The organism is Gemmatimonadales bacterium, from assembly GCA_019637315.1.
In the GTDB taxonomy this organism is placed as follows: Bacteria; Gemmatimonadota; Gemmatimonadetes; order Gemmatimonadales; family GWC2-71-9; genus SHZU01.
Window position 1 is genome coordinate 1 of sequence record JAHBVU010000013.1, and the last position, 57,671, is coordinate 57,671.

General features: G+C 67.3%; 51 protein-coding genes and 2 tRNA genes (1 of these 53 running past the window's edge). 6 read left to right on the forward strand and 47 right to left on the reverse strand.

Going from position 1 to position 57,671, the window contains the following annotated elements; all coding sequences use genetic code 11:
* Positions 1–155: 155 nt before the first annotated feature.
* From KF785_12330 to alr, 13 genes are all read right to left on the reverse strand, one after another.
* Positions 156–671 (reverse strand): DinB family protein, encoded by a 516-nt coding sequence (locus KF785_12330; GenBank protein MBX3147544.1) that lies wholly within the window; start codon positions 669–671, stop codon positions 156–158.
* A gap of 87 nt (positions 672–758) precedes the next feature.
* A complete protein-coding gene (locus KF785_12335) occupies positions 759–1,418 on the reverse strand; it encodes a hypothetical protein (protein ID MBX3147545.1) in 660 nt (219 codons plus the stop codon).
* Positions 1,415–2,965 (reverse strand): methylmalonyl-CoA mutase, encoded by a 1,551-nt coding sequence (locus KF785_12340; protein ID MBX3147546.1) that lies wholly within the window; start codon positions 2,963–2,965, stop codon positions 1,415–1,417. Before KF785_12340 ends, KF785_12335 begins: the two co-directional genes overlap by 4 nt.
* Positions 2,955–4,004: a class 1 fructose-bisphosphatase gene (gene fbp, locus KF785_12345; protein ID MBX3147547.1), complete on the reverse strand. Its 1,050-nt coding sequence runs from the start codon at positions 4,002–4,004 to the stop codon at positions 2,955–2,957. Before fbp ends, KF785_12340 begins: the two co-directional genes overlap by 11 nt.
* A 20-nt stretch (positions 4,005–4,024) precedes the next feature.
* The gene (locus KF785_12350) at positions 4,025–6,298 is read right to left on the reverse strand and encodes a DNA internalization-related competence protein ComEC/Rec2 (protein MBX3147548.1); all 2,274 of its coding nucleotides are present in this window, start codon (positions 6,296–6,298) and stop codon (positions 4,025–4,027) included.
* Between the two features lie 72 nt (positions 6,299–6,370).
* The gene (locus KF785_12355) at positions 6,371–6,652 is read right to left on the reverse strand and encodes a late competence development ComFB family protein (protein ID MBX3147549.1); all 282 of its coding nucleotides are present in this window, start codon (positions 6,650–6,652) and stop codon (positions 6,371–6,373) included.
* Entirely contained in the window at positions 6,652–7,962 is a 1,311-nt protein-coding gene (miaB, locus tag KF785_12360) for a tRNA (N6-isopentenyl adenosine(37)-C2)-methylthiotransferase MiaB (protein ID MBX3147550.1), read from the reverse strand. The genes KF785_12355 and miaB overlap by 1 nt, the downstream gene beginning before the upstream one ends.
* Positions 7,963–7,974: 12 nt before the next feature.
* A complete protein-coding gene (locus KF785_12365) occupies positions 7,975–9,117 on the reverse strand; it encodes a hypothetical protein (protein MBX3147551.1) in 1,143 nt (380 codons plus the stop codon).
* Between the two features lies 1 nt (position 9,118).
* Positions 9,119–10,360: a hypothetical protein gene (locus KF785_12370; GenBank protein MBX3147552.1), complete on the reverse strand. Its 1,242-nt coding sequence runs from the start codon at positions 10,358–10,360 to the stop codon at positions 9,119–9,121.
* On the reverse strand, positions 10,357–10,743 hold the full coding sequence (locus KF785_12375; GenBank protein ID MBX3147553.1) for a cytidine deaminase: 387 nt from the start codon (positions 10,741–10,743) through the stop codon (positions 10,357–10,359). The genes KF785_12370 and KF785_12375 overlap by 4 nt, the downstream gene beginning before the upstream one ends.
* Complete coding sequence (locus KF785_12380) at positions 10,736–11,908, reverse strand: phosphopentomutase (protein ID MBX3147554.1); 1,173 nt, start codon at positions 11,906–11,908, stop codon at positions 10,736–10,738. Before KF785_12380 ends, KF785_12375 begins: the two co-directional genes overlap by 8 nt.
* On the reverse strand, positions 11,905–12,171 hold the full coding sequence (locus KF785_12385; GenBank protein MBX3147555.1) for a DUF1844 domain-containing protein: 267 nt from the start codon (positions 12,169–12,171) through the stop codon (positions 11,905–11,907). The genes KF785_12380 and KF785_12385 overlap by 4 nt, the downstream gene beginning before the upstream one ends.
* Entirely contained in the window at positions 12,168–13,229 is a 1,062-nt protein-coding gene (gene alr / locus KF785_12390) for an alanine racemase (GenBank protein MBX3147556.1), read from the reverse strand. Before alr ends, KF785_12385 begins: the two co-directional genes overlap by 4 nt.
* A gap of 99 nt (positions 13,230–13,328) precedes the next feature.
* Between alr and mazG the strand changes: the two genes are divergently transcribed.
* Both mazG and KF785_12400 read left to right on the forward strand, forming a co-directional pair.
* A complete protein-coding gene (gene mazG / locus KF785_12395; protein ID MBX3147557.1) occupies positions 13,329–14,084 on the forward strand; it encodes a nucleoside triphosphate pyrophosphohydrolase in 756 nt (251 codons plus the stop codon).
* Positions 14,081–14,434: a hypothetical protein gene (locus KF785_12400; GenBank protein MBX3147558.1), complete on the forward strand. Its 354-nt coding sequence runs from the start codon at positions 14,081–14,083 to the stop codon at positions 14,432–14,434. Before mazG ends, KF785_12400 begins: the two co-directional genes overlap by 4 nt.
* A 28-nt stretch (positions 14,435–14,462) precedes the next feature.
* Here the strand turns inward: KF785_12400 and asnS are convergent, their stop codons facing one another.
* Entirely contained in the window at positions 14,463–15,758 is a 1,296-nt protein-coding gene (gene asnS, locus KF785_12405) for an asparagine--tRNA ligase (GenBank protein ID MBX3147559.1), read from the reverse strand.
* 278 nt (positions 15,759–16,036) lie between these two features.
* Here asnS and KF785_12410 point away from each other — a divergent pair, with 278 nt between their 5' ends.
* The 4 genes from KF785_12410 to KF785_12425 all read left to right on the forward strand — a co-directional run bounded on the left by KF785_12410 (position 16,037) and on the right by KF785_12425 (position 20,933).
* Entirely contained in the window at positions 16,037–16,276 is a 240-nt protein-coding gene (locus KF785_12410; GenBank protein ID MBX3147560.1) for a hypothetical protein, read from the forward strand.
* A gap of 401 nt (positions 16,277–16,677) precedes the next feature.
* Positions 16,678–18,069, forward strand: a complete 1,392-nt coding sequence (locus KF785_12415) for an efflux RND transporter periplasmic adaptor subunit (protein MBX3147561.1) — start codon at positions 16,678–16,680, stop codon at positions 18,067–18,069.
* 63 nt (positions 18,070–18,132) lie between these two features.
* Positions 18,133–19,464, forward strand: coding sequence for an ABC transporter permease (locus KF785_12420; protein ID MBX3147562.1), 1,332 nt, complete (start codon positions 18,133–18,135; stop codon positions 19,462–19,464).
* Positions 19,465–19,475: 11 nt separating this feature from the next.
* Entirely contained in the window at positions 19,476–20,933 is a 1,458-nt protein-coding gene (locus tag KF785_12425) for a TolC family protein (protein MBX3147563.1), read from the forward strand.
* A gap of 175 nt (positions 20,934–21,108) precedes the next feature.
* Here KF785_12425 and recG read toward each other — a convergent pair whose 3' ends face one another.
* The 33 genes from recG to KF785_12590 all read right to left on the reverse strand — a co-directional run.
* Positions 21,109–23,175 (reverse strand): ATP-dependent DNA helicase RecG, encoded by a 2,067-nt coding sequence (gene recG / locus KF785_12430; GenBank protein MBX3147564.1) that lies wholly within the window; start codon positions 23,173–23,175, stop codon positions 21,109–21,111.
* Between the two features lie 4 nt (positions 23,176–23,179).
* Positions 23,180–24,115: a signal recognition particle-docking protein FtsY gene (gene ftsY, locus KF785_12435; GenBank protein MBX3147565.1), complete on the reverse strand. Its 936-nt coding sequence runs from the start codon at positions 24,113–24,115 to the stop codon at positions 23,180–23,182.
* An 18-nt stretch (positions 24,116–24,133) separates the two neighbouring features.
* Entirely contained in the window at positions 24,134–25,927 is a 1,794-nt protein-coding gene (locus tag KF785_12440) for a hypothetical protein (GenBank protein ID MBX3147566.1), read from the reverse strand.
* Positions 25,928–25,942: 15 nt separating this feature from the next.
* Positions 25,943–27,202: a peptidoglycan DD-metalloendopeptidase family protein gene (locus KF785_12445; GenBank protein MBX3147567.1), complete on the reverse strand. Its 1,260-nt coding sequence runs from the start codon at positions 27,200–27,202 to the stop codon at positions 25,943–25,945.
* Positions 27,202–28,416: a cell division protein FtsZ gene (gene ftsZ, locus KF785_12450; protein MBX3147568.1), complete on the reverse strand. Its 1,215-nt coding sequence runs from the start codon at positions 28,414–28,416 to the stop codon at positions 27,202–27,204. The genes KF785_12445 and ftsZ overlap by 1 nt, the downstream gene beginning before the upstream one ends.
* 21 nt (positions 28,417–28,437) lie before the next feature.
* Complete coding sequence (gene ftsA, locus KF785_12455) at positions 28,438–29,691, reverse strand: cell division protein FtsA (protein ID MBX3147569.1); 1,254 nt, start codon at positions 29,689–29,691, stop codon at positions 28,438–28,440.
* Positions 29,688–30,368 (reverse strand): FtsQ-type POTRA domain-containing protein, encoded by a 681-nt coding sequence (locus KF785_12460; GenBank protein MBX3147570.1) that lies wholly within the window; start codon positions 30,366–30,368, stop codon positions 29,688–29,690. The genes ftsA and KF785_12460 overlap by 4 nt, the downstream gene beginning before the upstream one ends.
* The gene (murC, locus tag KF785_12465; GenBank protein ID MBX3147571.1) at positions 30,365–31,738 is read right to left on the reverse strand and encodes a UDP-N-acetylmuramate--L-alanine ligase; all 1,374 of its coding nucleotides are present in this window, start codon (positions 31,736–31,738) and stop codon (positions 30,365–30,367) included. The genes KF785_12460 and murC overlap by 4 nt, the downstream gene beginning before the upstream one ends.
* Positions 31,739–31,823: 85 nt before the next feature.
* Complete coding sequence (gene murG / locus KF785_12470; GenBank protein ID MBX3147572.1) at positions 31,824–32,921, reverse strand: undecaprenyldiphospho-muramoylpentapeptide beta-N-acetylglucosaminyltransferase; 1,098 nt, start codon at positions 32,919–32,921, stop codon at positions 31,824–31,826.
* Positions 32,918–34,045: a cell division protein FtsW gene (locus KF785_12475; protein ID MBX3147573.1), complete on the reverse strand. Its 1,128-nt coding sequence runs from the start codon at positions 34,043–34,045 to the stop codon at positions 32,918–32,920. The genes murG and KF785_12475 overlap by 4 nt, the downstream gene beginning before the upstream one ends.
* Complete coding sequence (gene murD, locus KF785_12480) at positions 34,042–35,385, reverse strand: UDP-N-acetylmuramoyl-L-alanine--D-glutamate ligase (GenBank protein ID MBX3147574.1); 1,344 nt, start codon at positions 35,383–35,385, stop codon at positions 34,042–34,044. Before murD ends, KF785_12475 begins: the two co-directional genes overlap by 4 nt.
* Before the next feature lie 7 nt (positions 35,386–35,392).
* Positions 35,393–36,520 carry a phospho-N-acetylmuramoyl-pentapeptide-transferase gene (gene mraY, locus KF785_12485; GenBank protein ID MBX3147575.1) on the reverse strand — a complete coding sequence of 376 codons (1,128 nt, stop codon included), beginning with the start codon at positions 36,518–36,520 and terminating at the stop codon, positions 35,393–35,395.
* Positions 36,521–36,529: 9 nt separating this feature from the next.
* The gene (locus KF785_12490) at positions 36,530–37,873 is read right to left on the reverse strand and encodes a UDP-N-acetylmuramoyl-tripeptide--D-alanyl-D-alanine ligase (GenBank protein MBX3147576.1); all 1,344 of its coding nucleotides are present in this window, start codon (positions 37,871–37,873) and stop codon (positions 36,530–36,532) included.
* On the reverse strand, positions 37,874–39,346 hold the full coding sequence (locus KF785_12495) for a UDP-N-acetylmuramoyl-L-alanyl-D-glutamate--2,6-diaminopimelate ligase (GenBank protein MBX3147577.1): 1,473 nt from the start codon (positions 39,344–39,346) through the stop codon (positions 37,874–37,876). It abuts the gene before it with no gap.
* A complete protein-coding gene (locus KF785_12500; protein ID MBX3147578.1) occupies positions 39,343–41,337 on the reverse strand; it encodes a PASTA domain-containing protein in 1,995 nt (664 codons plus the stop codon). Before KF785_12500 ends, KF785_12495 begins: the two co-directional genes overlap by 4 nt.
* Entirely contained in the window at positions 41,318–41,635 is a 318-nt protein-coding gene (locus KF785_12505) for a hypothetical protein (GenBank protein ID MBX3147579.1), read from the reverse strand. The genes KF785_12500 and KF785_12505 overlap by 20 nt, the downstream gene beginning before the upstream one ends.
* Positions 41,616–42,536, reverse strand: coding sequence for a 16S rRNA (cytosine(1402)-N(4))-methyltransferase RsmH (gene rsmH / locus KF785_12510; protein ID MBX3147580.1), 921 nt, complete (start codon positions 42,534–42,536; stop codon positions 41,616–41,618). The genes KF785_12505 and rsmH overlap by 20 nt, the downstream gene beginning before the upstream one ends.
* 63 nt (positions 42,537–42,599) lie before the next feature.
* Positions 42,600–42,674 (reverse strand) — tRNA-Asp (locus tag KF785_12515).
* A gap of 59 nt (positions 42,675–42,733) precedes the next feature.
* Positions 42,734–44,458, reverse strand: coding sequence for a hypothetical protein (locus KF785_12520; protein MBX3147581.1), 1,725 nt, complete (start codon positions 44,456–44,458; stop codon positions 42,734–42,736).
* 73 nt (positions 44,459–44,531) lie between these two features.
* Positions 44,532–44,606 (reverse strand) — tRNA-Val (locus tag KF785_12525).
* Between the two features lie 315 nt (positions 44,607–44,921).
* Positions 44,922–45,926 (reverse strand): hypothetical protein, encoded by a 1,005-nt coding sequence (locus tag KF785_12530; protein MBX3147582.1) that lies wholly within the window; start codon positions 45,924–45,926, stop codon positions 44,922–44,924.
* Positions 45,854–46,729 carry a tetratricopeptide repeat protein gene (locus KF785_12535; GenBank protein ID MBX3147583.1) on the reverse strand — a complete coding sequence of 292 codons (876 nt, stop codon included), beginning with the start codon at positions 46,727–46,729 and terminating at the stop codon, positions 45,854–45,856. Before KF785_12535 ends, KF785_12530 begins: the two co-directional genes overlap by 73 nt.
* The gene (locus KF785_12540; GenBank protein MBX3147584.1) at positions 46,726–47,214 is read right to left on the reverse strand and encodes a chemotaxis protein CheD; all 489 of its coding nucleotides are present in this window, start codon (positions 47,212–47,214) and stop codon (positions 46,726–46,728) included. The genes KF785_12535 and KF785_12540 overlap by 4 nt, the downstream gene beginning before the upstream one ends.
* Positions 47,211–47,999, reverse strand: coding sequence for a hypothetical protein (locus KF785_12545; GenBank protein ID MBX3147585.1), 789 nt, complete (start codon positions 47,997–47,999; stop codon positions 47,211–47,213). Before KF785_12545 ends, KF785_12540 begins: the two co-directional genes overlap by 4 nt.
* Complete coding sequence (locus KF785_12550; GenBank protein ID MBX3147586.1) at positions 47,996–49,612, reverse strand: tetratricopeptide repeat protein; 1,617 nt, start codon at positions 49,610–49,612, stop codon at positions 47,996–47,998. Before KF785_12550 ends, KF785_12545 begins: the two co-directional genes overlap by 4 nt.
* The gene (locus KF785_12555; protein ID MBX3147587.1) at positions 49,612–51,552 is read right to left on the reverse strand and encodes an ATP-binding protein; all 1,941 of its coding nucleotides are present in this window, start codon (positions 51,550–51,552) and stop codon (positions 49,612–49,614) included. Before KF785_12555 ends, KF785_12550 begins: the two co-directional genes overlap by 1 nt.
* On the reverse strand, positions 51,549–52,151 hold the full coding sequence (locus KF785_12560; GenBank protein MBX3147588.1) for a GTPase domain-containing protein: 603 nt from the start codon (positions 52,149–52,151) through the stop codon (positions 51,549–51,551). Before KF785_12560 ends, KF785_12555 begins: the two co-directional genes overlap by 4 nt.
* A gap of 3 nt (positions 52,152–52,154) precedes the next feature.
* Positions 52,155–52,616, reverse strand: coding sequence for a roadblock/LC7 domain-containing protein (locus tag KF785_12565; GenBank protein ID MBX3147589.1), 462 nt, complete (start codon positions 52,614–52,616; stop codon positions 52,155–52,157).
* A complete protein-coding gene (locus tag KF785_12570) occupies positions 52,616–52,966 on the reverse strand; it encodes a roadblock/LC7 domain-containing protein (GenBank protein MBX3147590.1) in 351 nt (116 codons plus the stop codon). Before KF785_12570 ends, KF785_12565 begins: the two co-directional genes overlap by 1 nt.
* Positions 52,963–53,751 carry a tetratricopeptide repeat protein gene (locus KF785_12575; protein MBX3147591.1) on the reverse strand — a complete coding sequence of 263 codons (789 nt, stop codon included), beginning with the start codon at positions 53,749–53,751 and terminating at the stop codon, positions 52,963–52,965. Before KF785_12575 ends, KF785_12570 begins: the two co-directional genes overlap by 4 nt.
* Positions 53,744–54,895: a DUF4388 domain-containing protein gene (locus KF785_12580; protein ID MBX3147592.1), complete on the reverse strand. Its 1,152-nt coding sequence runs from the start codon at positions 54,893–54,895 to the stop codon at positions 53,744–53,746. Before KF785_12580 ends, KF785_12575 begins: the two co-directional genes overlap by 8 nt.
* Position 54,896: 1 nt before the next feature.
* Positions 54,897–57,557 (reverse strand): tetratricopeptide repeat protein, encoded by a 2,661-nt coding sequence (locus tag KF785_12585; GenBank protein ID MBX3147593.1) that lies wholly within the window; start codon positions 57,555–57,557, stop codon positions 54,897–54,899.
* Between the two features lie 2 nt (positions 57,558–57,559).
* Positions 57,560–57,671, reverse strand: the final stretch of a protein-coding gene (locus KF785_12590; protein MBX3147594.1) for a chemotaxis protein CheC. Its footprint extends 509 nt past the window's final position; the window shows 112 of its 621 coding nt (coding positions 510–621); its start codon lies off the right edge, out of view — the gene reads right to left on this strand; it ends in the stop codon at positions 57,560–57,562.

Sequence of the window (57,671 nt, forward strand, 5' to 3'; positions counted from 1 at the left end):
GAGCGGGCGTGCCCTATCACGAGATTGCCTCGATCCTGGGCCATGACGCATTCCTGCTGGAAACAGAGCAGGTCGGCCGGATCCTGGCCGACCTGCTTGGGGAGATGCCCTGCATACCGACACCGGGCGAACTGACCACCTCGGCGACCGAACGTTCAGGCGGACTCGGCGGGCACGAGCGTGGCGAGGGTCGTGATCCCGGCGCCGGTGACGGCCTTGTTCTCGCCAGTAATGATCCGGCGCAGATAGCCCACCTGCCCCAGGTGAAGCCCGCAGTGAGAGACGAGGTGAACGAGCCAGTCGCCGGTGCGAATCCGGTAGCGGCCGGCGATCGTCTCGGGGTACAGCGCATTCAGGTCGACCGCCCGGGCGCCGCCTAACGTCTCTTCGACCGCGGCCTTGGCCTGATCCAGCGCGGCCAGGAGGTCGGCGCGCGGCACGTCCCGGGCGGCGAACTCATACTCCCGATTTCGCAGGTAGCCTGTCTGACCGAGCACTGCGCCAACGAAGTGGCAAAGGTTGCCCGCAATGTGGAGCGTGAGCGTTCCCGCGGAATTCGACACGCCAGGCGGCGCCACCCAGAGGCTGGCCTCATCGGGAAACGCCTCGACTTCGTGACGCCAGGTGTCCAGATCCCGCGCCAGCACCGCTGCGAGCCAACGACTCTCCATGGGTCTCTCCCTTCAGTTGCTGGTCAGGCCATCAACGGTCCCACGGGCAGATGCGGGGAAACATGAGCCGCCTCCGCGGCAAACAGCCTACGCAAGCGCAACCAGGGTGCTGCGATCGACCGAGTGCCCCCCGGTAAAGGAACGCGACGTCGCCGCGAGGCCGACCCCGGTCAGGCGGGCCTGCTCGTTGCGCAGCGCTTCGGGCGAGACATAGCGGTCGGTCGTGCCCGACACCAGCACCATCGAGCCCCCCCGCAGGCCCATTCGCAGCCGCTCGAGGTCAAGATCGGGCGGCACCAGACCGCCCCAGAGCACCAGCCGATCGACAGGATGCCGACCGAGCGCGGCCCAACGACTGGCGGTCGCGGCGCCTTGCGAGAAGCCATGCACCTCGAGCCGAGCCCGGGGCGGAATCGTGCCGAGCACCCGATCAGCCAGTTCATCCAGATAACGGACGTAGTCGCTGATTTCCGCCTCGCGGTCCTCCTTGGTCATCCACGACGCGCCGACCCGCCTGGCCGTTGTCTCATCGTAATACGAGCGGGACAAGGCTTCCGGCGCAATGATGGCGCGGTGAGGCGCCGCCGCCGGCTCGAACCAGCGGAGGAAGGTTGCGGCCAGCTGGCTGTAGCCATGCAGCACGACCCAGACTTCGTCGGCGCCTTGCGGATCGCCCAGCGTGTAGTACCTCGCGCTCCGGGTGACCGTGATCCGGTGCGCCTGGTGGGAAGGCCGACGCTCGCTCACCGCTGGTAGGTCCCCCAGACGCCGCGCAAGGTGTCGCTGATTTCGCCCAGCGTGGCGCGGGCGCGGACCGCCTCGATGATTCGCGGCATCAGACTGTCGGAGCCGGCGGCGGCCCGACCCAGCGCCTCGAGCGCCGTCGCGACCGCCGAGGCATCCCGCTTGCCGCGCACGGCCGCGACGGCTGCCTTCTGCTCGGCTTCGAGGGCCGGAAAATTCGGCGTTTCGATGACCGGTGGCGGCTCATCACTGGCAAAGCGATTCACCCCGACGACGGTTACCCGGCCATCGTCCTGCGCCTTCTGGAGTTCATACGCTGCCTCGGCAATCCGGTCCTGGTAGAATCCCGACTCCACCGCCGCAACGGCGCCGCCCATCGCGTCGATCTCGTCGATCAGCGCCAGCGCCGCCGCTTCGATCCGGTCGGTCAGGCTTTCGACATAGTAGCTCCCCGCCAGCGGATCGACGGTCCGATCGAGCCCCGACTCGTACCCGATGATCTGCTGCGTCCGAAGGGCCAGCGTGGCGGCCTGCTGCGTCGGCAGCGCCAGCGCCTCGTCGTAGCCATTCGTGTGCAGCGACTGAGTGCCGCCCAGCGTGGCCGCCAGCGCCTGCACCGTGACGCGCACCACGTTGTTGAGGGGCTGCTGCGCCTGCAGCGTCACGCCGCCGGTCTGGGTGTGAAACCGCAGCTTGGAGGTGGCATCGTCGGCGCCCAGTCGATCGCGCGCCACCTTGGCCCAGAGCCGCCGCGCCGCCCGGAACTTGGCCGCCTCTTCGAACAGATCGTTATGCGCCGCGAAGAAGAACGAGAGCCGAGGCCCGAAGCGCTCGATCGGAATGCCCGCCGCAATTGCCCGGCGCCCATACTCCAGCGCGTTGGCCAGCGTGAAGCCGACCTCCTGCACCGCCGTGGCCCCCGCCTCGCGGATGTGGTAGCCGCTGATCGAAATCGGATTGAAGTTCATCCCCTGATCGGCCACGAACCGGAAGATGTCGGTAATCAGCCGAAGGGAAGGCTCCGCAGGATAGATGTAGGTTCCGCGCGCGATGTACTCCTTCAGGACATCGTTCTGAATCGTACCAGACAATGCCTGCGGAGCGACGCCCTGCTCTTCGCCAACCACGATGTACATCGCGAGCAGGATGGCCGCGGTCGCGTTGATGGTCATCGAGGTCGAAACCTTGTCGAGCGGAATGCCGCGGAAGAGCACCGCCAGGTCGTCGACCGAATCGATGGCGACCCCAACCCGTCCGACTTCTCCCGCCGCCATCGCATGGTCGGAATCGTAGCCCATCTGCGTCGGCAGGTCGAAGGCCGTCGAGAGACCGGTCTGCCCGGCATCCAGCAGCAGACGGAACCGTGCATTCGTCTGCTCGGCCGTGCCAAACCCGGCATACTGCCGCATGGTCCAGAGGCGGCCGGTATACATCGTCGGTTGCACACCGCGCAGGTAGGGCCAGCGCCCCGGAGCGCCGACGTCTCCGGACCACGCATCCGGACCGACCACCGGATCGACCGGAAGCAAGCCGGGATGACTATTGCCCACGCCCGGCCTCCGCCGCCTGCATCTCCGCCGCCGTTTCGGCCAGCACGTCCGAGACGAACTGCACGTCCTGCCTCGATCCGATCACCAGCGGAGTGCGCTGATGCAGCGTCGCCGGCTCGATGTCGAGAATCCGATCGACTCCGTTCGTCGCCGCGCCCCCCGCCTGCTCCGCAATGAAGGCCATCGGATTGGCTTCGTAGGTGAGCCGCAGCTTGCCGTTGACGTTCTTGGTGTCTCCCGGATACAGGAAGACGCCGCCCGCCAGCATGTTGCGGTGGAAATCAGCAACCAGCGACCCGATGTATCGGCTGTTCTTCCCGGCGATCCGTTCCGGCGTATCACCGTGAAAGGCGCGCACAGCCTGCTGAATGCCGCGACTCCAGCGTCCGAAGTTCCGCTCGTTGACGCTGTAGTACACTCCGACTTCGGGAATCCGAATGTTGGGGTGCGACAGCAGGAACTCGCCGATGGTCGGGTCGAGGGTAAAACCGTGCACTCCCTGCCCAGTCGTGTAGACCATCATCACACTGGAACCGTACATCACGTACCCGGCGGCCACCTGCTCGGCGCCACGCTGCAGCACATCGTCCATGGTGCCGGGGCCCTCGGGCGACTTACGCCGGTAGACACTGAAGATGGTGCCGACCGCGGCGTTGACATCGATGTTGGACGATCCATCCAGAGGATCGTAGAGCACGGCGTACTTGCCCTGCGGCCATCCATCCGGAATCGGAATCAGACCCTCGTCCTCCTCCGATCCCATCACACAAACCCGACCGGTGTGCGCCATGACGTTCTGGAACGTTTCGTTGGCGTACACGTCGAGCTTCTTCTGCTCCTCGCCCTGTACGTTGGTATTTCCCGCGGAACCCAGGATGTCCACCAGGCCCGCCCGGCGGATGGCCGCCGCGACGATCTTGGCCCCGAGCGCAAAGTCGTACAGAAGATTCGACAGCTCGCCCGTCGCCTGCGGATAGCGGCGCTCCTGGTCGAGAATGAAATGCTCGATCGTCACGATCGGTCCGGTATGGATCGCCATGCGAGGGGTTCCTCGATAAGTCACGGGTTGATCGGATACGTCGCCCGGCCTCGCCGCCCGCGTATCACCATGAATGTGTCCTCGACCTGCACGGTGACGGTACCGTCCTGATCGGTCCGCCAGAGGGCTGCGCCGGCAGCCGCCAGCCGCTCGAGCGCTTCGGGCGTCGGGTGACCGTAGCGGTTGGCGGCCCCAACACTGATCACCGCCACCGTCGGCCGCAGCGCACCGAGCAATGCCTCGCCGCTGGCAGTCCGGGACCCATGATGCCCCACCTTGAGCAGCTCCGTCCGACCGAGTCGCTCTGCGAGCGCCTCCTCGACCGGGAACCCCGCATCGCCGGGAAAGAGCGCCTGAAAATCGCCCGCCGAAATGCGGAGCACCGAGGAGTCCTCGTTGAGGTCAAGGCCCCAGTCGCTCCACGTCGTATCCGGATGGAGCGCCTCGATGGTAATGCCGTCGATCGCCAGGCGCGCACCGGCCCTGAGCGGCAACCAGCTGACACCGCGGTCCGCAATGCCGTCGAGCAGCGCAAGGTAGCCCTGATCCGGCACCCGCACGGCCGGCTCAAAGACTCGGCCCACGGGCATCGCGTCGAGCACAGCCTCGAGTCCGCCGTAGTGATCCCGGTGCCCGTGGGACACGAAGACGGCTTCGAGCCGGCGAACACCCTGTCGCCTGAGGTACGGAACGATGACTCGCCGGCCCGCGTCGTACTGGCGGTCAGCCGGGCCGGCGTCGATCAGCATCCAGCGACCGGCCGGGGTCTCGATCAGCGCGGCATCGCCCTGCCCGACGTCGAGAAAATGTAACGTCAGCCGGGACCCCGTGTGAGCCACCGGAAGCCACGCCGCCAGCGAATGAAGCGAGCCCAGCACCGCCCCAATCCAGATCAGGCGTCGGCCGGCCTCACGCGCGGTCTGACGGTTCCCGAAGACCAGGACCGTCGCGGCTACGACAGCCGCAGCCACCAGAGCCGGCCGGAGCCCGGCCTCGAAGACCATCGCCGCGCCCGGCGCGCCACCGCCACGAACCGCCAGGTATTCCAGTCCGGCCATCAGCGTCCCGCCACCCGCTGCAAACGCCCCGGCAACCGCCGGCAGCACCGGCCCGACGATCAGGCTCGCAATCACGGCAGGCACCGCAAACGCGGTCATCGGGATGGCGACGAGATTGAGCAGCACCCCAGCCACGGGCACGGTGCCGAAAACCCAGGCAGTCAGCGGCGCCGTCGCCAGCGTGGCGCCGATCGATCCGGCGATCACCCGTGACCACTGGCTCGCCCCGAGCGCACGATCGCTCCAGCGGCTCGCCGCAGTCGCACCCCAGAGCGCTGTGACGGAGAGCCACGCACCGAGGCTGCTGACCGCCCACGGGTCGATCAGCAACACGCCGAACGCGACCGCCGCAAAGAGCGCACCGGTCGACGGATTACGCTGGCGCTGCCGTTCGATTGCCAGCACGATGGCCAGGAGCGAGGCGCGGACGGCCGGCGGCTCGGCACCGACGAAGATGACGTAGCCGACCACGACGATGGCCGCGCCGATCGGCGCTCGCCGGCCCAAGCCGCCTGCCCGCAAGATGAGCATGGCCCAGCCCCAGACGAGCCCGACATGGAAGCCACTGATGGACAGCAGGTGGACCAGCCCGGAACGGCTGAAGGCATCGCCTAACGTCGGGTCGATGGTGCCCCGCGTGCCAAGCACCAGCGCCTGGATCACCCCGGACCTGCCCCCGTAGAGCGTGCCGGTGCTGCGTAGCAGGCGATTGCGGAGCCGGGCCTCGAAGCCGGCGGCGGCGGTGGAGTCGAGCACCGTGACGCTGCGCACGGCCAGAACGCCCGCCCCGGCCCGCCACAGACTGCGACGCGGCCGCCAGCTCCCCTCGAGCACCAGGCGCGCCCCGGCCCAGAGCGTGTCGGCCTGGCGATGCCGCACCATCACGACCCCGGCACACCCGGCACCCTGCGGCTCGACTGCGCCGAGCTGCCCGGACGGCGTCGGCTCCCGAACCAGCACCTCGAGCCGATAGGCCGCCTCGGTCATCCGCTCGGCGCAACGCCCTGCGTCCAGACGCCGCGCCAAGTGGCCGTGTCCCGCCCCCGCCGCGACGATGACGCCCAGCACCGCAGCGTGGGATCGGCGATAACCGAACCAGGCGACCAGCGCGCCGGCAGTACCGACGGTTCCGACGGCCAGCCCGACCACAGGATAACGCAGCAACCCGGCCGCGACGCCGGTGACAAACGTCGCCAGGCCGATCACCGCCGGCGACGGCAAACGAATGGGGAGCACGGTTCAGAGTACCGTGCTCCCCCTGGCTGCCGGGTACCATTCCGGTATTCGGCGGATCAAATCAGCGCGTTATCAGGCGTAGGTGCTGCTGCCGCACCGCGGCGACATGGTGACCCGGCGAAACCCATCCATCACGGCAACGTCGATCGAGGCGCGACCCTGCTGTTTGTCCAGGCTCACCTCGGTGACCACCGCACCCTCCAGCGTCGCCACGTACCGGGGCGGCAGCCGGTTGAGCGCATACACGATCACGTCGGCGCGGCACATTTCACAGCCGCAGAACTCGGGGAAATGCGGCCGCAAGCTCGCATAGGCCTCGACCACGTGATCCTCGACCGCATTCTTGAGTTTCATCACAAAACCGCCAGAGAGTGCCCAGCTACCGTTGTCCCCGTGTACGTCGATCCTGTCGTGCCCGTCAAGCGGACCGTCCGATACTCACCAACCGACTCGGGCCCCAAGTCGAGCAGCACCATCAGATTGGTTCGAGTCCGCGCCAGCATGCCGCCGCGCTTGGCCGGCTGCTCCACCAGCACCTCGTGTACCGTCCCGACCCGCTCGTGGTTCTTCCGACGCGACTGGGCCCGAACCACCCCGATCAACCGATCGAGCCGGTCGGCCGAGACGTCGTCGGGCACATGATCCTTGAGCCGAGTCGCCGGGGTTCCGTCTCGCGGCGAGTAGCGGAAGGTGTAGGCATCGTCGAACCCCGCCTCGCCGACCAGGCTCACCGTTTCGGCAAACTGCTCCTCGGTCTCACCCGGGAAGCCGACGATGATATCGGTTGAAAAGGTCATGCCAGGAATGGCGTCGCGCAGCTGCTGCACCACCTCGAGGTAGCGCTCCCGCGTGTAGCGCCTCAGCATCCGCCGCAGCACGGCGTCCGACCCGCTCTGCACCGGCAGATGCACATGTTCGCACACCGCGGGCGTCTCGGCCATCGCGGCAATCACGACCGGGGTGAAGTCGGTCGGATAGGGGCTGGTAAAGCGCAAGCGGCGGATGCCATCGACCGCCCCGACCGCACGGAGCAGGGCCGCAAAGTCCGACTCGCCATCATGATACGAGTTGACCGTCTGCCCCAGCAGGGTCACTTCCGACACCCCGGATCCGGCCAGGACCTCGACCTCACGCACCACGTCGGCCAGCCGCCGGCTGCGTTCCGGGCCGCGAGTGGTCGGCACGATACAAAAGGTGCACTTGTAGTCGCAGCCGCGCTGAACCGTGACGAACGCTTTGGGGCCGGCGTCTCGGGCCGCGGGCACATCCTCGTAATGCTCCCAGGAGCGAAACGTGGTATCGGCGCCACGGACGCCCGATTCGGCATCGTGAATCAGAGTGGGCAAGTTGCGATAGGCATCGGGGCCAACCACCAGGTCCAGTTTGGGAACCCGATCGAGCAGGTCGGTCCCGAGTCGTTGCGCCATGCAGCCGACGACGCCGAGCACCGACCCGGGCCGCTTGTAGCGCTGCAGCTCCCCGACCCGCCCCACGACGCGCTGCTCGGCATGATCCCGCACCGCGCAGGTATTGACGAGCATGATGTCGGCCGCCGCCGGATCGTCGACCCGATCGTACCCATGCTCACCAAGCACACCGAACATCAGCTCGGTGTCGGCGGCATTCATCTGGCAGCCGTAGGTCTCGATGTAGACCCGCTTCATCGCGTCAGATCCTCACGGTCGGATCGAGACACCCAGCGTGACCACCGTCGCTCGCTCCGTATAGCTGCCACCATCGGATCGCCAGAGCTGCTGCACTGCCAGGTCGAGGCCGCCGCGGGCCTGGGTAAAGCGAACCCCGGTTCCCAGCGAGATCCCGTACTCGTGCGCCTGCCGTCCGGTCAGCAGCGGAAACGGCAAGGTGGCGTAGTGCCCGCCCAGTCGAATCGCGCGATGCTGCGGATTGCGGGTGTCACGAAGCCACTCGATGCCGGTCGACATCTCGTAGGTGTTCTCGGCACCGATGCCGCCCTGCGCCAGGATGTCGGCGCGTGAGGCACTCCACTGCTTCTGCTGATAAGTTGCTGCCCAGGTAAAGCGCATGGTGGGCTGCCACCGTCCCGACACGGCCCAGGACACGGGCAGATCGATCCGGCTCATCGGGGTGCTGTCGCGGTCGACCCGGAGGTGACCGTCGTTCCGGTACACGCCGGCAAACGCAATGCTGGGATGGACCCGAAGCGTCGCACCAACCGAGGCACCCGCGCCAAGGTAGGAGAGGTCGGTTCGCTCGCCCGCGGGGGTATACGACGAATCGGAATAGGCCTGGCGATTCTCGACCCGGTTGAGACCGGTGATCGCGTGCAGACCAAGCCCCACCTGGAACCAGTTGGTCACCTGCCACCCGGTACCGATCCGGATGTCCGACAGGCCACCGCGTGAGCTCAGCGTGTCGTAGACGTCGACTGGCTGTCCGCGCAACTCGACCCGCGTCACCGTACCGAGCGTATAGCTCCGATCAGTATACCCGGACAAGCTCACCGAGACGCCAAACGGCGTGCCTCCCACCGGACCGGCAGCCAGGATTTGCGGAAAGCGATTGTCCCGCCCCGACTCGGTGCCGAACGGGTTGGTGGAGGTCCGGAAGTTCTGGGTGGTGCTGAACATCGAGGTGAACTGCGTGATCGACGCAAGCGCCGCCGGGTTGGTGCTCGACTCCGGGTCAAACAGCGCAATGGCCCCGCCGGCGGCCAGCGAGCGCGGCGAATAGGGACGAAGCGGAATCCCAAGGCCCCGAACCCCGAACTGCGACGACTGCGCCTCGAGCACCGGTGCCACCAGTCCAGTCAGGGCCGCAAGCAGAAACACACGACGCATGCTACGGTCTCCCCGGATTGGTCGGCAAACCATAGGTAATTCGCAGCCGCGGCGCGCCGGTGGGCGAGCGCGTCGAGAAGAACACCGGCTGCATGAAGCCGCCACCATACACTTCTTCGAGATGCGTGATGAACACGACCGTGGGCGGGCCACCCGGCAACTGCCACTGGTTGGCCAGCACGGTGAGTTCGATCGAAACAGGCGTCGTAGTGCCTTCACGCAGCCGCCCGGCCCACACCAGGTTGCCCTGATTCAGGGTCGGCGATTTGGCGCCGAGATCGGCCACGATGCCGCGAACCGAGACACTGTCGCCGAACAGATTGTTCGGCAGCCCGAGAAGAGGCAGCGCCGGGGTCAACTCCAGGGTGGCGCGCACGATTTCCGCCGAGTCTTTGATGGCTGCCGGAATCGCAAACCGGATCAGACCCCGACCCACGGCCGGGCCGCCAAGGTAGAGCAAGTCCGGATTGGCGCCGATCGACCGATCGACGGTGCCGACATAGCCAAAGGCAGCGATGTCGGCAGGCCGCACCAGGGACGCCTGACGGCGCTTGGACGTGTCGGCCACGTCGACCCGGCCGCGATACTCGAAGGTCGGCGCGTTGGTCGAGCCGAGATTGTCCACACCAAGGCGCACACCGGTGGGTTTGCTGGCGCGAAGCCGGATGCCAAAGGCCACCCGCCCGCTGTCAGCAGCGGAGGTGCGCACCTTGTCGATCTCGTCGCCCGTCAGGTACGCACCAATCCGCCCGGTCTTGAGCGTATCGGGCACCATGATGCTGTCGACAACCGGCGTGCTGGCCAGCAAGGTCTGAAGACTGTCGTAGCTGATGGTCGTGTCTGCGGCTCCCAGCGGCAGCCGGTGCAGGTAGAGCGTCAGGCCGGTGGCCGTGGTGTCTCGCGACTGCAGCTGAAACGTCACGGCGGCCGAGTCGACCTCGAGCTTCACCATGATGTTGTCGACCAGAACCGAATCTTCCCGAACGGGCGGGAACGCCACGAAGGCGCGGTACTCGCCGGCCTCGAGCCCGTCGGAGACCAGCAAGCCGAGTCGATCCGATCGATCGGCATACCCGAAGAACGTCGAGTCGCCGCCTGGGATCGCGAGAATGGTGGTGTCCCGGATCACGATGGGATCACCAGGGCAAAGATCAGGACACGTCCCGGGCGTCGTGATCCGGTCCTGGCAGCCGGCAAGCGCCAGCGCCAGCAGACCCACGGCCGCAACAGTACCCCGCTTCACGACAACGACTCCGGCCCGAACGCGTCGGGCAGTAGATCACGCATGTGCCACTGCTTCCTCGATGAGGGACCGACGGCCTCCACCTGGAGGTCGGTCCCGAATTCCCAGAGCACCTGCCGGCACGCTCCGCAGGGAGCGGCGGGCGGGTCCACGTCCGTTGCCACCACGATGCGCACAAACCGGCGCGCCCCGGCCCCGACCGCCTGCGCCGCCGCGGCTCGCTCGGCACAGATCGTCAGGCCGTACGAGGCGTTCTCGACGTTGCACCCGACGAAGATGCGGCCGTCGTCGACCTCGATTGCCGCGCCGACCTTGAAGCGCGAGTACGGTGCATAGGCCGCCTCTCGCGCGGCACGCGCCGCATCGACCAGCCGATCAGCCACTCCAGATCTCCCCGAGAAACGAGCGCCCCGCCAGGAGCGGGGCAACGCCCAAGAAGTCGGCAACCGTCTGTCCCACGTCGGCAAACGTGGCACGTTCACCTATCGACACGGGCCGAACCTTTGGCCCGTACGCCAACACCGGGACCCGCTCCCGTGAATGGTCAGTCGACGGGGTGGTCGCGTCGTTCCCGTGGTCGGCCGTAAATATAACCAAATCATCCGTTTGCACGGCCCCAAGCAGACCGGGAATGGCCTGGTCCAGCTGGCCGAGGCCGGCCAGAAATCCAGGAACGTCGTTCCGATGGCCCCAGGTCTGATCGAACTCGATCACATTCGCAAAAACAAACCCGGTCCGAACCTCGGCCAATGCCCGGTGGATCAGGCGGTACGCCGCCTGGTTGGTCGGAGTATGCTCTGACTGGATGCCCCGCCCGGCAAAAAGGTCGTCGACTTTGCCGATGCCCAGCCGAGGCACCCCGGCCGCCGCGAGCCGGTCGAGGAGGGTGACCCCGACCGGCGCGAGAGAGTAGTCCTTCCGGTCAGCCGTCCGAACCCAAGCCCCCGGGACCCCACGAAAGGGGCGGGCAATCACCCGAGCAACCCCGGTTTCCCCCTGGCAAAGCTCCCGAGCCACCGCGCAGGCGCGGTACAGTTCGGCCAGAGGCACCGCCTCCTCGTGGGCCGCCACCTGGAAGACGCTGTCGGCGGAGGTATAGACAATCCAGTTGCCCGTCGCGAGGTGGTCCGCGCCGAGCTGATCGAGCACGGCCGTGCCGGAGGCGGGCCGGTTTCCCAGCACTCCCCGACCCGTCGCCTCCGCAAAGGCGGCGATGAGCGCGTCGGGAAAGCCGTCCGGAAAGGTGGGAAAGGGCCTCTCCAGAACGAGCCCAGCCAACTCCCAGTGACCGGTGGTGCTGTCCTTCCCTTCACTGGCAGGCTGTGCGGTACCCCAGGCCGCCCGCGGCGGGCGGCTCGCCGGAACACCGGCCAGCGGGGCGCACCAGCCAAGGCCGAGGGCTTCGAGCTCGGGGAGCCGGTAGCCTGCCGGGGCCTGCGCCAGCGCATTGCCCAGGGTGTTGCTGCCGGCGTCGCCGTAGCGCGCCTGGTCGTGCGACGGCCCGATCCCAAGGCCGTCGAGGACGATCAGGAACGCGCGGCGGCTCATTGTATTGGCGGAGCGCCGGAACCGGACTGGACGAAGCGGAAGCGGAGCGCGGTGAGCGCGTCGGTCAGCAGCTTATCCTCGTCAGCCTCGAGCCGGCCCTTGGTCTTGTCGGCCAGCATACCAAGGGTGTCGATCAGCGCCTGGGCAATCTGCCGCGCATTCGCGCCGGTCATGCCTTCGGCGCCGGGCGGCAGCGCACCGTTCATCGCCCCTTCAGCTTGCTGCGCAATACCGAGCACCAGGGACGCAAAGTGGGGGTTCATGCGGTCTCTCCGTAGCGACGGACCACCCGGGGTCCGACCGAGGTCAACAACTCGTAACTGATGGTACCGGCCCGGGCCGCCTGCGCATCGAGCGGCAGCGGTCCGCCGAACAGCGTGGCAACCTGACCGACCCGCACCGTCTGTCGGGGCGTCACGATCATCGTCATATCCATGGTGACCCGCCCGGCGATCGTCCAGGAGGCATCGCCGATGGCGACCAGGCCTGTGCCGCTCAAGGCGCGGTGCAGGCCGTCGGCGTATCCGATCCCGAGGGTCACCACCTCGCCGTCGGCGGCAACCGTGTGGGTCGCTCCATAGCTGATGGTGTCGCCGGCGCGGACGGGGCGGACCGCATGCACCAACGCTTGCAGCCGCGCCACCGGCTCCGGCACCAGCGCGCCCGCCTGACCACCGTAGAGGAAGATACCCGGCCGTGCGAGCGTTCCTGCGTACCGAGTACCCCACTGTCCCGCCGCGCTGTTGGCGAGATGCACCACGGCCGGTCGACCCAGCGCCGCGACGACTGTGTCGAACCGATCGGCCTGCTCGACGGTCATCGCTTCGGAGGTGTCGGAGGCGGCAAAGTGCATGAAGACGCCTTCGTAGCGACTCGAGCCCTGGATCCGCTCACGCGCCGCCGCCAGCGATGCGTCGTCATGCCACCGGAAGCCACCTCGCCCCATGCCGGTATCGATCTCGAGATGGAAGGGACGGTCCGAGGCCCCCATCCAGGCATCGAGCCCCCGCACGCTGCCAATCGCAGGGCGCAGGTCGAGTTCCAGGTACTCGTCGAGGCGCTCCGGCACGAACGGAACGAACACCATGATTCGGCGGCCCATGCCCGCCTGACGCAGTTGCCGCGCCTCACCCAGGGTCGCGACCCCGAAGCCCCAGGGGTCGATCGCCTCCAGCGCCCGGGCCACCGGCAGGACACCGAGGCCGTAGGCGTTGGCCTTGACCATGGGCAGGATCGGAACGCCAATGGTCTTGGCGTAGCTGCGGGCGTTACGAAGCAACGCCCCGAGATCGACATCGAGCCAAGGACCGGAGGCGGACATGCACGCTGGGGTGGAAGAGGACGGAACGGATGCCGCCGGCACACCGGCCACTGCAGCACGAGGAGGTGACGGAGTACAATAAGGTCACGCGGAGGCGGAATGCAAGAAAAATCGGCGCTCGAACGTGCCATGGCCATGGTGGCGGATCTGCGGGAACGGTGCCCCTGGGACCGGGTCCAGACCCGCGAGACCCTGCGGCCCTATCTGATCGAAGAAGTTCACGAACTGGATCACGCCATCGGAGCCGGCGATACCGCGGCCATCCGTGACGAGATGAGCGACTTCCTGCTCCACGCGGCCTGGCAGCTGGTGCTTGGTGCGGAACGCGGGGAATTCACCCCGGATGAGATTGCCGCCGACCTCGAAGCCAAGATGAAGCGGCGTCACCCCCATCTGTTCGACCTGGGCCCCAAGCAATCGTGGGAATCGCTCAAGCGCCGAGAACGGACCACGCCCCGGGGTACCCTCGACGGCCTGCCTCCGTCCCTGCCGCCGCTCCTCCTGGCCATGCGGATGGGTGAGCGGGCGGCCGCGGTCGGGTTCGACTGGCCGGACGCGACGGGACCGATTGCCAAGGTCCGCGAAGAGCTGGCCGAGGTCGAAGCCGCCCTGGCCGCCGGACAGCGCGAGGCACTCGAGCACGAAATCGGCGACCTGCTCTTCTCGGTCGTCAACGTGGCCCGCAAGGTGGGCATTCAGCCGAGCGCCGCGCTGGAACAGGCCAACGCGCGGTTTCGGGAGCGCTTTCAGGGCGTCGAACAGCGGGCAGCCGAACGCGGGGTCGACCTGGCAACGGCGGGACTGGACCGCCTCGATGAGTTCTGGAACGAAGCGAAGGCCGAGGAACGCTCGTGAGCCGGAGCTGGCTGATCGTGGCACTCGGCGCCGGCATGGGATGCGCGGCTGCCGCACCAGGTGGGGCTCCGACCACCATCCGATGCCCGGCTGCCGACACAACGTCCGGGCATCGGATCGCGAGCGTCTTTATCGATGGTCGTGAAGTCGCGGCGGGGCTGTCAGCCCGGCGCGGAGCCGAGGAGTTTCCCGAAACGTACAGCCTGGACGGCCCCGAGCCCGAGGCGCTTGCCGCGCTGCCGGTCGAGCGCATCGATCTGATCGAATACGCTCGGGGAGCCGACGCCGAACGACGCTACCGACTCTGCCCTGGCGGCGTCGCCTTGTTGATCACCACGACAGGGCGCTGAAGCCGCTCTGGCGCGGGCGCCCGTCACCTCAGGGATAGAGGCGATGGATCTGCCGCGGAAACGCGATGGTTTCCCGAATGTGCGGTATCCCGGTAATCCAGGCGACCGTCCGCTCCACCCCGAGTCCGAAGCCCGAGTGCACGAAGGTGCCGTACTTCCGCAGATCGAGGTACCAGGCATACGCCTTGGGGTCGAGCCCCTGACCGATGATCCGCGCCAGCAGTCGGTCGTGATCGTCCTCCCGCTGTGAACCGCCAATGATCTCGCCGTAGCCCTCCGGAGCAAGGCAGTCGTTGTTGAGCACGGTCCGCGGATCCTCAGGGTTCTCCTTCATGTAGAAGGCTTTGACCTCCTTCGGATAGTTCTTGACGAAGATCGGCCGGTCGTACTCCTTCGCCAGCAGCGTCTCGTCGTCGCCACCCAGGTCATCTCCCCACTTGATGTCGGAACCGAGCTGATTCAGACGTGTTACCGCGTCGCTATAGCTGATCCGGGGAAACGGCCCCACTGTTCGTTCGAGCGGCGCCCGGTCGCGCTCGAGTTCGTCGAGCTCATCCTTGCAGCGGTCGAGCGCGCGAGCCACGAGATAGCTGACGAGATCTTCCTGCAGCTGCATATTGTCGTCCGAGTCGGCAAAGGCCACTTCGGGCTCGACCATCCAGAACTCGGTCAGATGCCGGCGCGTCTTCGATTTCTCCGCCCGAAAGGTCGGGCCCAGGCAATAGACCTTGCCGAGGGCAGCACAGGCAGCTTCGACGTAGAGCTGACCGGTCTGGGCCAGGTAGGCCTGACCAAGATCGAAGTACTCGGTAGCAAAGAGGTTGCCCGCCTCTTCCCCGATACTGCCGGTCAGGATCGGGGTGCTGACATGGTAGAAACCACGTTCATCGAAGAAGTCGTGCAGCGCCTGGAATACCTGATGACGAACCTTGGCAATTGCCACCTGCTTCCGGCTCCGAAGCCAGAGATGCCGGTGCTCGAACAGAAAGGCCGTGCCGTGTTCCTTGGGCGAAATCGGGTAGTCCGGGCTCGCCCCCAGGACCTCCAGCTCGGCCACAGCCAGTTCGACACCGCCCGCCTGGCGGGGGTCAGCCCGAACCTCGCCACGGACCCGAACCGAGGTCTCCTGGGTCAGCCCAATGGCGGTTTCCCAGACAGCCTCGGGAAGGTCCCGCTTGGACAGGACGCACTGGAGATACCCCGAGCCATCGCGCAGCACGAGGAAGGCAATCTTCCCGCTGGTCCGGGTCGTTACGACCCAGCCGGCGACCGTAACGTGTTGACCGGCTCGGCCCGAAAGGGACTTAATGTCTGAGTGCTCCATGCCGATAATCACAGGTTCGAGGGCCGCCTATTGTACCGGGGACGTGCCACCGGGGTCAAATCCCGGGCAGTCCCGGATTCGTGTGCAAGTCACCCTCGAGCCAAGCGTCAAAATATTGTACCGCTACACTAGGCCGAACGTACGATTTCAATACACCGATCAAATTTTGTGATCTTGCGCACAGGGCGCCAGTTTCAGATCTTAGGCCCGTCGACACAGCCGCTCGCACCGGACCTGCGTCGAGCCGGGTCTCCTAGTGCACGCAAACGAGGTATCTGATGGCCATTCACATGCAGGCTCGCCTCAAATCCGAACACACCCTGCGATACCCGCGACTTTCGGCCAACATGTGGTACGAGGTGTCGCCGATCTTCCCCGGCGTGACGACTCGCCGCGTGGACATTTTCGGGCGACGAATCACCCGGATTCGTACGGCTCGCGACTACGAAACGGTCCAGGCAGCGCACTTCGAGTTCCGCGAACGACCCGTCGAAGAAGAACAGCCGGTCATGGCCTGAGCAGGAGCCGGCCTGAGACTCCGACCCAGAAGCGGCAAGCTCGGCAATCCGACGGGCTGCCGCTTTCTCCTGCCCGGCACGCAATGTCGCTTTTCCACATCACCATCCGGGATCGCTGTTGCGCGTGTCTGCAAATAGCTTCACCGTAATGAGCTGATCCGCAGCAGTCACTCCCGCCTCAAGTGTCACATCAGTCCGCTCCAAGGCCGCATCTGCCGCAACGCCGGGACGCAACAATGGGGACCTGAGCCAGAACCTCGGCTGGCCCGTTTGACGCGCACCCGCTCGGTCTGCAAGTTCTCTTACCCTCAGACCGCCCGCGGCCAACGCTCTGCGACCGACCGGTGTCTAAGGCCGAGATATCAGCGCTACGTACCCTCGAGGCTGTGAAAGGACCCGCCATGCGCTACCTCCGCGCTCGCTGGTTGCAGATCCTGGTCGCCGTCGTTGCCTTGTCCGCAGCGGCCGCCTGGGCCATGGGCGGCGGTAAAGGTGATGCCACGGCGCCGGTCATCGCGCGGGTCAGCAAGGGACCCTTTGTGGTCGCCGTAACCACCTCCGGCGAACTCCGGGCCCTCAAAGCCGTCAACATCACGGTGCCGCCGAACGCCCAGCAGGCCGAGGCCTTCCAGATGCGGATCCAGACCATTGTGCCCGAGGGTACGGTCGTGAAAGAGGGCGACGTGGTGGCCGAGCTGGATCGCTCGACCCTGGCAACCAAGATGGCGGAATTCAGCCTGGCGCTGCAGAAGGCCGAGGCGGTGTACGAGCAGGCCATGCTCGATTCGACCCTCAACCTGTCCAAGGCCCGCGAAGAGATCCGCACCATGGACCTGGGCCTCGAAGAGAAGAAGCTCGCCAAGGAGCAGGCGGTCTTCGAGGCGCCCTCGGTACGGCGCCAGGCGGAGATCGACTACGAGAAGGCCGAACGGGCCCTGGCCCAGGCCAAGGTCGACTACAAGACCAAGGTGGAACAGGCCCAGGCCAAGATGCGCGAAGTCGGGGCCGACCGGGAACGCCAGCAGAACAAGGTCCGCCTGGCCCAGGAGGTCATGGCCGGGTTTACGGTCAGGGCGCCAACCGCGGGCATGGTGATCTACTTCAAGGAATGGAACGGTCGGAAGCGAACCACCGGGTCGCAGGTATCTGCCTGGGATCAGGTGGTCGCCACCCTGCCCGACCTGAGCCAGATGGAGTCGGTCACCTTCGTCAACGAGATCGACGTCCGGAAGGTGTCGGTCGGACAGGCGGTTGCCATCTCGCTCGACTCGGACCCGACGAAGCGTCTGACCGGCAAGGTGACGGCCGTGGCCAACGTCGGCGAACAGCGCCCCAATACCGACGCCAAGGTCTTCGAGGTCAAGGTGGTCATCGACCAGCCGGATACCACGCTGCGTCCGGGAATGACGACCGGAAACGAGATCGAGACCTACCGCAGCGACGAGGTGCTCTCGGTGCCGATCGAGGCCCTCTCCAGTGAGGGTGGCGTACCGTTCGTCTTCCGTCAGGACGGCGGCCGCGTCACCAAGCAGGAAGTGGAGGCCGGCACCATGAACGACGACGGAGTGGTCATCCTTCGCGGCCTGAACGAAAACGATCGGGTGCTGCTCTCGCCCCCGGCGGATCGCGACCGGATGGAGATCAGACGTCTGCCCGGCTCGACTGCCGCTCCTCCCGCGAGCGGTGACACCTCCGCGCCGGTCATTCCCCTCACCGACTCGACCAAGGTCGCCAAGACTGGTCCGGCTCCGCAGCCCTCGGTCCGGCCCGCCAATACTGCGGCGAGGAACTGAAACGTCGTGCGCCTCGACTGGCAGTCCCTTCGGGGGCGACTGACCGCGCATGTCGGCTTCAGCATGCGGACCGCGCTCGAAGCCGTGCGCCACAACACACTGCGCGCCGCCCTGACCTCGCTCGGCATCCTCTTTGGGGTGGCCTCGGTGATTGCCATGCTGGCCATCGGCAAAGGGGCCGAGCAGGAAATCCTCCAGCAGATGGTGCTGCTTGGTTCGAACAACGTGGTGATCACGCCCTTGATCGAACAGAGGGAGGGCCCCGCCACCGAGCAGGGCAAGGAGGAGCCGAAGCGTTTTTCACCCGGCCTGACCTACGCCGATGCCGAGGCGCTGACCCGAGTGATTCCCGCCGTCGACGCCATCAGTGCCGAGATCGTGATCAACACCAACATTACGCGCGAGGGACAGCGACGGTCGGGCAAACTGGTCGGCGTCGATACCGCGTACTTCAGGATTACCAACCTTGCCCTCGGCAGCGGCGCGTGGTTCAGCGCCGAGCAGGTGCGCCAGGGGTTGCCGGTCGCGATCATCGGCCAGGGGGTGCGGAGCCGGTTCTTTGCGACGGAGGAGCCGATCGGCCGCCGGATCAAAGTCGGCGAGACCTGGCTGACCGTGGTCGGGGTGCTGAGCGACCGGCGCGTGGACAACGACATCGCCGCGCGACTCGGCATCCGCGACGCCAACATGGACGTGTACGTCCCGGTCCACACCATGTTGAGCCGGTTTCGGAACCGTGCCCTGGTGACCCAGCGGGACATCGAGCTGGCCAGTCGCCGGGCCAATCAGCCGCAGAACAACGACACCGGGGAATCGGAGGAGCAGCGCAGCGAGCGGATCAACCGAAACCAGCTGGACCGGATCATTCTGCGCGTGGCCGACGCCCGCCAGGTGGCTGGCGTGGCCGACATTGCGCAGCGGATGCTGGCTCGGCGCCACAACGCCGTTATCGATTTCGAGGTCACGGTGCCGGAGCTGCTGCTCAAACAGGAGCAGCGGACCCGCACGATCTTCAACGTCGTTCTGGGCGCCATTGCGTCGATCTCGCTGATCGTCGGCGGAATCGGCATCATGAACATCATGCTGGCGTCGGTCCTCGAGCGGATCCGGGAGATCGGGGTCCGCCGCGCCGTGGGCGCCACGCAGCAGGAAATCCTGTTTCAGTTCCTGAGCGAGGCCGTGCTGATCAGCGTGGCTGGTGGCGTGGCCGGGATCCTGGTCGGGGCCGGCCTCAGTTTCGGCATCGAGCGCCTGGCAGGGATCAAGACCATCGTATCCTATCTCTCGGTCTTCGTGGCGTTCGGCGTGTCGTTCAGCGTCGGCCTTGCTTTCGGTATTGTGCCCGCCTACCGGGCCGCGCGCCAGGACCCCGTCGTCTGCCTTCGGTACGAGTAACTCTTATGCCCATGACACCTCTCGGCCTGGTGGCCGTCCTGACGGCCGTACTCTGCTCGGCGGCGGCCGGTCCAGCCGCCGCGCAAGACTCGCTCACACTGGAGCGGACCATCGCGATCGCGCAAGACCGGGGCTTTCCCGCCCGATCCGCCAAAGCGACTCGCGACGCCGCACGCTATCGCGATCGGGCCTTCTACGGCCGCTTGCTCCCCCAGGTCTCGCTCTCGGGCACCCTGCCCCGGTACAACCGTTCGATCATCCAGGTCATCCAGCCCGATGGCAGCACGCTGTTCCGTCCCCAGGATCTGACCAACTCCGCCCTGACCGCGACAGTCACCCAGCGACTGCCGCTGACCGGCGGCGACCTGTTCGTCACCTCGTCGCTATCGCGGCTGGCGGTGAGCGGTCAGCAGACTACCCGAACCTACTCCTCCACTCCTTTCTCGATCGGATTGCGCCAGGGTCTCTTCCGTCCGAACACCGACGGCTGGGATCGACGTGAGCAACCGGTGCGAAGCGAGCTGGCCGAGCGGGGCTATCGCGAGGCCAAGGAAGACATTGCGATCCAGACCACCAGCCTCTTCTTCGATGTCTATGCCGCGAAGATGGCGCTCGACAACGCCGCACGAAACGTCGGGGTCAACGACACGCTCTACCGACTCAACCAGGGGCGGTTCGAAGTCGGCCGGATCGGCGAGAACGATCTGCTTCAGAGCGAGCTGGCGCTGCTCCGCAGCCGCAATGCGCTCGACGGCGCCCGACTCGAATACCAGCGCACGCAGGCGGCGCTCCGCACCTCACTCGACCTCGCGCCCGACGCCGCGATCGATCTCGCGGTACCGACGACGGTCCCGACTGTCACGGTCGACACACTCCTCGCGTCGAGCGAGGCACTCCGGAACCGGGCCGCCGTTACCGATGCCGAACTGCAGGTGATTCAGGCGGACCGTCGGGTCAATGAGGCCAGGCTCGCCAACGGAATCGGAGCCACCGTTCAGGCGAGCTATGGCTTCAACGCCACCGCACCCGAGATGAGCCTGGCCTACTCGAACCTGCTCGAGGCGCGCCAGTTTACGCTCTCGGTCGAGGTACCGCTGATTCGCTGGGGTGCCCAGAAGGGCGAGGTCCAGGCCGCCCAGGCCGAGCGCCAACGCACGGAGAGCAACACGACGCTGGCACTCCGCCAGACGGCCAACGAGGGCCACTTCGCCGCGCTCGAACTCGCGCAAGCTGCCCGCGCCCTGACCATCTCGGCCAAAGCCGACACGGTCGCAACCAAGCGTTTCGAGGTGGCGTACAACCGGTACGTGATCGGGCGGATCACGATCGACAATCTCTACATTGCCCAGGCAGAGAAGGACCAGGCCGTGGCGCAGTTCGTTCAGGCCATGCGTGGGTACTGGCATGCCTACTACCGCCTCCGTCGGCTCACCCTTTTCGACTTCGTGGCGAACCAGCCCATCCACTAACAGCGATTCGACGGTTCGTGCGTTGCGCGTCACCTTTGCTGCAGGTTTCAGCGCCTGCGCCTTCCGCCCTTGGCGGCAACCGCCGCGGCGCTGAATGAGGCGACCTGCACCTGCGTCACCTACGATCTGACCTCGGTCGTGGCCGGCCGACTGACAGCGCTGGATGCATACGTCGTCAACCGACTCGAAACAGCACGTCCGCTTTCGGGTATCGAGCCAATGCGCGTTCCCGCAGCGCGCGGTGCTTCGGCTGCTCGAGCCCTGGATCGGCGTCGATGATGGTCTGAGCCAGTTCTCGCGCCTGACCCAACAGGTCGGTGTCCTCCGGAAATCGCGCCACCCGGATCTCCGCGCTACCGGATTGTCGCTCACCCAGAATGTCACCCTGCCGCCGCTCCTCCAGATCGAGTTCGGCAATCCGAAAACCGTCATCGGTCGCGGCGAACGACTTGAGCCGGTCGGTCGGAACCCGCACGATCAGGATGCAGTGGCTCTGCTGCCCACCGCGACCGACTCGGCCCCGCAACTGATGCAGTTGCGCCAGCCCGAAACGCTCGGGATGCTCGATCATCATGGTCGTCGCATTCGGCACATCGATGCCGACTTCGATGACGGTGGTGGCCACCAGCACCTGAATTCGGCCCTCGCGAAACGCCCGCATGATTTCATCGCGCTGGGGCGCCTTGAGCTGACCGTGGACCAGACCGACCTCGACATCGTCCCAGCGCCCGGCCAGGGAGTCGGCCATGGTCTTCGCAGCCAGCAGATCGGCCTTCTCGGTCTCTTCGATGACCGGCAGGACGATGTACGCCTGACGCCCGGCCTGACACTCCGCATGGATGAAGTCGAGTACCTTGTCTCGCTGGCTGGGTGAACGAAGGGCCGTTCGGATGGAGCCACGCCCCGGAGGGCGCTCTTTGATGACGCTGACGTCGAGGTCACCATATCGCGTCAGCGCCAGCGAGCGCGGAATCGGCGTGGCGGACAGGAGGAGCACGTCGGGTGCCACACCCTTGGCCATCAAGGCCGCACGCTGCTCCACCCCGAACCGATGCTGCTCGTCGATGACCGTGAGGCCAAGCCGCTGGAAGGTGACGGTGTCCTGAACCAACGCATGCGTACCAACTACGATCCGCATTCCCCCAGACGCGAGCTGCTTGCGCACCTTGTCTTTCTCGCCGGCCGTGAGCCGGCCGACCAGCAGCCCAGGCGCAATCCCCAGCGGGGTGAGCAGCCGGGTCAGCGTCGCGTGGTGCTGCTCAGCCAGCAACTCGGTCGGCGCCATCAACGCCGCCTGGTAGTCGTTCTCGACCGCCAGCAGCATCGCAAACAGAGCGACCAGTGTCTTGCCCGTGCCGACATCTCCCATCAGCAGGCGGTGCATCCGATCGGGAGCGGTCATGTCCGCAGTAATCTCGCGGATGGCCCGGCGCTGATCCTCGGTCAGCGGCCACGGCAGGCTGTCCTTGAGCCGCGTGGTGAGTTCCCGTTTGACTTCGAACGCCACACCCTGCCTGGTTCGCTTGGCGACGTGGCGGGCTCGGCCAAGCATGAGCTGGAGGTCGAGCAACTCATCGAGGGCAAGGCGACGACGACCCGACTCCGCCTCGGCGCTTGACGACGGCTGGTGCACCGCACGCAGCGCCTCGGGCAGCGGCGGCAGCGCAAACCGTCGCCGCAGCTCCTCGGGCAGGATTTCCGCCGAGAGCCCCACCAGCGCGTCAAGATGCCGGGCAATCAGGCCGCGAATGATCTTGTGACTGAGCCCCTGCGTCGCCGGATATACCGGCAGCACCCGGCCGGCCGAGAGCGGATCGCCCTCGTCTTCCTCTTCTGCCAGAATGATGAACTCACGGGGGGCCAGCTGGCGGCCATGGTAGAAGCGGACCGGGCCGGCCACGAGCAGGGTTTGCCCGACCTGAATCGTTCGATCCATGAACGCCTGGCCCGGCCAGACACATTCGATGGCGCCGGTGGCGTCACGCAGCACGGCGTGAAAGATCCGCAGACCGCGCTTGGTCGGCAGGGTGCCCTTGGAAATGACTTTGCCGACTGCCGCCGCATCCGACCCGACCTGCAGTCGCGCTATCGGCGTGACCGACGACGCGTCGATGTACCGATGCGGCAAGTGCCAGAGCAGATCGCGCGCCGTGTGGATCTCGAGCCGAGCCAAGGCCTCGGCGCGCCGCTCACCGATGCCCTTGAGGAACTTGACCTCAGTCTCGAGTGAGAGGGCAGCCATACGGTCAGCTCTCGACGCCGGACTCCACCAGCTCCCGAGCGAAGTCGCGCGGGTCGAACTCGCGCAGGTCGTCGACCCCTTCGCCCAGGCCGATGAAACGAATCGGCACATCGAGTTCCCGGCGCAGGGCCACGACCGCTCCGCCTCGCGCCGTGCCATCGAGCTTCGTTACCACGAGCCCGGTTGGCGGAATGGCCTGCGCAAACTGGCGGCCCTGCTGCACCGCGTTCTGCCCCACCGTACCATCGAGCACCAGGAACACCTCGTGGGGGGCGCCCTCGATCTTGCGGCCGACCACCCTGCCCACCTTCCGAAGCTCGTCCATCAGACCTTCCTGGGTGTGGAGGCGCCCGGCCGTATCGACGATCACGAGCGTCGCGTTGCGGGCCTGAGCCGCCTCGACGCCATCGAACGCCACCGCGGCCGGATCTCCTCCAGGCGCCCCCGACACGCACGGCACCCCGATTCGCTCTGCCCAGGTCTTGAGCTGGTCGATCGCGCCCGCCCGGTAGGTGTCAGCTGCCACCAGCAGGACGGTGTCGCCCTCCCGCTTGTACCGCGAGGCAAGCTTGGCCACAGTGGTGGTTTTTCCGGTCCCGTTGACCCCCATGACGATCAGCACGGTCGGTCCGCTGGCCGATCGGCGCAGCTGCCCAGGCGCGCCCGGACCCGCCAGCATCCCGGCGACCCGATCGACGAGGGCGTCCTTGAGATCGTCTTCAGATTTGAGCTTGCCGCGGCGAACCTGGTCGTCGAGTTCATCGATCAGCACGGAGGTCGACGCAATCCCGAAGTCGGCCTCGAGGAGCACCTGCTCCATCGCGTCGATGTCCGCCGCCTTGAAGCCGCGAACCAGGGCACCCACATCGGTGAGCGCGAGGCGTTTGATCTTGCCCCAGAGAGAGAGCTTTTTGCCTTCAGTAATTCGAGAGCTGGCCATCCCGGAATGATAGTCGGGTCAGCGTAGTCCCGAGCGCCGTCGCCACCACCACTCGCCGGCCAGCGCGCCGATCAGAATACCGAAGATCCAGAGCTTGTCGCGGAGCGGCTCACGTCCGGCCGAGGCCGTGACCGTGGCCTCACGATCGGTCAGGGTGACCGGCCGCGGAGTCCATTCGTCCGAATACACCTCGACGCCCAGCACCCCCCGGCCGCCGCCCTCGAGCCCGTAGTCGTAGCGGCCCGGTGCCAGGAGCAGTTCGGCCCGGCCCGCGCCGTCGAAACGGAGCGTATCGGCTCGAGGCCCCTCGGGCCCGGTCAGATCGATCCGGACCGTCGCTGCCTCGGGTCGGAGCCGCTCGAACAGGATCGGTCGCCCCTGCTGCACGATCGCGCGAATCGGGCGGGCCACTCCGGTCGTCGAATCCGACGCACCAAGCAGCCATGAGGTGGTGGCAGCCACCCAGGCCCGATAGGCCTGTTCGCTCTCGCCACCGCGGAAGGCCCAGCGCCAGAGCCCGGTCACACCGACCTGTACCTGGCGGATGCCGCTCGAGTCGCGCCCGACCACCGCGGCCCGTTCACCGCCGCGCCGGTTGAGCAGCGCCGAGAGACCAGTCCAATCGCGCGGACCCGGCGCCAGGTTGGCCAGCCCGGTCGCCGGCGGAAAACTGTCGGTGGGCAAGGCCACAAACGCGCCGGACACGGGTGAAACGCCGCCGGGCGACAGGTACCAGTCGCCTTCGACCACCGGAGTGCCGCTGCCGGTGGCGAGCCAGTCCCAGCGGGCCCGTGCGCGAACCCGGCCGAAGCGCTCAGGCAGATCACCAAAGCGCACCAGCAGGTCCGCACGGTTGACAGCCTGCTCCACTTCGCCCGCCGAGGTCGCGGCGACATCGCCCATGCGGACCCAGCGATCACGCTCGACCGCGTAGTAGCCGCGCACCGGCAGGGCCGCGACATCCGTCAGCGCCCGAAAGAAGAAGCGACTTTCCCACCCCGGCGACGCCGCCACGACCACGATGCCCGGCGTCGGGAGCACAGCAAGCGCGTGGAGCCGCTGGTCGGTACGCGGTTCGGCATCCGCGGCATCGCGGAGCGACACCGTGAGCAGATGCAGTCCCGCCGGAACCGACGCCGGCAAGGCATACTCGAGGGTGGCGCGACCCGAACCCGCCTCGAGCGGAACGGCCCGCGAAAACCAGCGCTGCTCACCGGAGGCAACCTCGATGGTGACCTCGCGACGGTCCGGCAGATCGAACCCCGACACTTCGACGTCCAGACGCAGCGTATCACCCAGCGAGACACGATCTGGGCCGATCACACCGGTCAGTGCCAGATCGGGACGGCGCTCGCGGGGCAGCACCCGAACGCCGGCTTGCGCCAGCAGCCCGGGCGACAGCTCGGAGGCGTCGTCGATCTCGCCGTCGGTGATCAGCCAAACCGGCCGACCCGCCGCGGTGGCCGCCAGCAGCGCATCACCAACCGCCGACCGACCGCCCAACGGCGCCGAATCAGGGCCAAGCGGACCGATCGGGCGGACGTCCCCGAGCGCCGACGCGGTTTCTCTGGCTTCGTCCCAACGGGCCCCGACCCCGGCCATACTGAGCGACGCGTCGAGCAGCACCAGCGGGCGGATCGATCCCGGCTGGCGCGCACATGATTGATCGATGAGCAGGAGGCCAAGCAGCGTCCAGGCAACGAAACGAAAGGACGCCGGCATGGTGGCGCGGCGTCCGAGTCGTTCCAGTCCGAGATAGACGCCGAGAGCCAGAACAGCGGCGATCAGCGCGATCGCGAGGATCTCGACCATCAGAAGGGCAAGGGTCTATTCAACGTCAGCCGCAATCGCGGCCGGCAGCTGCGGACCAGGCCGCAACAGATGCTGCAGTTGATCCCGATGAGCCAGGAATGCGGCGAGTTCCCCGGCCGGCACAGGATCGCCGTTGCCGAGATCGACCGACCCCGGATTGCGGGCCACGCCGTTCTGTCGGAACTCGTAGTGGAGGTGCGGTCCGGAAGCCAGCCCAGTAGCCCCGACATACCCGATTACATCACCCTGACGAACCCGCGACCCCGTGCGAACGCCGGGCGCAAAGCCGCGCAGGTGAGCGTAGCGGGTCGTGATGCCGCTCTTGTGGCGCAGCTCGACCAGGAGGCCATACCCCCCGGCGCGGGTTGCCCGCAGGACGGTGCCGTCACCGGCCGCCATCACGGGTGTCCCACTGCTGGCCGCATAGTCGATGCCTTCGTGCTTACGGTAAACGCCCAGGACCGGATGGAACCGAGCCGAGCTGAAACGCGACGAGATCCGCCGGAACTCCACCGGCGCTCGAAGAAAGGCACGCTTGAGCGAGCTGCCCTCTACATCGAAGTACTGTTTTCGCCCGTCCTGGGTTTCGAATCGGAAGGCAGACTGCTGACGGCCACCAACTTCGAGATGGGACGCCAGAATGTTGCCGACCCGGGTTTCACCCAGTTCGGACACTTCGCGCTCGAACAGCAGGGTGAATCGGTCACCTCGCTGCAGGTCCCGGCTGAAATCGACCGACCAGGCAAATACGTCAGCCAGATCCCAGGCCAGCCGAACCCGATCGCCCGCGGGAACGTCTTCGCTGAGCTCGGCGTCGATCAGAGCGTCATAGAGCGAGGTTTCGATTCGGCCTTCGAGCCGAACCTGGTGCTGAGTCCACTCGATCGGTCGGACCTCGGAGGTCCAGGCCGCCGCCTCACGAAACACCCGAGTCTCTTCCGTCCGCTTGGTACGAACGGTCACGTCGACCGGATGCGGCACGGTGTCGTGGTACCCGAAGTGAAAGACCTGCCCCGCGCGAACCCGGCGCGCATCGATACCGAGCAGTTCCACCACGGCGGCGAGATCGATCGCCCCGATGCCGCGCCGGGCAAACAACTCCCCGATCGTTTCACCCGACCGGAGCGTGTCCGAAGCAACCCGACGTTCCACGATCGGGACGATGTCGGGCGCTTCGGCCGACAACCGCTGCCACGGCCAACTGCCGCGCGCGCTGAACGCGGCAGCCGAGATCAGGATGCCGAGTGCCCCGACGACGGCGAAGAGCCGCCGCATCAGTCCATCTGCCGTCGGATGAAGGTCGGGATCTCCATGTCCGGAAGATCGCTGCCCGGCCCGGGAACAGCCGTCCTCGGCGGCAGTGAAATGGTCCGGGCAGCTGGCTGCGGAGCCGCTGGCGGACGCGACTCCACCGGAGCTGGCGCGGGCGCCGCCGCGGCAGCGGGCCGTGACTTCTGCTGCGGAAACTGGAGCACCTGGGAGCTGGCCCGCTGGGACTGCGCGGGGGCCGGCACGGGCACATCACCGGTCACCGCCCTATCGAAACCCGTCGCGATTACCGTGATGCGGACCTCACCCTTCAAGGTCGGATCGATCGCGGCGCCGAAGATGATCTCGGCATCGTCACCCACGGCCTCGTGAACGATCTCGGCCATCGTGGTGACTTCGTCGATCTGGAGATCTGCGCCAACAACATTCATGAGCACACCGGTTGCGCCGGCAATCGAAATGTTGTCGAGCAGCGGGCTGGTAATGGCCTGCTGCGCGGCCTCGAGTGCCCGGTTGTCGCCATAGCCAATACCGGTGCCCATCAACGCCGAGCCGCCGTTCTGCATCACGGTCCGCACGTCGGCAAAGTCCACGTTGATGAGACCCGTCGCCGTCACCAGCCCCGCAATGCCCTGGGTGGCCTGGAGCAGCACGTCATCGGCCTTCTTGAGCGCGTCCTGGAACAGAATGCCCTTCCCGACCACGGCCAGGAGGCGCTCGTTCGGAACCACGATCATAGTATCGACATGCTGCCGCATTTCCATAATGCCGGTCTCGGCCTGCTTCATCCGCTTCTTGCCTTCGAAGAGGAAGGGCTTGGTCACGATGCCGACCGTCAGGGCGCCGATATCCCGGGCCATCTGGGCAATGAACGGGGCCGCACCAGTGCCGGTGCCACCACCCATGCCGCAGGTGACGAAGACAAGGTCGCAGCCCTGCATGGCTTCGAGCACCTCATCCCGGTTCTCCTCGATGGCCTGCCGACCGATTTCCGGTCGTGCCCCGGCGCCGAGCCCGCGGGTGAGCTTCTTACCAATCTGCACCTTGGCGTCGGCCTTGTTGGACGTCAGGGCCTGTGCGTCGGTATTGACCGACACAAACTCGACCCCGACCAGGGCTTCCTGGATCATCCGGTTGACGGCGTTACCTCCGCCACCGCCGACACCGATCACCTTCATGCGGGCGTTCTGAACCGGCGGCTCTTCAATCCGGAAGGTCATGGCCTCTTGTCCTCTCGATGCTCAAAAGAAGTCCTGTAACCAGCGCTTGACGGGTCCGATCACCTTGTCCACCGCAGGCGAGCGGCGCCCATGGGCCCCGAACCCGCCGGTCTGCAGCACCTGCCGTGCTCCGTACAACAGCAACCCTGCGGGCACCGTCATGCGCGGCGATGCAACACGATCGGCCAGGCCGCTCAGGCCCGTGCCCGGTACCCCGACTCGTACTGGAAGAGCAAACACTTCCCGGGTCAATTCCACAATGCCCGGAAACTGCGCACCACCGCCGCTCAGCACCACGCCCGCGGCCAACCGCTGACGAAAGCCGGTTCGGTTCAGTTCGTCCAGAGCCAGTTCGAGAATTTCCTGCATCCGCATGTGAACGATGTGCGCCAGCACCCGGCGATGCACGTTCCGAGCAGGCTGTCCCGGCAGATTGGGCAGCTGAATGATCTCGTCGTCGGCCACCAGCGGCTCGTACGCCGCTCCGTGCCGTTCCTTGAGCCGCTCGGCCTCCTGCTGCGGTACCTGCAAGCCGTGCACGATGTCGTTGGTGACATGTCCACCGGCAAACATCAACGATGCCGTGTGACAGATCTTGCCGTGCTGAAAGACAGCCACGTTGGTCGAGCCACCGCCCAGTTCGATCAGGGCACAGCCCAGTTCCCGTTCATCAGGCGACAGCACCGCCAGCGAGCCCGCCAGCGGCTCCAGCACGAATTCGCCGACCCGGAAGCCGGCCCGCTCGATGCAGCGCTGCAGATTGACCATGGCGCTCGAGAGCACGGTGACGAGGTAGACCTGGGCCTCGAGCCGGGACCCGACCATGCCGATCGGATCGGAAATGCCGTCCTGGGTGTCGACGAGGTAATCCTGGGGCACCCCGTGGAGCAGTTCATGGTCGCGGCTGAAGGCAATGTTGGCGGCCACTTCGTTGACGCGCGCGACGTCCGCCGTCCGCACCTCGTTGCCAGCCACCGACACCACGCCGTGCGACAGCCGTCCCGCCACATGCTCGCCGGCCACGCCAACATACAGCGTGCCGACCTCGACCCCGGCCATCAGCTGCGCATCCTTGAGCGCGCGTCCGATGGCACGGGTCGTTTCCTCGACATCGCGCACCACGCCCCGTCGGAGCCCCGTGGTCCGTTCGGTGCCGACACCCAGCACCCGAACCCCCGGGTTCCGTGGATCGCCGGTAACCTCTCCGATCGCGGCCGTGATGGCGCTCGACCCAAGATCGAGCGACGCGACCAGCCGCGGGCCGGCGGCGCTCATCGCGCCCTCCGCCGGACAATGACACGGCCCTCGAAACGGGCGTCGACTTCAGCGACGTTCCACTGGCGGCTGGACACCTCGGCCAGCGCGGCGGCGGTTCCCTGGATGTCTTTCGTGGTAGCCCCCACGCGGAAGAGAAGTCGATGCTTCACGGTTTCCAGCACGATCGTGTTCCGCTCCCGGCTGACCGACTCGATGGTGCCGTGCAACTCCGAATCAGTGTCGCGCACCCGCTCGATGAACGCGCCGACTTCGCCATCCGCCTCGGCCAGCGGCAGGTCCGCGGGCGAACGGGTCGGATCGAAGGGCAGGATCCGCCCCCGGCGATCCATCAGCGCCACCCGGTTCTGAGCCCGGACGAATGCCACCGGCTCAAACTCCACCACCTCGACTTCGAGCGCGCCTGGCAATCGCCGGTGCACCACGACCCGCTGGACGCCCGGCAACGCCAGCACTCGATCGCGGAGCGGTTCGGTGCTATCGAAAATACTCGCTCCGACCGGGAGCTTGGCAGCCTCGGCAATTTCGGCGGCGGTGAAGTAGCGCGACCCGGTCACCTCCAGCCGACGCACCTTGAACAGGCTCATCCGACTGAGCGCCATCGGGGCCAGCCACCAGAGGCTGACCAGGGCCGCCGCGCCGAGCGCCCAGAGCAGGATGATCCAGCCCCGCTTCACCGATCTGCCAAACGGCCGAGCAACTCGCGACCCACTCGGGTGACATCGCCAGCCCCCAACGTAATGACGATATCGCCCGACTCAAGCAGGTCGGCGACGATTCCGGTCAGTTGGGACCGGTCCGCGACATAGCGCACCCTGGCGCCACTCTGTCGCTCCGCCGCTGCGGCCACCAGCGCACCGGTCACTCCCGGGACCGGCGCCTCTCGGGCACCGTACACGTCGGTGACCACCGCAAGGTCCGCCGCAGCAACCGCCTGTCCCATGGCCTCCGCGTGCAGCGCAGTCCGACTGTAGAGATGCGGCTGGAAGACCGCCACCAGGCGCCGCCCGGGATAGGCCTGCCGCGCCGCAGCGAGCGTCGCCGCCAGCTCGGTCGGATGGTGCGCATAGTCGTCGACGATCGCCACGCCACCCGCCTCGCCCACCCGCTCGAACCGCCGCCCGACGCCGGCATACGCCGCGAGAGCGGTCGCCGCGCCCGAGACATCCGCCCCGAGCGCATATGCGGCGCCGAGTGCCGCCAGGCCGTTACGCAGGTTGTGCAGCCCCGGCACCTGCAACGCCAGCGGCACCGCCGACCCGTCGGGAAAGCGCACGGTCGCCCGACTGCCCCGCTCGCTGAGCTGCACCGCCTCGAGCCCCAGATCCGGGGCGCCCGGCCCGAACCGCCAGACCCGGCTGCCGATGGCCGCCGCCACCCGATCCGGTCCGGCGCCGTCCGTACCGACCAGGACCCGCTCTGCCGGCTGCGCAAACTGGAAATAGGCCGCTTCCATCGCCTCGACCGAACCGTAGCACTCGAGGTGATCCGGTTCGACGTTGTTGATGATGGCCACCGTCGGCGTCAGCGTCAGAAACGCCTGGTCGTACTCGTCCGCCTCGACCACGAACAGCGCCGTGCCACCCATTCGGGCGTTGCCACCCCAGGACGCCACCCGCCCGCCCGCGAGGCCGGTCGGATCGCGGCCCGCGCCGATCAGCGCCTCGGTGGTCATCACGGTGGTGGTCGTCTTGCCGTGCGTACCGGCAACGGCCACGACCGTGGCGCCCGCCACCAGCCCGGCTAGCGCCTGCTTCCTGGGCACGATCGGGAGCCCCAGCCGCGCTGCCTCGACGAGGTCCGGGTGCCCCGGCGGGATCGCCGCACTGGCCACCACCGCCCCGGCCTCGCCCACCAGGAGCGGCGAACTACCCTCGGCAACGACCGCTCCAGCCTTCACGAGATCGGTGCTGCCCGAGATGTCCGCGTCGGTACCGGTGACCCGCACGCCGCGACGAAGCGCGACCATGGCCAGCGCACTCATTCCGGCGCCGCCGATGCCGACGAAGTGCAGCGGGCGCGAATCCGACTGGAGAAACAGGTTCATCCGTGTCGGGCTAATCTAAAATGCTGTCGAGAGTTGAGAAAGACGGAGTCCCTGCACTCCGCCGGTGCCGAACCCGCGGCGGCGGCTACCCGACCAACCGCTCGAGCCGTGCCACGATTTGGGTCACAGCCCCCGGTTTTCCGCGTGCCAGGGCGGCGGCACGCATAGCCCCCAGTCGAACCGGATCGGCCAGAAGGTGACGCACGGCCTCCCCCAGCTGGCGCGGCGTGAGATCGGCCTGACGGCGGAGCACGGCCGCCCCCGCCCGCTCCAGCGCCTCGGCGTTCTTGGTCTGGTGATCGGCCGCCGCGGTCGGCAGCGGTATCAGGATGGACGGCAGCCCCCAGGCACACAGCTCGGCGATGGTGGTCATCCCGGCCCGGCCCACCACCAGATCGGCGACGGCGTAGGCATCGGCAATCGGGTCCAGGAAATCGACCACCCGACGGCCCGGCCGGGCATCGAGGTCCCGGTATCGGGCGTAGCTGCCTCGTCCGGTAGCCCAGATCAGGTTCAGGTCGGTCAGACCGTCCTCGCCGATCCAGCCCGCCATCAGCTCGTTGATTGCCACCGCACCTTGGCTCCCGCCAATCACGAGCAGCACCGGCCGGTCGTCCTGCAGGCCAAAACCGGCGCGTGCCGCCGCCCGCCGCTCGGGGCTGGGAGGCGCAATCGGGCTGCCCGTCACCACCACCTCGGTCGAGCGCCCCGGGCGCAGATGCGGAACCGCCTCGGGCGCGCCGAGGTAGACCTCCCGCACCCGTGGCGCGAGCCATCGGGTGGCCAACCCGGGATAGGCGTCCTGATCGAGGATGGCAGTCGGAATCCCGCGGCGAGCCGCCGCCCAGAGCAACGGCCCCGAGGCGTAGCCACCGGTGCCGACCACCAGCGCCGGCCGTTCCTGATCCAGCAAGCGCCGAATCATGCCGAGCAAGCGTAACGCGAGCCAGGGCCAGCGGTAGTTCTTCCACCATTGCCGCCGGTAGATCGGCTCGAACGGCAGCAGGTGGAAGGGATAGTCCCTGGCCGGGAGCAAATGCGACTCGACGCCTCGCGTGGCGCCGACCATGACGATCCGCCACTCGGGATGACGCGTCCGGAGCGCGTCGGCAATGGCCAATGCAGGCATCAGGTGCCCCCCGGTACCGCCCCCGGCCACCAGGACCGTGAGGGGCCCGCTCACGGAGGCACGGCGCGGCCGCGCATCCGGCCGACACTCATGACCACGCCAACCCCCAGCAGTGTGACCCAGAGGTTCGACCGACCCGCCGACATGAACGGCAGCACCAGCCCGGTCGTGGGCATCAACCCCATGTTGACCGCCATGTGCATCAGAGCGGTAATCCCAACGGATGCGGTCAGCCCTCCCGCCAGGTAGCGTCCAAACGGATCCGGCGCCGTTCGGGCAATCCGAAGCCCGAGCCAGCAGAAGAGGCCGAACAGCGCCACCACGAACGTCACCCCCAGAAAGCCCCACTCCTCGCCGACGGTGCTGAAGAGGAAGTCTGAGGGTGCATAGGGCAGATAGTTGAGCTTGAGCTGGCCTTCGCCGAACCCTGTGCCGAAGAACCGGCCCGAGGCAAACCCTTTGGTGGCCTGGTCGAGCTGCCAGTTGGTGGTGGCCTGACAATCCGAGGCAAGGCCGAAGAAACAGCGGAACCGCTGGAAGCGATACGGCTCAGCCATGATCGCCGTGACGCCGGCAAACACCACCCCGATGAAGAGCAGCAGGAACTGGCCGATCTTGGCGCCGGCAATGAAGAGAATCGTTCCGCCCAGCACGGCAATGATCGTGGCCATCGACAGATTGGGCTGCAGCAGAACCAGCAGGGAGACCAGTCCCGTCACGACGAGCACCGGCGCCATCCCCTTCTTGAACTCGCGGATCTGCTCACCCTTCTTGGCGGCGATCATCGCAACCCAGACCACGATGGCAAACCGCGCCAGCTCCGAAGGCTGGAACCCCACTCCGGCGACATTGATCCACCGCTTGGCGCCGTTGATCCGCGGTGCAATCGACCCGAGTCCTGGCAAGAGCAGAATCACCAGGAGCAAGAGCGTGAAAAACAGGATCGGCCAGGCCCAGTCGCGCCAGCGCTGGTAATCGATCCGCGATGCGATCAGCAGCACCACCGCGCCCACCGCGGCGCCGAAGAGCTGCTTGAGCGCCACACTCAGCCCGGCATCCTGGAAGCTTGCTGCCGAGTAGACGCTGACGATCCCGAAAACAGTCAGCACGGCCGTCACGGTCCCGAAGAGGCGCGTTTCCCAACGCACCTCGCTCGGATGGTCGACCTGACGATTCACATCGCCTCCACCAGGTGACGAAAGGTCGCGCCCCGCACTTCGTAGTTCGGAAACATGTCGTAGCTCGAGCACGCCGGCGACAGCAGCACCGCATCTCCGACCCGGGCCAGCGACCGCGCGGCAGCGACGACTTCCGCGAAGGTGCCTCCCTCGACCAGCCGAACCGCGCCGCTGAGGTCCCGCAGGATGATCGGCTTGGCCTCACCATACGCAATCACGGCACGGCACCCGGTCAGGAGCGGCGCCAGCCGCGCATAGCTCTCGCCTTTGTGCCGCCCCCCGAGCAACAGGATATACGGGCGAGCCATGGCCCGAACCGCCACGTCCGTCGACGACAGGTTGGTCGCCTTGGAATCGTTGATCCAGAGCACGCCCCCAGTCTCACTGACCGGCTCCATCCGGTGCGGCAACGCAGCAACCGTCTCCAGTCCCTGCCCGATCACTTCGATCGGCACGCCGAGCGCGGCCACCGCCAGGGCCGCCGCCAGCGCGTTGGCAACGTTGTGGTCCCCAAGCAGTGGCAGCCGATCCCGATCGAGCAGGGCCGCCTCGCCGAGCCGGAGCAGATTCGCGGCCCGATCGTACCACGCGTCGGCCGGCCCGATGAGGGAAAACTGGTAGCGGCGCCCGGGCATGTCGCCGACCCAGCGCGCCGAGGTCTCGTCATCGGCGTTGGTAATCCAGCGCGACTCGAGGGTTGCGTTGAGGAAGAGCCGCATCTTGTCGCGATAATATTCGTCGAGCGTGGCGTAGCGATCGAGGTGGTCCGGCGCCAGGTTGGTCAGCACCCCGACCGACGGGGCCAGGCTCGGCATGTCGTGGAGCTGAAAGCTCGACAACTCGACGGCAAGCACGTCCGGGCGATCATCCGACAACGCCAACTGTGACAGCGGTGTGCCGATGTTTCCCGCCGTTCGGGCCCGGCGCCCCGCCGCCACGAGCAAGTGCCCCACCAGCGCGGTCGTCGTGGTCTTTCCGTTGGTCCCGGTAATCGCCGCATACTCGGCCGGATGAAGCGCGCGCAAGCCAAGCTCCGCCTCCGCCCAGACCGGCACTTCGTGGCTGCGAGCGGCAACCACCGGCGGCGCATCGGGAGGCACCCCCGGAGAGAGCACGGCGAGCCCGGCCCGGCCAATCCGGTCGAGGTCGTGTCCGCCGGTCTCGACATCCGCGCCAAGCGCGCGCAGCTCAGATGCCGTCGCCTCGAGCGACTCGCTTTGCCCGCCATCGGACGCATAGACGATCGCCCCAGCACTCCGAAGCAACCGAGTTGCGGCCGCACCGCTTCGCCCGAGGCCAATCACCGCGACCTCACGAGCCAGCTCGAGCCCCGGAATCATCGGCACCTCAGCGGAGTTTGAGGGTCGCAAAGGCCACCAACGCGCAGAAGAACCCAAGGATCCAGAACCGAACGACCACCTGACTCTCCGGCCATCCCTTCTTCTCGAAATGGTGGTGCAGCGGCGCCATCCGGAAGACCCGATGCGCATCGGCGTACTCACGCCCCCGAGTCCGCTTGAACCACTTGTAGACGCCGATCTGCAGTATCACCGACATCTGCTCCGCCACGAACACCCCGCCGATGATCAGCAGCAGGAACTCGGCCCGGAGCAGGATCGCCACGGTCCCGAACGCGCCACCGATCGCAAGGCTGCCGGTATCGCCCATGAAGACGCGGGCCGGGTGGGCGTTGAACCAGAGGAAACCGATGGCCCCGCCCATCAGCGCAGCGCAGAAGACCGTGAGTTCCCCCGCTCCGGGGAGATAGTAGAAGCCGAGATACGACGTCATGTCGACCCGACCGAAGATGTAGGCGAAGACCGCAAATGCGCCGGCCGCAATCGCGGTCAAGCCGGCGGCAAGTCCGTCCAGTCCATCGGTCATGTTGACCGCATTGCTGGCGCCCGTTACGACGAAGGTGACAAACCCGATGTAGAGCAGCGGCGCAAAGATCACAACCGTGTACTTGAGGAACGGAAGGATCGTCGCGGTGGCCGGGATGGTCGCGGTCGAGACGACGGGCTCGAGCCAGAGATACGTGCCAAGCGCAATCCCGAAGGTACACTGACCGACCAGCTTCCAGCGCGCCACCAGCCCGCGGGATTTACCCTGCACCACTTTGAGATAGTCGTCGAGGAACCCGATCGCCCCGGTCCACAAGGTCGCCAGCACGGCCACCAGAATGAACCGATTGGTCAGGGGCGCCCAGAGCAAGGTCGGCACGACGGTCGCGAGGAGAATGATCAGCCCGCCCATGGTCGGCGTGCCGCGCTTCGCTTCGTGGCTGGCGAGCAAGCCGGTTCGGACGACCTGACCGATCTTGAGCCGGTGGAGTCGCTCGATGATCCAGGGCCCGACAACGAACGCGATCAACAGCGCCGTCACCACCGCACCGGCGGCTCGGAAGCTGATGTAGTTGAAAAGGTTGAAGAGGATGTGATCGCGGCCCAGCGGGGCCAGCAGATGATAGAGCATCGCGGAGCCTTAGGGCGCAGTGCGAGCGATGAGAGCCGGGAGCATTCGTTCGAGCGTGACGCCGCGCGACCCCTTGAGCACGACGAGTTCATCGCCCTTCAACCTGGGAGCGAGCTGCTCGCCCATGCTAAGGGCGTCGGGCGCTGTGAGCAACCGTTCCCCCAAACGACCGGCAAACGGCGCCAGCGCCGGGCCGAACTCTCCGACGGCGGCAAGCAGATCGGGGTCGAGCGCCACCAATGCCTCAGCGACGTCCGCATGCCAGCGGGACGCCTCGGGACCCAGTTCGCGCATGGTACCGGCCACGAAGACCAGCTTCCGGTTGCCACGCATAGCGCGCGCCACCTCGATGACGGCACGAAACGACGCCGGATTGGCGTTGTAGCTGTCGTTAAGCACGGTGAGGCTGCCGTGCTGGATCAGCTCGCCTCGCCCGCCAGGCAGGCTGACCTGACCAAGCGCCGATGCCACGGCGGCGAGGTCGAGGCCGAGCTCCTTCGCCACCGCCCAGACGAGGAGCGCGTTCCTGGCCTGATGAAGCCCGAACTGGCTGACCCTGAGCTCGATGCCGTCGACGATCATCCGGGCTCGCCCTGCGGGGTCGAGAGTCACGGAGGTTGGCACAACATCACCGCGCTCGAGACCGGCCGTCACCACCCGGCCGGCACGCGCCCTGGCTCCCGCCAGCAGCTCGGCATCATCCGAGGGAATCACGACGACCGGAACTCCCTCGGCCAGGGCCAGCTTCTCGGCCCGTACTCCCTCGACCGACCCGAACCCCTCGAGGTGCCCCTGGGCCACGTTGGTGATCACCGCAACGCTCGGCTCGATGATTTCGCGATACCGCGCAATTTCACCCGGCAGGTTGGCCCCGGCCTCGACCACCAGCGCCTCGATACTCTCGGGCGCCTCGAGAATCGTCTGCGGCACGCCCACCAGGTTGTTGAGATTGAGCCGGGTGGCGTGGACCCGAAAACGGGTCGCCAGCGCGGCCGCGAGCATCTCCTTCGTGGCCGTCTTGCCGTTGGTCCCGGTCACGCCCACCACCGGCCCGCGGAGCTGGCGGCGGCGATGCCGGGCCAGCCACCCGTACGCTCGCAGGGTGTCCTCGACCCGGTACAGGATCAGGCCGGGCACGTCCGCGGTATCGGCCCGAACCACGGCGGCAATGGCCCCTGCATCGCGCGCGACGTCGAGAAAGCGGTGACCGTCGAACCGCTCGCCCGCGAGTGCCACGAACAGCGCCCCTGGCGCCAGGGTGCGCGTATCGGTCACGATGGCGGTGTAGGCCGGCCCCTCCGCTCCGCCCGGGAGGCCGAGCGCCGTGCGTACCGCCCGATCGTCCCAGCGCATCTAGCGGCCCTCCAGCAACTCGGCGACGACCGCTCGCTCGTCGAACGGGTACGAGGTCGTTCCGATGACCTGGTAGGTCTCGTGCCCCTTCCCGGCCAGCACCAGAGTGTCATCGGGCCCCGCCTGATCGAGCGCCCACCGAATCGCCTCACGTCGATCGGCGATCCGCTGCAGCCGGTCCCGCGACGGAAAGCCGGCCACGATCTCGTCGATGATCGCGTCGGGGTCCTCGGTCCGGGGATTGTCGGACGTGACGATCGACAGGTCAGCCAGCTCCGCAGCCAGCTGGCCCATGATCGGGCGCTTGCCGCGGTCACGATCGCCGCCGCAGCCGAACAGCACCATCAAGCGGCCCGGCGTGATCGGTCGCAAGGTTCGCAAAACCCGCTCGAGCGCGTCGGGCTTGTGGGCATAGTCGCGAATCACGACACAAGGCCGGTCGGTCAGCCGCTCCATCCGCCCGGGCACCTGCGGTGCATCGGCGAGACGGGCTGCGACCGCATCGAACGGCCGCCCGAGCCCAAGCGCGCAGGCCGCCGCGGCCAGCGCGTTGGAGACGTTGAACTCTCCCGGCAGCGGCAGTGTCACGTCCGCCTCACCGTACCGACCGGTTAGCCGGAAGCGGCTCTCGAGCGGCAGCAGCACGAGATCCCGCGCCTGCAGCATGGCGGCCGGCGAGGTCCCGAAGGTCACCGCGTCAGGGCGACCCCAGAGCGGCTCCCAGGCCGGGTCATCACGATTGGCCGCCACGACCCCGCCCGGCCCCAACAGGGTGAGGAGGCGAAGCTTGGCCTCGCGATATCGGTCCATGGTGACGTGATAGTCGAGATGCTCACGGCTCAGGTTCGTGAAGATGGCGCCGTCGAAGACGAGACCGTCCAGCCGTCCCTGCTCCAGGCTGTGCGAGGAGGCTTCCACCGCGAGCTGGCGAACCCCGGCTGCGACCATCCCGGCCAGGGTGGCCTGCAGATCGACCGGCCCCGGTGTGGTCAGCGACCCCGCCGTCGAAGGAACCGGCCGACCGGATCCATCATACGCACCGAGCGTACCGATCGTCCCGGCCGCGTGGCCCTCGTCGCCCAGCAGGTGACCCGTCAGCAACGTCGTCGTGGTCTTGCCGCTGGTGCCGGTGACTCCGATCAGCGAGAGTTGCCGGGACGGATCGCCAAACCAGGCGCGGGCCAGCGCAATCGCAGCAAGCCGACCGTCACGAACCACGACCTGCGGCACCGGCAGGTCGGGCACCATGGCTTCGACCACGGCAACCGCAGCGCCCGCAGCCACGGCTGCCGGCGCAAAGCGATGCCCATCGACCTGCGAGCCACGAACTGCAAGAAACCAGGCTCCCTGGGTCACCCCACGGCTGTCGATCTGCAGCGACGACGGGGACGGACAATCCTTCGGCGCGCTCTCGAGCAGGTCCTCCCGCGCCAGCGCCGCCAGCAGCGAGGCGGTATCCCGGACCCCGGTCATGGGGCCCGCGGCCGGGCGGCCACGATCATGACCGTCTTCCCGGCGTCCATGGTTTCGCCCGACTCCGGCACGGTCCGCTGTACCACCCCGCCGCCTTCGAGTCGGACCTGGAAGCCGCGGCGATGCAGCGCAGCCGTTGCCTTGCGGACCGAGAGGCCCACGACATCGGGCACCTCGTGCGCCGGTGCGGCCTCGCGACCGACCGGGGGAAGGGGAATCGGCACCCAGCTGCGTCGCTCCGGCTCCCGATCGGCGGTGCTTGGGCGCGCAGCAACCGACTGGCGCCCGGCGCCCTGGTCGGCCAGCCGGGTTCGATCGAGCGAGGTTCGCCGGGCCGCCAGCGCCTGCCGCAGCATCCGGCCCACCAGAGGCGCCGCCACCGTTCCGCCGTAGTACCCGCCCCTCGGCCGCTCGATCCGCACCACCACGACGAGCTGCGGATCGTTGGCCGGGAAGATCCCGGCAAACGAGGCGGCATGCTCATCGACGTAGCGACCGTTGCGCACCAGACGGGCCGTTCCCGTCTTGCCCAGCACGCCACCTCGGACCTGGGCCCGGCTCCCGGTGCCTGAATCGGCCGCCGAAAGCGCCAGGTAACCCCGGATCGTGGCCGCCACCTCGGGCGTCACCGCCTGTCGGACTACGAGAGGCTGGTGACGATAGATCACCTTGCCATCCGGATCTCGGATTTCCCGAATCAGCGCCGGCGCCATCAGGCGGCCGTCGTTGGCCAGCGCCCCATACGCAGCCGCCAGCTGAATCGGGGTGACCTGAATGGCATAACCCATCGCCGCGCTGATACCCTCCTGCCCCGCCCTCCATCGTTCGGGCCGAGGCACCACACCGGAGGCTTCACCCGGAAACTCGACCCCGGTGGGCGAAGCAAAGCCAAAGGCACGCAGCGCCTCGTAGTGCTCAGCTGGAGTCAGCCGCTGCGAGAACTTGCCCATGGCGATGTTGCTGGACACCTGGATGGCCCGCGCCAGCGTCAGGGGGTTCTTCTGGGGATGATCGTCCCGGACCGGTCGGGACCGCCCGGCCACCGGCCAGACGCCCTTCTCCGGCGACACCTCGTCGGTGCTCGTGACCCGGCCCAGCGCCAGCAGTGCGGCAGCCGTGAACGGCTTGGCCGTCGATCCGGGTTCGAACGAACTGCCGAAGAACGAGGCGCTCACCACTTCCGCACCGAGCGAATCGACCTCGCGCGCCGCGGCCGCCAGGACCTCGCCGGTTCGGGGGTCGAGAAACACGATGTCGCCGCGGCGCGGGTTGGCTTCGCGGAACACCGCCGCCAGGCTTCCCTCGGCGATTTCCTGCAGCTCGCGATCGATGGTCAGCGTCACCTCGTGACCCCGCACCGCCGGGCGGGCGACCCGCCCCGGCGACTCGTACGTCCTTCCCCCGGCGTCCTTGATCAGCACCGCCTCGCCCGGGACGCCGGCCAGCAGTGAGTCGAGGAACCGCTCGAGACCGGTGCGCCCCTCATTCCGATCCGCCCAGAGATTGCCGATCAGCGGGCGGGCCAGCGGACCCGAGGGATACTCGCGCCGATAGATCGGCCGCGGATAGACTCCATCCATGGTGCGCAGCCGGCGTATCTGCATGGCCGTGAAGGGACCGTGGGCATAGAAGTCACGCTTTGTACGCAAGGCAGTTTCCAGCCGCCTGACATCGCGCCCGATGTCCTGGCGATAGATCCGCAGCAGGGAATCGGGGTAACGGACCTGGACCCCGGCGATATCGATACGATAGCGCTCGAGCGAGGTGGCCAGGTGGGTGCCGGCCCGGTCGGTAATCACGCCGCGGGGCGCCTCGACCACCCGCCGCGCCGTCCGCTCCGACCGCGCGATGCTGGCGTAGTCTCCCCCGCGGGCCAGCTGGAGATAGCCCGCGCGTCCGACCATGGCCGCAGCGCCCAGAAGCAGGAACGCACTGAGCCAGCGAAGCCGGCCATCGGGGTTGGTGGTGCGCTCAGCGGGACCGCGTTTCACCGGCACCGGCTCCCAGCAGGAGAATGGTCGAGGCCGTATCCGGAGGAACGGCAAGGCCCAGCTTGGCCACCTTCGGCGCCAGCGCTTCGGCGGTCGAGGCCATTCGGATCCGCCGCTCCAGCTCCGCCTGCCGCGCCTCCAGGGCGCCACGGGCTTCCTTGAGCTGTCGGAGCCGTCCGGCAGTGTCGAAGGCCGCCTTCTGCCGCAACAACACCCCTGCGGCAACGACCAGGAAGGTCGCAAGCCAGAAGGCGACCCAGTAGCGGCCGGTACCCTTCTTAGCGCGTCGCGCCGTCATCGGAGCTCACCTGAAAGATGCGCAACTTGGCGCTCCGGGCCCGTGGATTCGCGGCGACTTCGGCTTCGTCCGCCAGGATCGGCTTGCGCGTCACCAGCCTGCCGAGCGGCTTTCCGCGGCAGGTGCAGACGGGTTGGGCCGGGGGACAGAGGCACGCCGTGCTCCATTCGCGAAATGCATGCTTGACGAGACGATCTTCACCCGAATGATAACTGATTGCGGCCAGGGCTCCCCCCGGCACGAGCGCGTCGCGCAATCGCGGGAGCGCGGCCTCGAGTCCGGCCAGCTCGTCGTTGACCGCGATGCGAACCGCCTGGAAGATTCGAGCAAAGTCCGCGGGGCCGCTGCGCGCACCTAACGCCGACCGAATCGCGTTGACGAGATCGTCGCTGGTCAGCAGCGGGGCCGTTCCGCGACGACGGACGATGGTTCCTGCCACCCGGCGGGCCTTGGGCTCGTCGCCGTACTCTGCCAGCCACCGGGTCAGTTCCTGCTCTGATGCCTCGGCCAGCAGGTCTGCGGCAGTCGGCCCGGCCCCGGCCATCCGCATGTCGAGCGGCACCCCCGGTCGGTAGCTGAAGCCGAGGCGGTCGTCGTCGAGCTGGCGCGACGAAACGCCCAGATCGATCAGAATCAGATCCGGACCGAACGCCTCGATCCGCTCGAGCGTAGCATCGTCGTAGGCGTTGCCCGGCCAGTATTCGATTCGTTCGGTTCCGAGGCGGGCGCGGGCCCGTTCCAGGGCGACCGGGTCCTGATCGATGCCGAGCACACGGGCGCCGGCATCCCGGAAGGTGCCGGCGTGGCCGCCGTCTCCGAGGGTGCAATCGACCATCCGCTCGACCCGGGGGAACCGTTCGAGGAGGGCGTCGAGGAGAACTGGCGCGTGGTAGTCGGGCATGGCGTCCTGATAAAGAAATCACCCCGCCACAAAAATAGGGACGGGGTGATCGTTACTTCGAGACGGGGCTGACGGGGCTCGAACCCGCGACCTCCGCAGTGACAGTGCGGCACTCTAACCAAGCTGAGCTACAGCCCCTGGTCGTTTGGAGCCCCTAAATATAAGGGGCTCCCACGCCTTCGATCAATGGGCCGCAACTACCGGCAGTACGCCCGCTTCATCTGGGCAATACGTTGCGGATAGCTGTCCTCGATCTGCTTGATACGCCCCGGCACGACCTCGGGCTGGATGCCCTGACCGGCGCGGAGGGCCGCCACGGTCTCGCTGATCCACTGCTCGAGCGCGTTGACACTCTCGCAGGTCTTGCCTTCGACCACCGCCGCGTCCTTGACGGGAATCTGGCCCATCAGGGCAAACCCGAGCACGTAGTTGGCGAGCTGATGCTGCCGGGTACCGTCCCGAAGCAGAGGCACCGCCCGCCGCGAGATCTTCTCCGCCAGCGGCAGATCGGCCGACTCGCTGGTCAGCACCGGCAAGCCACCCTCCTGGGCCAGCACGGCACCCAGCGTTGCCTTGTCGGTGTCCTGGCCGTTCTGCTCGATGATGTCGCTGAGGTCGAGTGCCTCCTGGTAGCGCTTCTCTGCTAGAAGCGCCCGCACCGCCCGGATGACCGGCGTCATGTCCGACTTGTCGACGGCCACCAGCCGACGGGTCACGGCCACCAGGCTGTCGACCGGGCCGGTCAGGGCGTAGGCCGCACCAAGCTCACCCAGGAAATAGCCGTTGGTGGGGAACTTCCCGACGGCCCGCTGCGACCACTTGAGGTAGGCCGGTGCGTTGGCGGAATCACGCGACGTGATGAACAGCATCTTCTGGAGATTGAGCGTGTCCATCTTGGTGCTGTCGAGCGTAAAGACCTGCTCCAGCGCCTCGATGGCGCAGAGATTCTTTTCCGGCTTTTCCTGCACCAGGCACGCCGTCGACAGCATGTTGTAGTTGTCCGGGTTGGACGGATCCCGGGCAATTGCCTCACGGGCCTTTTCTTCACCAATGTCCGGCTTGCCGGCGATGATGAAGAAGCGGACTGCGTCCTCGACCACGCGCTGATTGTTCGGCGCAATCAGGATGAGCTGCGAGTAGGTCTCGATGATATTGGTGGTGTCGCCCTTGGTCTGATACTGACCGAGGAGACCACCCCACGCCTCGAGGGAGAACCGATCGCCCTCGGTGGCATTCTTGTAGTGCGCCAGGATTTCGTCGGTCGGCGCCTTGCGAGCAATTGCCAGCTGTGCAAGACAGAGCTCGGCCAGGGCGTGATTGGGCTGGGTCCGAATCGCCTTGCGAGCGGCATCGGCCGCCTTCGTCGGATTGGACTGGGAATCCTCGAAGCAGGACTTCGCGTCCGGCAGTGCGGCGAACGCCGGCCGCATCGACTCGGCCAGCTTGGAGCCCAGGTCGTCGAGGCTTTGCCCAGGCGCCTGGGTCATGGCCACCAGGTGGCCGGTCTGATCGTTGCCCGAGAGGACGCGCGCCTCGATCTTGACCTGCCCGCCTTCGCGAGCCAGGGTGCTGATGACCGAGGCCCGGGCCTGCAGCTGAGAGCCCAGCTGACGAGCAACCAGTGGCGGCAGCACGGCGTCGGGTGGATAACCGTACTGGGTCAGCGCGTCATTCATCTGATCGCGCTCGATGACGGTGTACCAGCGATCGACCAGTCCGTCGAGCTTATTGCGCATCCCGGTACCGACCCGCACGGCGGCGGCTGAATCCGCCGCCGAGAACGTGTGAGGATTGGCGACGAGCAGGCGCGGGAGGTTACGCGGTTGAGCGGCAGGACGGCTGGCCCGCAGCTGCGCAGCAAGCGGTGCGGCAACGCCGACCGCGAGAACACCGAGAACCAGGGGAGCAACACGCAAACGCATTCTGGACTACCTCCCTACGAGGTCCATCCGAAGATTCGGATGGCAGATTGAGACGCCATCGTGACGTCGAGCATGGGCGAAGAGGGATTCGAACCCCCGACATCCTGCGTGTAAGGCAGGCGCTCTGAACCAGCTGAGCTATTCGCCCGCGCGGTACCCTCGACGCTTGCCAATACAGGGCCGCCGTTACCAGGGGAGACGCATACTCGCGCGTACCCTGCACGGTGGGACCGATTGTCAGCCGGGCCTATAACGCAATGGCCAAGGGAATGAGCACACAGTAACCGACGACGAGCAGCACCGCTGCCAGGCTCGCCTGACCTGCCGACAATGCCACGTACCCGGCCACCAGCACCAGAAGGGCAATCGCCAAAACAGCAAGATTCCGTCGCCCCAAAAGACTCCGGCGACCCTGCGGTGCTGCATCCGTTTGCGGCATAAGGTGATGAGGATATTCCCTTCACTACGTTCGGTCAAGCGTTGCAGTCTGTTCGTCGTCGCCAATTGAAACGTCCCACCCGACGTCGAGCGCTGCGCGACGGGGGCGGTCCCTCCGCCGGCGCCACCAGTACCCGAAGACCAGCAACCCGCCCATCACCGACCACAGCCCGCCGGCCGCCAACCAGACACCCCAATTGTACCGACGGCGGACATCCCGTTGCCAGGCCTCGTCGAAACGATCGCGCGAGTAGCCAGCCGTCCGGACCACCGCGGAATCGAACGGAACGCCCTGGGCCAGCTGCGCGAGCAACGGCTCGAGGGTGCCGTCTCGACTGCCCCGGGCGAGAAACGACACCGCGCTTGCCGCCAGCGCGTACGCCGTCTCCGCTTCATGCCGGTTGCCGCGCAGTGCGTTGTTGAGTTCGCTCAGCGAGGGAACCTTTCCTCGCATCACACTCAGGTTGAGTGCCAGGCGATCGAACCGATCGAACTCGCCCGCCGCCAGCACGGCATACCCCTCGTCGAACCAGAGCGGCACTCGACCGCGGATCGCCTGCCGAAGGGCGAAGTGCGCCAACTCGTGCCGCAGCACCCGAACTGGATCGTCACCGCCGTCGGCGCGCACCGCAATCAGGCGCGCTCCCGGCATGGCCAGTCCGACGCCCCAGCGGGGCACCTGCCCCCGCCCCGCCCGATAAAAGGCCGCCTCCCCCCGCACCACCACCAGCGTGAGGGGTGTGACCGCGACTCGACCCAGCCCATACCAGTCGATCGGTCGATCGGCGATTTCGGCGAGAGCCGCCGCCAGGTCGAGGTCGCTGACCCGCGCAATCGCGGTCACCTGGCCGACCGTGATGGCGCTGGCATCCGCACCGAGGAGATCGCCGGCCAGCGCCGAGAGAGGGGCACTGCGCTGAAAGGAAGGGGGTTGCTGCGCAGGTGAGGGACCCGCCGTCAGGAGGAGGCAGGCGGCAAAGAGCGCGGCACTGATTCGCCCCGCTCGACCGCCTCCAACAGCTCCTGGCACCGCTTGGCCCATGGCGCAAACCGATTGGCGTTGGCCCCCTTGTGCCAGACGGCCTTGGCCCCCGCATGGTCTCCGGCAAACCACTTGGCCCGCCCGAGATCGTAGTAGGCTTCGATCAGATTCGGTCCGAACTGAATGGCTTTCTCGAAGAAGGTCTGTGCATCGAGGTCCATTTCCCGCTCGAGATACACCAGGCCCAGGTAGTAATGGGCATAGAGTACCGCCTTCCGATCGTTGTCGAGGCGGATGGCCCGAGAGAGATGCTCGATGGCCTCCCCAAAGATCCGCTTCTTGAGACAAATGTAACCGACATTGACCCGGGCCAGCGCATTGGTCGGCTCCTCGGCGAGGACGCGCGAGAAGGCCGATAGCGCCTCGTCGAACTTGTGCCCGAGCATCTGGGCCCAGCCCAGCAGCGAGGCGGCCTGCAGGTCGCCGGGCGCCAGCTCGAGCGCCCGGGTCAGGGCTTGCTCGGCAGCAGCGTGGTCGCCCAGCGCAATCAGGGACCATCCCTTCTCGATGAACGTCGACGCGCCAAGGTGGTCGGCCCGAACCGGTGGCCGGTGTTCGACCATCTGTGGATCGCGGGTGGTGTCGGCCGCGCCCTGCTTGTAGCGCTCGACCAGGATCTTGATGCGCTCCCGAAGCGACTCGAAATGATTCAGCCCCGCTTCCGTTTCCTTGTAGATCGCCACGATGCGCCGCTTGACCTGCTCACGCGTCACCGGAGACGCCGCCTGGCCGATCTCCGCCTCCAGTGCGGCAATCTCCCGCTCGATCGGCCCCGCCGCGCGCTCCGTCACAGCACCTGCCCCGCTCGATTGTAGGAGGTGATGGTGATCCGGCCACTCGCGAGGTCGAAATCCGCCGTGCGCCCGAAATCGCCGCCCACGGCCTCACCCACCAGACGAATACCCAGGCGGTGGAGCACCTCGCGCGCCGCGACCACGTTGCGATCGCCCATTTGAATCGAACCGGGGGGGGTCAGGGAGACGAACATGCTGGCGCCACCCACCAGGCGCGCAGTGATCGAAGGCGCCCGCGCTCCCCGCGCGATCATCCGTTCCAGCAGCTCGGGGGCCGCTGTCTGCGCATAGCGACCGGGCTGACCGGTCACCCGCCCCATGGCCTGCGACGGCAGCAGCGCATGCGCCAACCCCCCGATCCGGGTCGTCGCGTCGTGCAGCACGATCGCCACGCAACTGCCCAGCGCGACCGCCACCAGATGAGCCGGCGCGTCGGTCACCAGCAGCTCCCCGACCCGGACCACCAGGCGTGGCGTCGTCATCGCACCCTCCGGTAGATCCGCTCTCGACGATCGACCGTCTCGAGCCGCGGCAGCACCGCCCAGGCCGCCAGTTCTGCCTTGCCCAGCATCAGCAGCCCACCCGGGTGCAGCGCGTCCACCAGCGAGGTCAGGATCGCGTCCTGCGCCGCTTCGGCAAAGTAGATCAGCACGTTGCGGCAGAGGATCAGGTCAGCGCCGGAGGTCGCACCCGGTCGCGTCAGGTCCGCCTGGCGGAATCGGAGACGGCTGCGCCAGGCCTCGGGCATGCTCACCCCGTCAGCATCGACCACGAGCGGCGCCTCGGGCACCACGGCGGCGACGGCCGCCCTGACCGCCAGGGGATACCGGCCCCGCAGGGCCACGGCGAGCGACGGCGCGTCGAGATCGGTGGCCTCGACCTGCCAGGCTCCGGGCTCGGGACGCTGCCGCCAGAGCAGCGCAGCCAGCGACCAGGCTTCCTCACCAGTAGCACACCCGGCACTCCATGCCATCAGCGGCCGGTCCGCGGGCCAGACCAGCGCCCGCCCCAGCGCCGCCCATGCAGTCGGATTGCGAAAGAAGCCGGTGACATTGATCGTCAGTGCGGCCGCGAGCCGGCTTCGCTCCGCGGCGTCACGATCGAGCAGATCCGCGTACGACTCGAGATCGACCACGCCACAGGCACGCCACCGGCTCCGCAGCCGTCGCTCGAAGTAGGCCGGCTTGCACAGCGTCAGCGCCCCGGCGCCGATGGACGCCAGGTGGGCATGGATCCGCCCCACCGTCGAATCGACCGCGGCCATCATCCGGACACCGGCAGCAGCTCGAGGTTGGCGCGCGCCAGCTGGTGGCCCGGGTTGAGCCGAACCGCCTGAGCCCAGTACTCACGCGCCTGAACGGTGGCTCGCCGACGAAAGGCCAGGTTGCCGAGTTTGAAGAACAGATCGTCACCGAGCGAGGGCGCGAGCACGGCGGCCCGGTCGTAATGCTGGGTGGCCTCGTCGTAGCGGCCCGAGCGATAGAGCAGATCGCCAAGGTTCTTGTGCAGCTGAGGGAGGGCCGGGTCATCGGTGGCGGTCTCCCGCAGCAAGGTCTCGGCTGCCGCCACGTCGCCAGTCGCTTCGAGCAGGACCGCAAGGTTGTTCCGCAGCACCGGGTGCGCCGGATGAGCGCCGACCGCTTCCCGCGCCAGCGCCAGCGCCGGCTCCAACTGCTCCTGCATGGCAAGCGCGAGCACCGCGGCAAAGTACCAGAGCGGCGGTGGGGTAGCCGCATCGAGTTCGCGAACCCGTTCGAGCCGCGCCCAGGCCACTGCCGGGTCATCGCGCCGCAGGCCAAGGAGCGCCCAGTTGACGAAGACCATGCGATTCTCCGGCAATCGGCCGGCAGCTTCGGCAAACATCGCGTCGGCCTGATCGAGCCGACCCACCTCTTCGAGCGCAATGGCCAGGTTGTGCATCACCTGGCCGCGCGGTCCCGCCCGATCGAGCGACTGGCGGAACGAGTCGACCGCGTCAGCCCAGCGCCCCTGCTTCCCCGCAATCACGCCGAGCAAGAAGGGCGCAGCGCCCTCGGAGGGCCGCAACTCGATGACCCGGCGCAGCTCGCGCGCCGCCTCTTCGAGCATGCCGCTGCGCAGGAATGCGACCCCCAGATTGCGGTGTTCTTCGATCTGTGCCTCGAGCAGCCGGGATGGGGTTGTCTTGGAGGACATCCCGACCCGTTGCGCGAGGCCGGCGGTAATCAGTCCGAACAGCGCCTGTCCGGCCTCGAAGTCCGAGAGCCCGGAGGCATCGATCACTTCACGGGTGTCGCGCACCCCATCGATCAGCGGCAGCAGGCGCCGCTGCGCCTCGGTAAAGCTCAACGTTTCATTGGCCAGGAGCGAACGGTCGAGCGCGAAAATGAGATCGAAGCTCGGTACCTTCTTTTCGATCAGGCTCCACTCGTCGATCCGACGCGCGCCCTCGAGCAGCAGATTCTCCGGATTGATCCGCTCGAGTTCACCCTCCATCTCGGGACGGAGGCCGGCATCGAAGGTGAAGGTCCCGGTGCTCCAGGAAAAGAGCGCATAGACCGCCTCATCGATCTGGAACCGCAGCACCCGTTTCAGTTCTTCCGGAGCTATCGCACCCAGGCTGACCAGAATCTCACCGAGCCGGCGCCCGCGAGCACCGTGCTGCAGCGCCAAGGCCTGATCGAGCTGCTCGCGTGTGATGGCGCCGGTGTTGAGCAGGATGTCGCCGATCCGATCCCGACGGTTGACGATCGTGGCATAGGTGATCCAGCCGTCTTCGAAGTAGATCGACCCGAACTGCTGCCGGTCGCTCAGCGCCAGGCAGCCGGTCCGGCGACCGAAGAAGAGCAGCTGGACGACGTCCGGCAGGCTCGCCTCTTTGAGGCTCCCTTTGATAGCCATCAGCCAAGCTCCGTGAGCAGGCGCTCACCCGCAACCGGCCAGACTTGGACCATCTTCTCCGGACTGCGCACGACCCCCATTCCCGGCGACAGGATCCCGCTCCGCGCCCCGATCGGACGCCGCTCCCGCCGCGGGGCCTTGCCTTCGACGGTATCCAGCGTCTCTCGAGCGAGCGCCGCCGAGGCAATCGTATGGGCCGCCTCGGCCTCGACCAGAACCCGATGGACGATACCCTGCACGGCGCGCACCGAATCGGCCGGGCGGCCGGCCAGGTAGTCGATCAATCCGACATCGTTGGCTGCTGGCGTCCCCGCGAGCAGCGATCGCACCACCGCGAGGCGCACTTCACGGTCGGGACTCCGCACGTCGACCACCGTACCGCCCTCGAGACGGTTGAGCAGCCGGGGGTCGAAACCAGCCAGATCCGACAGGGCCCGACTGCTGGTAAAGACCATCGGACGACCACCCTCCTCCAGCGCAGCATAGATCTGCAGCAGCTCCGCATGTGCCCGCGGTTCGTTGGCGAGGAGATGGATGTCGTCGATCAGCAGCGCGGCAACCCATTGATAGCGGGCCCGCCACTGCGCCGTTTCCTCCGGGGTACTGAGCGACGACAGCTCACCGAGCAGGCTGTGCGCCGAGAGACAGGCAATCGGCGCCAGCCCGCGGTGGGCGAGCGCGTTACCGAGTCCGTGCAGCAGATGCGTCTTCCCGACCCCGCTCGGTCCGGCGAGCACGAGCGGATTGTGACGCGCACCCGGCTCGGCCACGATCGCCGCGAGGGTTTCCAAGGCGACCCGGTTCGAGGCCCCGGTGCCGATGGTTGCCAGCGTCAGGTCAGGCAACGGCGCAGACAGCGGCGCCCGCCGGGTGCGAGCCTCGTTGACCAGACGGCGCGCTGCCACCAGCTGGTCCGGGTCACGCAGCAGATCGGCCCCCGCCAGGTCCGGAGCGAGGGCCGCCACCTCGGCAGCCAGCCGAACCAGCTCGTTGGCATCACGCTCGAAGGCCTCCAGCACCGGCTCCGGATCGCCCGGCCCCTCGTCGGCCAGCAGGCGTTCCAGCCGCCCGGTGCGCATCCCGGCTCCCTGCCAGAGGGCCACGGCATCACGGAGTCGGCCCCGCCAATGGTCGAACTGTTCCGAAACATTGGCGACGACCTCGGTCAAGAACTCGTCGAACTCACCCGCCGCGTACCCCTGCGATTCGACCCCACCATCGTGACCCGGAACAGGGACGGTACGCTCGAGACCCACCAGCGCCAGGGCGTCATCGACCGGGATCGGCGTCGGTGTGGTCTCCTGCACCGCCAGGATTCGATTGAGCGCACCGAGATACTCTTTGACGGAACCGAGTTCGGCCTCGGCCAGGGCAGTGACCACGCCAGGCAGCAGATTGTGCCCCGCCTCCGTGATCCGTTGATCGAGGATCTGGGCGCGTGCGGCCGGCCCCGGCAGCCCTATCTCCACGGTCGAGGCATCGCGCAGGCGTCGGACCAAGCGAGCATCGAGGCCCGTGAGCTGGCTCAGCCCGCGGGCCGCGGTCACCACCGTCGCGAGCCCGGCCGCCAGCCGGCTTTCGAGCACGTCGAACACGAAGGCCTGCACCGCCAGCTGTCGCTCGATCACCTCGAGATCATCGAGCAGGACAATCTCAGCGCGCAGCAACCGATCGCGCAGGGCCACCCCCGCGTCCGCCAGTCCGCGACTCTGCACGTGCTCCGCCAAGCGGCCCAGCGTCACGAGTTCGACCTGGCGCGGCGGGGTGGCACCGGCAGCCCGATCGCGAATGGCGCGCAGCAGATGGGTCTTCCCGGAGCCACGCGCCCCAGTGATCAGCAGCAGGAGATGCCCGCGCGGCGACTCGGCCACCATCCGGGCCGCGGCAACTGCCGCACGGGTGGCCGGATCGGGCACCAGGGACGCGAACGGATCGGTCACAGCGTCGGGGGGCGCGCCGCCAGCCGTTGCAGCACAATGGTCGACAGCGCCTTCAAGGTCTCGAACACGCCAGTCCCGTGCAGCGCGTCGGCGGCAAGGCTGGGCACCGAGCGGAAGTTGAACGCCTCGTCCATCTCGTCCGGCGTCAGCACGAGGTCGGATGGCAGGTCCTGCTTGTTGTACTGAAGGACGAGCGGGAGTTGGCGGATGTCGACGCTCTGCTCCAGCAGATTCTCCTGCAGGTTCTGGAAACTCTCGACGTTCTCGTCGAAACGGCGCGCCTGGCTGTCGGCCACGAAGACCACACCATCGGCCCCCTGCAGCACCAGCCGGCGGGTGGCGTTGTAGTACACCTGTCCGGGAACGGTGTAGAGCTGGAATCGGGTGGTGAATCCGGAAATGACGCCGAGCTCGATCGGGAGGAAATCGAAGAACAGGGTTCGGTCAGCTTGCGTGGCAAGCGACACCATCCGTCCCCGTCGCGACTCGGGTACCCGGCCGTGAATGTACTGCAGGTTGGTCGTCTTGCCGCAGCGACCGGGACCGTAGTAGACCAGCTTACAGGTAATCTCGCGAGCGGTAAAATTGACGAGAGGCATGATCTACCGTCCGAAGAGCGCGCGGAGGCTCGAGTCGAGATCGTCCTCGAACGTTTCGGCCAGCACCTGCCGCGGCGGCGGGTCGCGCGGGGCGACTTTGACGAGATCGTCGATCATCCGACCGAAGAACAGCTGAACCATCCCGAGCGAGGTGTCGGGTCCGAACACGGCCAAACCGATCCACTGCGCATCCGGCATGGCAAAGGGCGCCAGATAGACGCCGGTCCGCGGGTTGTGGTGCACCACCGCGCCGAACTCGCCGGCCTGCATTTCCGAGGCAATCGCGCGGGTCGACGCCACGATCCCGGCGCCCAGCGCAGCTGCCGTCATGACATCGAGTGACCGGGTGAACCCATGCTGCGCCACGACCTGCCCCGAGGACGTCATCAGCAGCGCGATGCGCACCTGCGACTCGGCCACGAACGTCGCCAACGGCGACGCGACCCAGGGTTCGATGGTTCGCATCAGCTCAACTTGCCTGCCGCATCGAGCAGGGCGAGCCGGACCTCGCCGATATTGACATCATTGCCGGTGACCGCCACGAGCAGCAGCCCATCCCCACCCGCCACGACGAAGAGCTGCCCCGCCGTTGCCTGCAGCAGCAGGACGCTCATCGGAGGGGTATGGAGGGTGCGGGTCAGCACGCCGAGTCGCTGGGCCAGGCGAGCAGCGAAGGCCGCGGCCGCCTCGGTGGCCTGGCCTTCCAACGCCGCTTCGGCCACGACAAGACCGTCCTCGATGGAAACGAGGATCGCGCTCCGGACGCCCGCCACCCGGGTAATGTCCTCGAGCATCAGGTGTTCGCGGCCGATCATTCGAGCGCCTCCAGCCAGCGGCGGGCGTCCCGGGCGGCTCGGTCCGCAATCCGAGCCAGGCGACCCGCCGGCACTTCCCGGCCTCGCATGACGAGGAGCAGCGTCTCCGGCGTGGGTGTGCGCAGCTCGTAGTTGACCGCGCCGCTCTCGATCGCAATGGCCTTCCACTCGCCCAGCTCGAGCATCCGGGTGGCTCGGTCAGCCTCACGCGACACGCCGGCGAGCGCCGCCGCAACCGCCTCGCTGGCATCGACCCCGTCGGCGCGAGCGAGCTCTCCGCGCAGGACCCGCCCCTGCTGATCGAAGAGCAGACTGGGTGTCGGTGCAGGCGCCGAAGTCATCGGCACCGGATTGGGATCGGCTTCGACCTGCGCCACCCGCGTCGCCATCATGGAGCGGATCCGCTCGATCGCCGAGGCCAGCGTGGTGTCGTCCGGGGCAAGTTCGAGGGCGCGCGACAAGTGGCGAACGCTCCGACCGAGATCGCCGCTCCGAAAGGCCAGGAAGGCGAGCCCTTTGTGCGCGCCGAGATGATCGGCATCGAGGCGCAGGACGGTGGTCCAGGCATCGAATGCGGCATCGCCCTCGCTCCGGTCCGACTGGATCCGGGCCAGCAGGTCGTGCGCGTCTGCCACGTTGGGATAGCGGGCCACACCCCGACTTGCCACGGTCAGGGCCGCATCGAGCTGGCCCCGGCGGCGCAGCGCTTCAGCGAGGCGCAGAAAGACCAGACTGGCCGGGTCGGAGGCCAGCTCGAGCGTCATGGCGGCAATATCGTCAGTCATGATTCTCTCGCAGCAGGGTCGCCAGCTGACGCGCCGCCGGAATGGCTGCGCCGACTGTCACGACCTTCCGCTCTTCCTCGGAACCTAACGAGGGTAACGCCAGCCACGCTTCAAAGCCATGGACCGCCTCGTCCAGCCGCCCCGCGCCCATCAGCGCCCATGACAGGAGCCGGAGCGCCTTGGGCGAGGCTGGATCCAAACGCACCGCTTCCCGGAACGCCGTCTCGGCCTGGGTGTAGCGCCGTTCGGCCAGGAAGACCCGGCCCAGCATCAGGTGCGTCTCGGCGTCGTCCGGAAAGGCGGCGACCGCGGCTTGGGCAATCGTGAGCGCTGCCTCGCCGTGACGGGCCTGCAGCTGGCGCTCGGCCTCGGATAAGAGCGAGTGGGCATCGGCGCGCGGGGCCGCCTGGGTGGTCTCCTTGATGGGATCACGGAGTGTGAGCACCCCGGCGGCCGACAACCCGAAGACGGCGCGGGCCACGTCGAACTCCGGCTCGCTCAGCAGGGTGGCCATCTCCTGGAGGTCACGCGTCCCGTCGGCAACCGTCAGTACCCGCCACTCGAACGGATTGAGAACGAGGCTGCCTGGTTCCCCTTCCGGCAAGGCGGTAATCCGAGGGATCACACCCAGGTGAGGGACCCTGGCCCGGATCCGGGACCACTCGTCGATCCGCCGCGCACCTTCGAGCAACAGCGCTTCGACGGAAATCCGGACGTCCGCCTCCCGCGGAATCGTCTCGGCGGCGGCTTCTTCGAAGACGAAATACCCTTCGGACCAGCCGAGCATCGTAAACACGACTTCCTCGATCTGCGCCCGAACCTGGACCGCCAGTTCCTTCGTCGTGATCGCGCCGATCGCCACCAGAATCGCGCCGATCCGGCGCTGATCCCCGCCTGCCTGGAGTGCCTGAGCCCGAGTCAGGTCCTCGCTGGCAATCCGGCCGGCGCGGACGAGGTGCTGCCCCAACATGTGCGGATTCGAGCGAATCGAGGCCGCCACGATCCCGGCCTCATGAAACCAGATGGTGCCCTCATTGTGGCGCAGTTCCGAAACGACCCGAAGACGTCCCGTCTTCTTGCCAAGATCGAGCAACTGAAAGACATCATGGATGCCGAGTTCCCGAAGCGGACCCTGAATCGCCATCTCAGGCCTCGACCGGCTGGAGGATATGCATCAGATCCCGAGTCGACCGGGCTTCGGCCCGCGCCGCGGCGGCCAGGGGCCCCGTCGGATTGCCCTGAATGACCTGCTCCCACTCGTCCAGCGCATCGGCAAACCGGCCCAGCGCAGCGAGCGACATTCCGCGATGGAAGCGCGCGGTGGCCTGATCGGGGACAAACTTGAGCACCCGGGTAAAGGCGGTCAGCGCGTCGCGATGGCGGCGCTCGTCGGCCAGCGAGCGGCCGAGCAGGACCAGGGCGTCGGTGGCATAGGGCTCGACCAGCAGGAGGTCGATCAGCAGCTTGATCGCGTCGGCGGTTTTCCGCTGCCGGCGCAGCAGTTCGCCGAGCGCCAGCCCCGCATCGAGGTAGGTGGGCAGAACGGCGAGCGCCCGCTCGTAGGCGGCCTGGGCCAGGCCGAGCTCGCGGCGTTCCTCACGTACCAGCCCGCTTTCGAACCAGGCCTGCACGTGACCGGGGTCGAGTGCGACCGCCGCCTGGAGCGCCATCAGGGCCTCATCGGAATCGCCCAGCTGGCGTCCGATCCGGCCGCGCAACACCAGCAGGTCGGCACGGGCCGGCGCCAGCGCGATGGCCCCCAAGGCGTCGTCCTGAGCACCGTGGAGGTCGTTCATGGCGAGTCGGGCGCGAGCCCGGAGTTCGAGCGGCTCCGGCTCGTCCGGCCTGATCCGAACCAGCCCGTCGGCCAAGGCCCGCGCTTCCTCCGCGCGACCCAGCGCCAGCAGCGCTGCGGCCTCTCCGCGGAGTACGGCCGGATCCTCGGGCAGTTCCTGCCTGGCCTGGCGAAAGCGTTCGAGCGCCTCGCCATGCAGGCCCCGGCGGGCAAAAATTTCCCCGAGCAGCGCAATGCCCGGTCCGGCCGCGCCACCCCGCCGCAAGGTGCGGTGCACTTCAGCCGCAGCCGACTCGAGCAGCCCCTTGGCAATCAGATCGCGCGCCACCGCAAAGGGGTCGATCGCGGCCGCGGCGGCGGCCTCATCCGGCACCAGGGCGACGAACAGGTCGTCGAGCACGGCGGGATCGAAAGTGAAGTCCTCTCCAACCGCCTCCAGCGTGACGTCTGCCGCCAGGTTCGGAACGATGCCGACGGAGGTCTCGCTGAACTGCAGCTCGATCGACAGCGCGTACTTCTGGGGCACGTAGAACGGATCGATCTCGAGCGCGCGACGGGTTTCCCGCAAGGCCTCGTCGAAAGCGCCGAGCTGGCTCAGCGCAAAGCCGAGGTTGTAGTGGGCAGGTGCGCAGCTCGGGTCGGCCTCCACCGCCCGTCCGAAGGCGTTGCGAGCATCCGGGTACCGCTTCAGCTCCATCAGCACCAGGCCGATGCCATTCCAGGCAATGGCATGCTCCGGATCGACGGCAAGCACGCTACGATAGCCGTCGAGGGCAGCCTGGAAACGCTGGCGATGAAAGTGGAACAGCGCCAGATTGAGCCGGGCCGTTTGCAGACTTCCGTTTGCCGCCACCGCGCGCTCGAACGCCGCACGCGCCGGCTCCCCTTCCTGCTCCGCTGCCAGCAGCACGGCCAGGTTGTTCCAGGCAAGCGCCGCATCGGGATCGAGCCGAACGGCCTCCTCATAGGCCGCCCGCGCCTCGGCGCGGCGACCCGCCTGATGCAGCACCACGCCCCGCTCGTTCCAGAGCTTGGGGTTCTCCGGGTCCTGTTCGAGCAATCGGCGGTAGAGCTCGAGCGCCTCACCCGTTTCCCGCTGCAGCAGGTGGATCTCGGCCATGCCCTCGAGTGCCGGACGCTCGTCCTCGCCGGCTTCGAGGGCCAGGCGATACTCCCGAAGCGCTTCGACGAAGTAGCCCCGCCTCCGGAATGCGACCGCGAGATTGAGATGGGCTTCGCTCGGGCCGGTGGCAACCGAAGGCTGGACCGACTCACGGCCGGCCGGTCGCGCCTGATTGATCCGCAGGTTCGCCTGGGCCGACCCGAGCGACGGATTGAGCGTCACGGCGCGACGTGTGGCGGTCCGGGCTGCGTCATGAAAACCGAGATCGCCATAGACGAACCCAAGCAGATACTGAACGTCGGCGTGCTCGGGATTGATCCCGGCGGCCTCGGTCAGGACGGTCAGCGCCCCGTCGACCAGGCCGCGATTGTAGAGGGCCTGGCCGAGATAGAGCCGGGCCACCGTACTCCGCGGATCGATCTCGACCGCTCGCTGGAACCATTCGGTGGCCAGATCGTGACGACCGCGGGCCTGCTCGACCAGCCCGAGCTGCACCAGTGCGGTGCCGTCCCTGGGGTTGCTGCGCAGCAGGTCTTCGAACTGCTCGGTGGCGCGCTCGTACTGGTTGAGCGCCAGATAGATCCGGCCCAGCTCCAGGCGCAGCTGGCGATCATCCGGGCGCCGGGCAATCCCCTCCCGCAGCTCGCCGATCCGGCGATCGTAGTAGCCGGTCTCGCGCTGAACCGTGTCGAGGTTCTCCTGCGCCACCCGCATATGCGGATCGAGTTCGAGCGCCCGGCTGAAGGCGGCGATCGACTCGGCCACCATCCCGCGATCGTAGTAGAGGACCCCGAGGTTGTTATGCGCACCAGAATCAGACGGATCGATCCGCCGTGCCAGGGAGCGAAGCACTCCCAGGTCGCGTTCGGACGTCGCCTGATGGGCCATGGCTATCGAGCGGGACGAATCGAGTCGAAAATGGCCGTCAGCGACGCCACATCCGGCATCAGGATGAACTGGCCGTTGACCGATTCATCGGAACCGGCAATCCGAAAGGCCGTC

What these genes read in the sequence shown, in the direction of transcription:
- KF785_12565 (MBX3147589.1), bottom strand. Translation starts at nt 52,616, where the DNA reads ATGCGAACCATCGAACCCTGGGTCGCGTCGCCGTTGGCGACGTTCGTG.
- ftsY (MBX3147565.1), bottom strand. Translation starts at nt 24,115, where the DNA reads ATGGCCAGCTCTCGAATTACTGAAGGCAAAAAGCTCTCTCTCTGGGGC.
- KF785_12415 (MBX3147561.1), top strand. Translation starts at nt 16,678, where the DNA reads ATGCGCTACCTCCGCGCTCGCTGGTTGCAGATCCTGGTCGCCGTCGTT.
- recG (MBX3147564.1), bottom strand. Translation starts at nt 23,175, where the DNA reads ATGGCTGCCCTCTCACTCGAGACTGAGGTCAAGTTCCTCAAGGGCATC.
- murD (MBX3147574.1), bottom strand. Translation starts at nt 35,385, where the DNA reads ATGATTCCGGGGCTCGAGCTGGCTCGTGAGGTCGCGGTGATTGGCCTC.
- KF785_12355 (MBX3147549.1), bottom strand. Translation starts at nt 6,652, where the DNA reads ATGAAACTCAAGAATGCGGTCGAGGATCACGTGGTCGAGGCCTATGCG.
- KF785_12560 (MBX3147588.1), bottom strand. Translation starts at nt 52,151, where the DNA reads ATGCCTCTCGTCAATTTTACCGCTCGCGAGATTACCTGTAAGCTGGTC.
- KF785_12550 (MBX3147586.1), bottom strand. Translation starts at nt 49,612, where the DNA reads ATGGCTATCAAAGGGAGCCTCAAAGAGGCGAGCCTGCCGGACGTCGTC.
- mazG (MBX3147557.1), top strand. Translation starts at nt 13,329, where the DNA reads ATGCAAGAAAAATCGGCGCTCGAACGTGCCATGGCCATGGTGGCGGAT.
- KF785_12540 (MBX3147584.1), bottom strand. Translation starts at nt 47,214, where the DNA reads ATGACGACGCCACGCCTGGTGGTCCGGGTCGGGGAGCTGCTGGTGACC.
- KF785_12410 (MBX3147560.1), top strand. Translation starts at nt 16,037, where the DNA reads ATGGCCATTCACATGCAGGCTCGCCTCAAATCCGAACACACCCTGCGA.
- KF785_12330 (MBX3147544.1), bottom strand. Translation starts at nt 671, where the DNA reads ATGGAGAGTCGTTGGCTCGCAGCGGTGCTGGCGCGGGATCTGGACACC.
- ftsZ (MBX3147568.1), bottom strand. Translation starts at nt 28,416, where the DNA reads ATGACCTTCCGGATTGAAGAGCCGCCGGTTCAGAACGCCCGCATGAAG.
- KF785_12385 (MBX3147555.1), bottom strand. Translation starts at nt 12,171, where the DNA reads ATGAACCCCCACTTTGCGTCCCTGGTGCTCGGTATTGCGCAGCAAGCT.
- alr (MBX3147556.1), bottom strand. Translation starts at nt 13,229, where the DNA reads ATGTCCGCCTCCGGTCCTTGGCTCGATGTCGATCTCGGGGCGTTGCTT.
- KF785_12440 (MBX3147566.1), bottom strand. Translation starts at nt 25,927, where the DNA reads ATGGTCGAGATCCTCGCGATCGCGCTGATCGCCGCTGTTCTGGCTCTC.
- asnS (MBX3147559.1), bottom strand. Translation starts at nt 15,758, where the DNA reads ATGGAGCACTCAGACATTAAGTCCCTTTCGGGCCGAGCCGGTCAACAC.
- murC (MBX3147571.1), bottom strand. Translation starts at nt 31,738, where the DNA reads ATGAACCTGTTTCTCCAGTCGGATTCGCGCCCGCTGCACTTCGTCGGC.
- mraY (MBX3147575.1), bottom strand. Translation starts at nt 36,520, where the DNA reads ATGCTCTATCATCTGCTGGCCCCGCTGGGCCGCGATCACATCCTCTTC.
- KF785_12570 (MBX3147590.1), bottom strand. Translation starts at nt 52,966, where the DNA reads ATGATCGGCCGCGAACACCTGATGCTCGAGGACATTACCCGGGTGGCG.
- KF785_12490 (MBX3147576.1), bottom strand. Translation starts at nt 37,873, where the DNA reads ATGCGCTGGGACGATCGGGCGGTACGCACGGCGCTCGGCCTCCCGGGC.
- KF785_12380 (MBX3147554.1), bottom strand. Translation starts at nt 11,908, where the DNA reads ATGAGCCGCCGCGCGTTCCTGATCGTCCTCGACGGCCTTGGGATCGGG.
- KF785_12505 (MBX3147579.1), bottom strand. Translation starts at nt 41,635, where the DNA reads ATGACGGCGCGACGCGCTAAGAAGGGTACCGGCCGCTACTGGGTCGCC.
- miaB (MBX3147550.1), bottom strand. Translation starts at nt 7,962, where the DNA reads ATGAAGCGGGTCTACATCGAGACCTACGGCTGCCAGATGAATGCCGCC.
- KF785_12365 (MBX3147551.1), bottom strand. Translation starts at nt 9,117, where the DNA reads ATGCGTCGTGTGTTTCTGCTTGCGGCCCTGACTGGACTGGTGGCACCG.
- KF785_12425 (MBX3147563.1), top strand. Translation starts at nt 19,476, where the DNA reads ATGACACCTCTCGGCCTGGTGGCCGTCCTGACGGCCGTACTCTGCTCG.
- fbp (MBX3147547.1), bottom strand. Translation starts at nt 4,004, where the DNA reads ATGGCGATCCATACCGGACCGATCGTGACGATCGAGCATTTCATTCTC.
- KF785_12445 (MBX3147567.1), bottom strand. Translation starts at nt 27,202, where the DNA reads ATGCGGCGGCTCTTCGCCGTCGTCGGGGCACTCGGCATCCTGATCTCG.
- KF785_12545 (MBX3147585.1), bottom strand. Translation starts at nt 47,999, where the DNA reads ATGATGGCCGCGGTCGATTCGACGGTGGGGCGGATCCATGCCCACCTG.
- KF785_12580 (MBX3147592.1), bottom strand. Translation starts at nt 54,895, where the DNA reads ATGGCGATTCAGGGTCCGCTTCGGGAACTCGGCATCCATGATGTCTTT.
- ftsA (MBX3147569.1), bottom strand. Translation starts at nt 29,691, where the DNA reads ATGAGCGCCGCCGGCCCGCGGCTGGTCGCGTCGCTCGATCTTGGGTCG.
- KF785_12585 (MBX3147593.1), bottom strand. Translation starts at nt 57,557, where the DNA reads ATGGCCCATCAGGCGACGTCCGAACGCGACCTGGGAGTGCTTCGCTCC.
- rsmH (MBX3147580.1), bottom strand. Translation starts at nt 42,536, where the DNA reads ATGCCCGACTACCACGCGCCAGTTCTCCTCGACGCCCTCCTCGAACGG.
- KF785_12520 (MBX3147581.1), bottom strand. Translation starts at nt 44,458, where the DNA reads ATGCGTTTGCGTGTTGCTCCCCTGGTTCTCGGTGTTCTCGCGGTCGGC.
- KF785_12575 (MBX3147591.1), bottom strand. Translation starts at nt 53,751, where the DNA reads ATGACTGACGATATTGCCGCCATGACGCTCGAGCTGGCCTCCGACCCG.
- KF785_12420 (MBX3147562.1), top strand. Translation starts at nt 18,133, where the DNA reads ATGCGGACCGCGCTCGAAGCCGTGCGCCACAACACACTGCGCGCCGCC.
- KF785_12495 (MBX3147577.1), bottom strand. Translation starts at nt 39,346, where the DNA reads ATGACCGGGGTCCGGGATACCGCCTCGCTGCTGGCGGCGCTGGCGCGG.